This is a genomic window from Parabacteroides sp. CAG:2, assembly GCF_000436315.1.
Lineage (GTDB): Bacteria > Bacteroidota > Bacteroidia > Bacteroidales > Tannerellaceae > Parabacteroides > Parabacteroides distasonis.
Map to the genome: position 1 here is coordinate 196,635 of NZ_FR885329.1, position 41,074 is coordinate 237,708.

General features: G+C 45.8%; 29 protein-coding genes and 3 pseudogenes (1 of these 32 running past the window's edge). 17 read left to right on the forward strand and 15 right to left on the reverse strand.

Features of this window, described 5'->3' with window-relative positions; genetic code table 11:
- The 5 genes and pseudogenes from serC to QVP94_RS17855 form a co-directional block, all read left to right on the forward strand.
- On the forward strand, positions 1-1,012 hold the 3' portion of the coding sequence (serC, locus tag QVP94_RS17835; RefSeq protein ID WP_005855647.1) for a 3-phosphoserine/phosphohydroxythreonine transaminase. Its footprint begins 56 nt before the window's first position; 1,012 of the gene's 1,068 nt are visible here — the last part of the coding sequence; its start codon lies beyond the left edge, outside the window; its stop codon occupies positions 1,010-1,012.
- Between the two features lie 17 nt (positions 1,013-1,029).
- Positions 1,030-1,953 carry an NAD(P)-dependent oxidoreductase gene (locus QVP94_RS17840; RefSeq protein ID WP_005855649.1) on the forward strand — a complete coding sequence of 308 codons (924 nt, stop codon included), beginning with the start codon at positions 1,030-1,032 and terminating at the stop codon, positions 1,951-1,953.
- A 71-nt stretch (positions 1,954-2,024) separates the two neighbouring features.
- Positions 2,025-3,272 (forward strand): DUF1015 domain-containing protein, encoded by a 1,248-nt coding sequence (locus QVP94_RS17845; protein WP_005855651.1) that lies wholly within the window; start codon positions 2,025-2,027, stop codon positions 3,270-3,272.
- 122 nt (positions 3,273-3,394) lie between these two features.
- Positions 3,395-4,026 (forward strand): annotated as a pseudogene (locus tag QVP94_RS17850) (HAD family hydrolase).
- 38 nt (positions 4,027-4,064) lie between these two features.
- Positions 4,065-6,446, forward strand: a complete 2,382-nt coding sequence (locus tag QVP94_RS17855; protein WP_022193141.1) for a hybrid sensor histidine kinase/response regulator — start codon at positions 4,065-4,067, stop codon at positions 6,444-6,446.
- Positions 6,447-6,514: 68 nt separating this feature from the next.
- On the opposite strand, the gene galE is transcribed toward QVP94_RS17855, so the two are convergent.
- The 9 genes from galE to QVP94_RS17900 all read right to left on the reverse strand — a co-directional run bounded on the left by galE (position 6,515) and on the right by QVP94_RS17900 (position 14,713).
- On the reverse strand, positions 6,515-7,555 hold the full coding sequence (gene galE / locus QVP94_RS17860) for a UDP-glucose 4-epimerase GalE (RefSeq protein WP_005855657.1): 1,041 nt from the start codon (positions 7,553-7,555) through the stop codon (positions 6,515-6,517).
- 25 nt (positions 7,556-7,580) lie between these two features.
- Complete coding sequence (gene rsxA, locus QVP94_RS17865; protein ID WP_005855659.1) at positions 7,581-8,153, reverse strand: electron transport complex subunit RsxA; 573 nt, start codon at positions 8,151-8,153, stop codon at positions 7,581-7,583.
- A 12-nt stretch (positions 8,154-8,165) separates the two neighbouring features.
- Complete coding sequence (locus QVP94_RS17870; RefSeq protein ID WP_005855661.1) at positions 8,166-8,750, reverse strand: RnfABCDGE type electron transport complex subunit E; 585 nt, start codon at positions 8,748-8,750, stop codon at positions 8,166-8,168.
- Between the two features lie 17 nt (positions 8,751-8,767).
- Positions 8,768-9,382 (reverse strand): RnfABCDGE type electron transport complex subunit G, encoded by a 615-nt coding sequence (locus QVP94_RS17875; protein WP_008771710.1) that lies wholly within the window; start codon positions 9,380-9,382, stop codon positions 8,768-8,770.
- A gap of 2 nt (positions 9,383-9,384) precedes the next feature.
- The gene (locus QVP94_RS17880) at positions 9,385-10,353 is read right to left on the reverse strand and encodes an RnfABCDGE type electron transport complex subunit D (RefSeq protein ID WP_005855664.1); all 969 of its coding nucleotides are present in this window, start codon (positions 10,351-10,353) and stop codon (positions 9,385-9,387) included.
- A gap of 12 nt (positions 10,354-10,365) precedes the next feature.
- Positions 10,366-11,697: an electron transport complex subunit RsxC gene (gene rsxC / locus QVP94_RS17885; protein ID WP_005855665.1), complete on the reverse strand. Its 1,332-nt coding sequence runs from the start codon at positions 11,695-11,697 to the stop codon at positions 10,366-10,368.
- A gap of 11 nt (positions 11,698-11,708) precedes the next feature.
- The gene (locus tag QVP94_RS17890; protein ID WP_022193142.1) at positions 11,709-12,641 is read right to left on the reverse strand and encodes a Fe-S cluster domain-containing protein; all 933 of its coding nucleotides are present in this window, start codon (positions 12,639-12,641) and stop codon (positions 11,709-11,711) included.
- A gap of 9 nt (positions 12,642-12,650) precedes the next feature.
- On the reverse strand, positions 12,651-13,067 hold the full coding sequence (locus QVP94_RS17895) for a SoxR reducing system RseC family protein (protein WP_022193143.1): 417 nt from the start codon (positions 13,065-13,067) through the stop codon (positions 12,651-12,653).
- Between the two features lie 101 nt (positions 13,068-13,168).
- Positions 13,169-14,713, reverse strand: a complete 1,545-nt coding sequence (locus QVP94_RS17900) for a DUF3078 domain-containing protein (RefSeq protein ID WP_008778497.1) — start codon at positions 14,711-14,713, stop codon at positions 13,169-13,171.
- Positions 14,714-15,130: 417 nt separating this feature from the next.
- Here QVP94_RS17900 and pyrG point away from each other — a divergent pair, with 417 nt between their 5' ends.
- The 3 genes from pyrG to QVP94_RS17915 all read left to right on the forward strand — a co-directional run bounded on the left by pyrG (position 15,131) and on the right by QVP94_RS17915 (position 20,623).
- Positions 15,131-16,738 (forward strand): CTP synthase, encoded by a 1,608-nt coding sequence (gene pyrG, locus QVP94_RS17905; RefSeq protein ID WP_005865380.1) that lies wholly within the window; start codon positions 15,131-15,133, stop codon positions 16,736-16,738.
- 10 nt (positions 16,739-16,748) lie between these two features.
- Complete coding sequence (gene yidC / locus QVP94_RS17910; RefSeq protein WP_022193145.1) at positions 16,749-18,650, forward strand: membrane protein insertase YidC; 1,902 nt, start codon at positions 16,749-16,751, stop codon at positions 18,648-18,650.
- A gap of 248 nt (positions 18,651-18,898) precedes the next feature.
- On the forward strand, positions 18,899-20,623 hold the full coding sequence (locus QVP94_RS17915; RefSeq protein WP_011966040.1) for a DUF6057 family protein: 1,725 nt from the start codon (positions 18,899-18,901) through the stop codon (positions 20,621-20,623).
- Between the two features lie 16 nt (positions 20,624-20,639).
- On the opposite strand, the gene kdsB is transcribed toward QVP94_RS17915, so the two are convergent.
- Both kdsB and QVP94_RS17925 read right to left on the reverse strand, forming a co-directional pair.
- Complete coding sequence (kdsB, locus tag QVP94_RS17920) at positions 20,640-21,392, reverse strand: 3-deoxy-manno-octulosonate cytidylyltransferase (protein WP_005855678.1); 753 nt, start codon at positions 21,390-21,392, stop codon at positions 20,640-20,642.
- Positions 21,393-21,409: 17 nt separating this feature from the next.
- Complete coding sequence (locus QVP94_RS17925) at positions 21,410-23,680, reverse strand: monovalent cation:proton antiporter family protein (protein WP_005855680.1); 2,271 nt, start codon at positions 23,678-23,680, stop codon at positions 21,410-21,412.
- A 70-nt stretch (positions 23,681-23,750) separates the two neighbouring features.
- Here QVP94_RS17925 and QVP94_RS17930 point away from each other — a divergent pair, with 70 nt between their 5' ends.
- Complete coding sequence (locus tag QVP94_RS17930) at positions 23,751-24,386, forward strand: AlbA family DNA-binding domain-containing protein (protein WP_005855682.1); 636 nt, start codon at positions 23,751-23,753, stop codon at positions 24,384-24,386.
- A gap of 6 nt (positions 24,387-24,392) precedes the next feature.
- Here QVP94_RS17930 and QVP94_RS17935 read toward each other — a convergent pair whose 3' ends face one another.
- Positions 24,393-25,772, reverse strand: coding sequence for an NfeD family protein (locus tag QVP94_RS17935; protein WP_005855684.1), 1,380 nt, complete (start codon positions 25,770-25,772; stop codon positions 24,393-24,395).
- A gap of 265 nt (positions 25,773-26,037) precedes the next feature.
- On the opposite strand from QVP94_RS17935, the pseudogene QVP94_RS17940 reads away from it, so the two are divergent.
- Positions 26,038-26,548, forward strand: a pseudogene (locus QVP94_RS17940) (RNA polymerase sigma factor).
- Positions 26,549-26,598: 50 nt separating this feature from the next.
- Here QVP94_RS17940 and QVP94_RS17945 read toward each other — a convergent pair.
- Complete coding sequence (locus QVP94_RS17945; RefSeq protein WP_005855687.1) at positions 26,599-28,257, reverse strand: AMP-binding protein; 1,659 nt, start codon at positions 28,255-28,257, stop codon at positions 26,599-26,601.
- A 140-nt stretch (positions 28,258-28,397) separates the two neighbouring features.
- On the opposite strand from QVP94_RS17945, the gene mtgA reads away from it, so the two are divergent.
- The 3 genes from mtgA to QVP94_RS17960 are packed head-to-tail and all read left to right on the forward strand — an operon-like array spanning position 28,398 to position 30,743.
- Entirely contained in the window at positions 28,398-29,198 is an 801-nt protein-coding gene (gene mtgA, locus QVP94_RS17950; protein WP_005855689.1) for a monofunctional biosynthetic peptidoglycan transglycosylase, read from the forward strand.
- On the forward strand, positions 29,144-29,809 hold the full coding sequence (gene lipB / locus QVP94_RS17955) for a lipoyl(octanoyl) transferase LipB (RefSeq protein WP_005855691.1): 666 nt from the start codon (positions 29,144-29,146) through the stop codon (positions 29,807-29,809). The genes mtgA and lipB overlap by 55 nt, the downstream gene beginning before the upstream one ends.
- Position 29,810: 1 nt before the next feature.
- Complete coding sequence (locus QVP94_RS17960; RefSeq protein WP_008780951.1) at positions 29,811-30,743, forward strand: tRNA-dihydrouridine synthase family protein; 933 nt, start codon at positions 29,811-29,813, stop codon at positions 30,741-30,743.
- On the opposite strand, the gene QVP94_RS17965 is transcribed toward QVP94_RS17960, so the two are convergent.
- Positions 30,700-35,163 (reverse strand): translocation/assembly module TamB domain-containing protein, encoded by a 4,464-nt coding sequence (locus tag QVP94_RS17965; protein ID WP_022193147.1) that lies wholly within the window; start codon positions 35,161-35,163, stop codon positions 30,700-30,702. The two genes, QVP94_RS17960 and QVP94_RS17965, sit on opposite strands and share 44 nt — an antisense overlap.
- Positions 35,164-35,302: 139 nt before the next feature.
- Here QVP94_RS17965 and tsaD point away from each other — a divergent pair, with 139 nt between their 5' ends.
- Both tsaD and QVP94_RS17975 read left to right on the forward strand, forming a co-directional pair.
- Entirely contained in the window at positions 35,303-36,322 is a 1,020-nt protein-coding gene (gene tsaD / locus QVP94_RS17970; RefSeq protein WP_005865403.1) for a tRNA (adenosine(37)-N6)-threonylcarbamoyltransferase complex transferase subunit TsaD, read from the forward strand.
- A 62-nt stretch (positions 36,323-36,384) separates the two neighbouring features.
- Positions 36,385-36,921, forward strand: coding sequence for a CinA family protein (locus QVP94_RS17975; protein WP_022193148.1), 537 nt, complete (start codon positions 36,385-36,387; stop codon positions 36,919-36,921).
- Between the two features lie 12 nt (positions 36,922-36,933).
- On the opposite strand, the gene QVP94_RS17980 is transcribed toward QVP94_RS17975, so the two are convergent.
- On the reverse strand, positions 36,934-38,673 hold the full coding sequence (locus tag QVP94_RS17980; RefSeq protein ID WP_022193149.1) for an SGNH/GDSL hydrolase family protein: 1,740 nt from the start codon (positions 38,671-38,673) through the stop codon (positions 36,934-36,936).
- Between the two features lie 82 nt (positions 38,674-38,755).
- On the opposite strand from QVP94_RS17980, the gene QVP94_RS17985 reads away from it, so the two are divergent.
- Positions 38,756-40,750, forward strand: a complete 1,995-nt coding sequence (locus tag QVP94_RS17985) for a retaining alpha-galactosidase (protein ID WP_022193150.1) — start codon at positions 38,756-38,758, stop codon at positions 40,748-40,750.
- Between the two features lie 97 nt (positions 40,751-40,847).
- Positions 40,848-41,074, forward strand: a pseudogene (locus tag QVP94_RS17990) (sensor histidine kinase); the annotation flags it as partial.

Below are 41,074 nucleotides of genomic sequence, written 5' to 3' on the forward strand. Positions count from 1 at the left end.
GAATACAGCCGCTGCGGTAGAAAATTTTGCGGGTATGGGGTTATCACTTCTTGAGATCTCTCATAGAAGTAAGGAGTTTGTAGCCGTAAACGACGAGGCACGTGCGTTGATCAAGGAATTACTGGATGTTCCGGCAGGCTATGAGGTTGTATTCATGGGCGGTGGCGCCAGCATGCAGTTCTGTATGGTTCCTTACAATCTGTTGAATAAGAAAGCCTCTTATTTGGATACCGGCACATGGGCTTCGAACGCTATCAAGGAAGCTAAGTTGTTTGGGGAGGTAGATGTTGTCGCTTCTTCCAAAGACAAGAACTATACTTACATCCCGAAGGGTTATGCGATCGCTGATGACTCGGATTATTTCCATTTTACTTCTAATAATACGATTTACGGAACAGAGATGCGTAAAGATCCAGATGTGAAGCAACGTTTGGTTTGCGATATGTCTTCCGATATTTTCTCTCGTCCGATCGATATTTCCAAATATGATATTATCTATGCGGGTGCTCAAAAGAACTTGGCTCCTGCCGGCGTGACTTTGGCTATCGTTCGTGTGGACGCTTTAGGACATGTAGACCGTCCGATCCCGACCATGTTGAACTACGCTACCCATATTAAAAAGGATTCCATGTTCAATACACCTCCTGTATTGCCTATTTACGCGGCTTTACAGACCTTGAAATGGTATAAGGAACAAGGTGGTATCGCCGCTATGGAGAAGAAGGATCTTGAGAATGCGGCGATCTTATACGATGAGATCGATCGTAATAAGTTGTTCCGTGGTACGGTAGCGGAGGAAGATCGTTCGATCATGAATGTTTGTTTCGTGATGAATGATGAGTATAAGGAGTTGGAGGACGAGTTCAGTAAATATGCTACTGCCGCTGGTATGGTAGGTATCAAGGGACACCGTTCTGTAGGTGGTTTCCGTGCCTCTCTTTATAACGCGATGCCGAAGAGCAGCGTGGAGGCTTTGGTAGCTTGCATGAAAGAGTTCGAGAAACAACATTAATCAAGGAGGATTCAGACATGGCAAAGATATTAGTTGCTACAGAGAAACCTTTCGCCGCTGTCGCTGTGAAAGGTATCCGGGAGGTAGTGGAAGGCGCTGGTATGGAACTGGCTCTTTTGGAGAAATATACAGAGAAGGCGCAATTGCTGGATGCGGTTAAGGATGCCGATGCCGTGATTATCCGTAGCGATAAGGTGGACGCTGAGGTATTGGATGCCGCTAAGAACCTGAAGATCGTGGTTCGTGCCGGTGCGGGGTATGATAACGTGGACTTGGATGCGGCTACTGCCCATAAGGTATGCGTGATGAATACGCCGGGACAAAACTCTAACGCTGTCGCCGAATTGGTATTCGGTATGTTGGTGTACGGGGTTCGTAATTTCTATAACGGAACTTCCGGAACAGAGTTGAAAGGAAAGAAATTGGGTATCTTGGCTTATGGAAACGTGGGCCGTAACGTGGCTCGTATCGCTAAAGGCTTCGGTATGGAGGTTTACGCTTATGACGCGTTCTGTCCGGCTTCCGTGATTGAGGCCGATGGTGTGAAGGCTGTAGCTTCTACGGCGGACTTGTTCAAGGCTTGCCAGATCGTTTCCTTGCATATCCCGGCTACGGCCGAGACGAAGGGTTCTATCAATTTCGAGTTGATGAATTCCATGCCGAAGGGAGCTATCGTAGTGAATACGGCTCGTAAGGAGGTGATGGATGAGGCTGGCCTCGCTAAGATGTTGGAAGAGCGTCCGGATTTCAAGTACTTGACAGATATTATGCCCGCTATCCATGCGGAATTGGCCGAAAAATATGCCGGTCGTTATTTCAGCACCCCGAAAAAGATGGGTGCCCAGACCGCCGAGGCTAATATCAACGCTGGTATCGCCGCCGCCAAGCAGATCGTTGATTTCTTGGTGAATGGCAATGAAAAGTATCGGGTTAATAAATGAGAATATCCGGTTGTAGAGACGGGTACGCCCCGTCTCTACATTGATACATAAACCAATTAGATTTAATTACCATGGCAAAAATAAAACCTTTCAAGGGAGTTCGTCCACCAAAAGAATTTATAGAGGAGGTGGCTTCCCGCCCCTATGACGTATTGAACTCGCAAGAAGCTCGTGCGGAAGCGGAAGGAAACGAGAAATCCCTTTACCATATCATTAAACCGGAAATCGATTTCCCAGAAGGGACGGATGAGCATGATCCGGCTGTTTACCTGAAGGCCGCCGCCAATTTCAATAATTTTCAGGAAAAAGGTTGGTTGGTTCAGGATCAGAAAGAATGCTATTATGTTTATGCCCAAACCATGAATGGCAAGACTCAATATGGGTTGGTAGTCGGGGCTTATGTTCCCGATTATATGAATGGCACGATCAAGAAACATGAGCTGACCCGCCGTGACAAGGAGGAGGATCGCATGAAGCACGTACGTGTCAACAACGCTAATATCGAGCCGGTATTCTTCGCTTATCCCGACAACTCAGAGTTAGACGCTATCGTAATGAAATATACGGCTCGTGAGCCTGAATATAATTTCGTGGCGAAATTAGACGGTTTCGGCCATACGTTCTGGATTATCGATGAGGATAAGGACATCGCCCGCATCACGGAGTTATTCGGGGAGATGCCTGCGTTGTATATTGCCGACGGACATCATCGTTCCGCCGCCGCTGCTTTGGTAGGAGCGGAGAAGGCCAAGCAAAACCCGGATCATAAGGGAGACGAGGAGTATAACTATTTCATGGCTGTTTGCTTCCCGGCCAACCAATTGACCATTATCGATTACAACCGTGTGGTAAAAGACTTGAACGGCTTGACCGAGGAACAATTCGTTGAGAGATTAACGAAAAACTTCGTGGTAGAGGAGAAGGGCTCTGCTATTTACAAACCGGGTGCCTTGCACAATTTCTCCCTGTATTTAGGAGGGAAATGGTATTCTTTGACCGCTAAGCCCGGTACGTACGATGACAATGACCCGATAGGCGTATTGGATGTCACGATCTCTTCGAACTTGATTCTGGATGAGATTTTAGGCATTAAGGATTTACGTTCGGACAAGCGAATCGATTTCGTGGGAGGTATCCGTGGCCTGGGTGAATTGAAACGCCGTGTGGATAGCGGTGAGATGAAGGTTGCCTTGGCTTTGTATCCCGTTACGATGAAGCAATTGATGGATATCGCCGATACGGGTAATATTATGCCGCCGAAGACGACGTGGTTCGAACCGAAGCTTCGCTCCGGTTTGGTGATCCATAAATTGGATTAAGTCTTATATACATAAATATAGCTTTGGATTGGGGTATAATCGTTGAAGATTATACCCTTTTTTATCCTTGTAACCTAGATATACGGAATAAATTGTATCTTTAGGACTTAAATAGTATCGCAATGGGTAAAATAAAAAATATAGTATTCGATCTGGGGGCGTTATCATAGATTTGGACCGGGATGAACCTGTTCGTCGTTTAATAGAGATTGGGGTCAAAGATGCCGATGGATTGATAGATCCTTACGAACAAAAAGGGGTTTTTCAAGATCTGGAGACCGGAAAGATCGGAGTAGAGGAGTTTTGTCGCTATTTACGGAAGCATACGGGTAAAGACCTTTCTTATGAGGATATTTGTTGGGCTTGGTTTGGCTTCATTGGTGGCGTTCCCCAATATAAATTGGACTACATATTAAAACTCCGTGAGAAATATCAAGTCTATTTATTGAGCAATACAAATCCGATCATACAGCTTGAATGGGCACAGACAAAAGAGTTTACGCCGGCGGGCCGTCCATTAAATGATTATTTCGATAAATTGTATCTCTCTTATGAAATCGGTGTCACTAAGCCAGATCGTGAAATTTTTGATCGCATGGTCTTGGATTCAGGAATCAGACCAGAGGAAACATTATTTGTAGATGATGGTAAGAATAATATCGTAGTGGGGCAGGAACTGGGGTTCCATACCTATCAGCCTTTGAATGGAGAGGATTGGAGAGGGAGGCTCGATGAAATACTCTCAAAATCATAGGATCTCTATTCCTCTTAATTAAATCTATATCATTGAAAATGACAAATACTACTTTAAATTTGGAAGAACTACTCTGTGGTGTAAACGAGCTAGTCGATACGCTTTGGATCGTCACATTAGGTAATGAAAAGGTTGAGATAGTCAAAGATTCGATGACTCCCGAAAGGGAAGGAGAATGTTTGGATTATACAGAACTTTGCCAGACTTACATTCAAGAATATGTATATCCTGCGGATTTAGGGAAATGGGAGGAGATCTTATCCTTGAATTCATTGCGGCAAATGGCGGCTAGCGGCGTAGCAAATAAGAAGTTCGACATGCGTTTCTGTAATGATTTGTTGGGTTTTGAGTGGCATGAGGCTTTTATTCGTATCTTGAAAGATAAGAGTGGAATTCCGGATCGTGTCATTCTTTTCAGCCGCTATGTGAATCATTGTCGCAAGGCACAGATCGTAGAGGCTGCCGTTCAGACTGAGTATGATTATGTCGTTTATATAGAGGCAAATACGAATAGCTATGTCATGTATACTTCCAATCGTGAAAGTGGGACGCCGGTCCCCCCGATAGCGAGTAATGACTATGAAAAAGAGGTAGCCGAGTTCCACCACAAATATGTGCCGGAGGATCAGCGAGATGAGTTAACCCGAAATCTTTCCCTAGATCATGTCTTATCTATCTTACAAAATTCCCGTGAGTATGTCTTGTTCTGTCAGGTGATGGAGAATGGCGTTTTTAGGGATAAGAAGTTGCGTTTTAGCTTTTTCGATAAGGAGAGGAATATACTTCTTTTGACCCGGACCGATATTATGGAGGTTCGTGAGGAAGAGCGGCAAAGGCAATTACTTCAAGATGCCCTACAAGTGGCTAAATCGGCAAATCAGGCTAAATCGGATTTCTTATCCCGTATGAGCCATGATATACGTACTCCGATGAATGCCATTATCGGTATGACCACTATCGCCAGTATGCATATCGACGATCGGGAGCGTATAGTGGATTGCTTGAAGAAGATTATGGTTTCTTCCAAATTGTTATTGAACTTGATCAATGAGGTCTTGGATATGTCTAAGGTAGAGAGCGGACATATTTTGCTGACAGACGAGGAGTTCGATATGGGCGAGTTATTGCAAAGCGTAATTACTATGGTTCAGACTTCGGTCAGTCAGAAGTTTCAGGATTTCCGGGTTCACTTGTTTCAAATCAAACATGAAAAGCTGATTGGCGATGTGCAACGGATTCAGCAAGTATTGTTGAATTTGCTGTCAAACGCCATAAAGTATACGCCGGACTATGGGAAAATAACACTTGAGATACGGGAAAAGCCAATTAAAAATGGTAATTATGGTTTATTTGAGGTTACGGTTATAGACAATGGTATCGGGATAAAGCCGGATTTCTTACACAAGGTTTTCGAACCATTTGAACGTGCGGAAGACGCAACCTTGCGGAATATACAAGGAACCGGCTTAGGCATGGCGATAAGCCGTAATATCGCTCATATGATGAATGGTGAGATTCTGGTGGAGAGTGAATATGGCAAAGGTTCTGTTTTTACATTTACGATGCAGTTGAAATTGCAGGATCAAGGGTGTTTTGAGGATGATCATTTAAGGGATTTACCGGTTCTCGTGGTAGACGATGATATCGTGTGTTGCGAGAACGCATGTATGAGGATTAACGAGATCGGTATGAAAGGTGAATATGCCATTTCTGGTGAGGAGGCTATCGGGAAAGTAGAGAGGGCACATCATCTTAATGATGACTATTTTGCCGTTATCCTTGATCTGAAAATGCCGGGAATGGATGGAATCGAGACCGCTACCCGTATCCGAAAAGTCGTTGGCCGGGATATTCCGATCATTATTCTTTCCGCTTATGATTGTCCGCATTTTGAGGAGATAGCCCAACGAGCCGGTGTCGATGGATTCATAAGTAAGCCGTTGATGAAATCCAAGTTATTTTATTTGATGAAAAGTTTCGCTATCAAGCAAGAGGAAAAAGAGGAAGAGACGGAGAAGCCTCAATATCCTTTCGGTAACTTTGAGGGTAAGCGGATCTTGCTGGTGGAAGATAATAGCTTGAATAGGGAAATAGCGACTGTGTTACTAGAAGAGACCGGTGCGGTGGTAGAGGAGGCGGAAAATGGCCTTGTCGCGGTGAATATGGTAAAAAACTCTAGTCCGGGATATTATGACTTGGTATTTATGGATATCCAGATGCCGGTCATGAACGGGTACGACTCTACTCGCCATATTCGGGCATTAGAACGTCCGGATATCAAGTCCATGCCGATAATAGCCATGTCTGCGAACGCATTTGCGGAAGACATCAAGTTGTGTAAAGAATCCGGAATGAATGAGCATATCGCTAAGCCGATCGATTTCGGGAAAGTTCTTGAGATCTTAGAGAAATACTTGTAGATATAAGGATATAAAAAAGGCCATATCTTAGCTAAGCGCTATCAGATACGGCCTCTTTTTTGTGTTATTTACTGGATGCCACGTTCTCTCAAACGTTTCTGCCAGTTCCATGCGGATTGCAGGGTGTCGGCTAAAGTCTCCTTGGCGGTCCAGCCTAATACCTTATTCGCGTGCTCCGGATTGGCCCATACCTTCTCGATATCACCTTCACGACGGCCCACGATCTTGTGCGGAACCTTAACGCCTGTTGTCTGCTCGAAGGTATTGATCAGTTCAAGGACAGAAACACCATTGCCGGTACCTAGGTTGAATATCTCGATATGCTCATCAGACTTATTCTCAAGCATACGGTCCATAGCGATTACATGCGCTTTCGCCAAGTCTACGACATTGATATAGTCACGGATGCAAGAGCCGTCTGCCGTATCATAATCATCGCCGAATACGCTTAATTCCTTGCGGATACCCATAGCCGTCTGTGTCAAGTACGGGATCAAGTTCTGGGGAACACCATTTGGCAACTCGCCGATCTCTGCGCTTGGGTGAGCGCCTATCGGGTTGAAGTAGCGCAAGATGATACTCTTGAAAGGCGCTCCCGCATGGATCGTATCCCGGATAATCTCCTCGTTGATCTGCTTCGTGTTTCCATAAGGAGACATAGCGGGTTTGATCGGGGCATTCTCGGTTACCGGCAAGTTCTCCGGATCCGGTTGTCCGTATACCGTACAAGAGGAAGAGAATACGATACCTTCGATATTGAATTCAGGCATCATCTCCAACAAGTTCACCAAAGTGACAATATTATTGCGATAATACTTCAAAGGCTGCTGTACGGATTCTCCTACCGCCTTGCTAGCGGCGAACAAGATAATGCCTTTGATGCCCGGATGAGCTTCCAATGCCTTGCGAGTACCTTCCTTATCCTTTAGATCCAATTGGATAAACTCCGGACGGATGCCCGTGATTTTCTCGATACCATCGAGCACCTCGATATTCGAGTTTGACAAATCGTCGATAATGACTACCTCATATCCGGCGTTCTGCAATTCTACTGTGGTGTGTGAGCCGATATAACCGGTTCCGCCCGCTACTAAAATCTTCTTTTTCATTCTAGTGTTCATTTAGATAAGTTTGTTATACGATACCCGAGAATCCCATAAAAGCCATAGCTAGCAAACCGGCCGTTATCAAGGCGATAGGAGTGCCTTTCATGCCTTCCGGAACATGCGTCATGGCTAGTTGCTCCCGAATACCCGCGAAGATAATCAAAGCTAGCGCAAATCCAATAGCGGTCGAGATAGCATATACCACAGATTCTAATAAATTATACTCTTTTTGGATTACAAGGATCGCCACACCCAAGATACAGCAGTTCGTGGTGATCAACGGAAGGAATACGCCCAACGCCTGGTAAAGGGCGGGAGAGACCTTCTTCAATATGATTTCCACCATCTGAACCAAGGCGGCGATGATCAAGATGAAACTGATCGTCTGCATGAACCCTAATCCGAAAGCGTCCAATATGTATTTTTGCACGAGGAATGTAACAATCGTGGCGATCGTAAGCACGAACGTAACGGCGGCTCCCATGCCTGCGGCAGTCTCCACTTTCTTAGATACCCCCAAGAACGGACAAATTCCCAAGAACTGTGCCAGTACAACGTTATTAACGAATACGGCGGCGATAAATATCAATATATATTCCATATGATCCGTTTATTATGCTTTACGCAGTTTGTTTACTATTGCTACCAGATAACCCAAGGCGATAAACGCTCCCGGAGCCAATACGAAGATCAGCGAACCATATTCCTCGGGCATCAAGGTTACGTTGAATAACTTACCGGTTCCCAAGAACTCACGGCAAGCGCCCAGCAGCGTAAGAGCCATCGTAAAGCCCAGTCCGATACCGATTCCGTCGAAAGCGGATGGGACTACGCCGTTCTTCGCAGCGAAAGCCTCGGCACGTCCTAGTACGATACAGTTTACCACGATCAACGGGATAAATAATCCCAAGCTAGCGTATAAAGCCGGGACGAACGCTTCCATGCACATCTGCACTACGGTCACGAACGTCGCGATCACAACGATATATCCCGGGATACGCACCAAGTCGGGGATTACGTTTTTCAAGGCGGAAATCACGATATTCGAGCAAATCAATACGAACATCGTAGCCAATCCCATACTCATGCCGTTGATGGCCGAAGAGGTCGTTCCCAAGGTAGGACACATACCTAACAGTAATACAAATGTCGGGTTCTCCGTGATGATACCATTCATCAATATTTTTAGATTACTCATTGTTCTGTCCTCCCTTTTTATTTGTTATCAGTTGAAGTGGCACCCGTTAGTCCGTCTACGCCAGCGAATGCGCTATACGCACGGTTCACGGCATCGAGGAACGCACGGCTGGAGATTGTCGCTGCCGTGATAGCGTCCACATCGCCACCATCTTTTGTTACTTTTAAGCCTCCGTCCGGAATCGTACGTCCCAAGACACTTTGCTTGTTCTTGTCCGCACGGAACCATTCTTGCATCTTGGCTCCCAAGCCCGGAGTCTCGGCGTGTTGCAATACGGAATAGTTCAAGATCTTGCCATCCATATCGAAACCTACGATAACCCGTATCTCACCGCTAAAGCCTTTTTTCGTATTACTCTCTACAGCTCCGCCAACGACTTGTCCGCCTTTCTTGGCAGGATAAATCTTGAGGGAATCACCATCGGAGGAGACGGCCATATAGACGTCCTCAGTCGGTTTGTTGTCGAACTCGGGAGCAACGGCTTTAATCGCTTCCTCCAAGGCGGTCGCTTTGGCTACCGCTATAGGGCCGGCGGTAAACTGGTTCACTCCGGCTAGGATCGCCCCTGCTACCAAGCAAATGCCTGTTAGTGAAAGGAGCATATTGGGTAATGTTGATTTTAATTTTGCCATGCTTACTTTCCTCCGAAATGTTTAGGTTTGATATAGCTGTTGATTAGCGGAGTAAATGCGTTCATGATCAGGATAGCGAACGACATACCTTCCGGGTAAGACCCGAACAAACGGATCACCGTGGTAAGGATTCCGATTCCCACGCCGTAGACAAGCATTCCGTTCTTGCTCATCGGCGAGGTTACGTAGTCGGTCGCCATAAAGATGGAGCCTAATAACAAACCACCGGATAATAAATGAACGAACGGGCTGGCGTATTGTACCGGATTCACCAAGTGCATGATGCCCGTGAATACGAATACGGTAGCCAAGATGGATACCGGGATCTGCCAAGTGATGATCTTTTTCCATAGCATGAATAAAAGACCGAGGATCAAGGCCACGGCGCTCACTTCACCGAGACTACCTCCCATAGCCCCTACAAGCATATTCCCGTAAGACGGAAGCTCGGTCACGCCCTCGTTCATCAACGACAGTACCGTCGCGCCGGTCTGGGCGTCCGTATAAGTCATCGGGAAAACGTTCAAGGCATCTACCACCGGCCAAGTCGTCATCTGCGCCGGGAAGGAGATCAATAAGAATACACGTCCGACCAACGCCGGATTGAAAATATTATTACCTAATCCACCGAAAGACATCTTGCCGATGCCGATCGCCGCCAACGCTCCGATGATAATGATCCAGACCGGAAGGTTGGAAGGTAGGTTGAAGGCCAGCAATACGCCCGTCAGGATAGCGGAGCCATCGCAAAGGGTCGGTTCCTTTTTCATCAGGAATCGCTGGATCAAATACTCGAATATCATACAGGCCAGAACCGATACGACCGTAACGATCAACGCTCCCAGACCGAAGAAATAAAGGGATACCAAGAAAGCCGGGATAAGGGCAATCAGTACACCATACATATTTTTGCTTATGCTGTCGCCTCCATGGATGTGGGGCGAGGGCGATACGTATAAATTATTTTCCATGTTGCTCTTGTTTTATGACTTTCTAGACCGGATAATACCCATAACTTTTCCTTTACCCAACCGGATCTGATCCAGCAACGGACGGTTGGCCGGACAGGTATAACTACACGACCCGCACTCGATACAGTCGGTGATATAGTTCTTCTCCGCCAATTCCCAATTCTGGAATTCCGTGGCGTTCATCAATAGGGTAGGGTTCAATCCCATCGGGCAGACACCTACGCATTTGGCGCAACGGATGCAATCCCGGATCGGCTTGCGGACAGATTCCTCCGTTGTCAGTAATAAAACACCGGAGCTTCCTTTGCAAACCGGCACCTCGGCGCTGATCAACGCTTTACCCATCATCGGTCCGCCACCGATAATCTTACCCGTATTCTCGGGCAGGCCACCTGCGGCCTCGATCAAGCAACTGATCGGTGTTCCCATACGAACCAAGAAATTGGAAGGATTAGCTACCGCCTTACCCGTGATCGTCACCACACGCTCGAACAACGGTTTATTCTTTTGTACCGCCTCGTAAACGGCATAAGCAGTTCCTACGTTCTGTACCACGGCACCCGCCGAGATAGGAAGCGCACCACTTTTTACCTGACGGCGAATAACGGCGTCGATCAATTGTTTCTCGCCTCCTTGCGGATATTGTACCTTAAGCGGCATGATCTCTATACCTTTATAATTTACCGCCAACTTTTGCAGATGGGCGATAGCGTCCGGCTTGTTATTCTCGATACCGATCACGGCCTTGTTCACGTTGACCGCTTTCATTAGGATCGTGACACCGACTAGGATTTGCTCGCCTTTCTCCAGCATCAACGAATGGTCGGAAGTAAGATAAGGCTCACACTCCACGGCGTTGATGATTACGATCTCTGCCTTGTTTCCGGGAGGCGGCATCAATTTCACCTGCGTAGGGAAAGTCGCTCCACCCAGACCGACGATACCGGAAGCGGCGATCTTATCCACGATTTCCTTGGAAGACAGCGTGCACTCCTTCACTAAGGTCTCGCTGCGGTCGATCGTCTCTTCCCATTCATCACCTTCCACATCTATATAGATAGCGGGACGTTTGTATCCGCTAGCGTCGAGAGCGTTATCTATCTTGTTCACTTTGCCGGATACGGAAGAGTGGATGTTCGCTGATACGAAACCACCCGCCTTGGCTAGCAATGTACCCACCTTTACCAGATCCCCTTTCTTCACCACGGCCTGCGCCGGGGCGCCGATATGCTGGCTGAGGGGGATAATCACCTGTTTAGGCGTAGCGAGAGCCGTAATTTTCTTACCGGCAGACAGTTTATTCTCGGGGGGATGTATACCTCCGATTCGAAATGTCCTTAGCATACTATTAGATTTTAATTTAGATTTGTTTTTTCTTCACTTGTAGCTTTCGGTGTGGCTTCCGGTTTCACGGTAGCCTCTGCCTTCGGCACCGGTTTCACGGTCTCCGCTTTCGGAGCGGGAGCGGCTTCCTTGCGAGGAGGGAAATTCAGCTCATGAATAGCTCCTGTCGGACATACAGCCACGCATTTGCGGCATAAACGACACTTCGTATAATCGATATAAGCTACGTTATTTGTTACGGTGATCGCCTCGAACGGACATTCCTTGGCACATTTGCCACAGCCGATACAAGCGTTGGCACAAGCCTTGCGAGCGGCGGCTCCCTTGTCCTTATTTACGCAAGAAACGTAAATCCGGCGTGATTTAGGTCCTTTCTTTCTTAGCTCGATGATATTCTTCGGGCAAGCCTTCACACAAGCACCACAGGAAGTACATTTTTCCTCGTCTACCTCGGCGATTCCCGTAGCCGGGTTGATGTGGATAGCGTCGAAAGCGCAGGCGTTCACGCAGTCGCCATAACCAAGGCAACCGAAAGAACAATTCGTCTCGCCTCCGTAAAGGGTAGAGGCGATGGCGCAACTTTTCGTTCCATCATAAGAGTTTGTACGTGGGCGGGCCTGACAAGTTCCGTTGCAACGGACAACGGCTACCATGGGTTCGGCTGTACCCGCCTCTTTACCCAGTATCGTAGCGACCTTGGCCATGACCGGGCCACCACCAACGGGGCAGAGCAATCCGTCTAATGAGTCAGCTTTTACGCAAGCACCCGCAAATCCGGCGCAACCCGGATAACCGCAACCTCCACAGTTCGCTCCGGGGAGGACTTCCTGTACTTGAGCGATGCGAGGATCTTCATAGACTTCAAATTTCTTGGAAGCAGCGTAGAGGAAAACCGCTCCGACCGCCCCGATTGCTCCTAATGAAATAACGGCAATTAAAATCATGATATATTATCAATTAAGTTTTTTCAAAGTAAATATAAATCGTCTTTTTAGCTTGTCACGCATTAAGTATAGTATACAGTAATAAGGCAGCAAAAGCGATAAACCGGTTAACCCGCTCGTGGTCTCGTCCCATTGTAGATTCGTACCGATCACGATGGCCCCCACGACTATCACCAAAGGAATGACAAATGCTAGCAATACGGCCTGAAGCCCCATGGAATTTTGTCCGCATATTATCACTTCCTCGTTAACGCGAAACCGTCCCGACCGATCGGGTACCTCAATGATCTTATCCTTTTTCTCGGATGCCGAGCACATAGACTGTGCGTGGCATCCCGAGCATGCGGATTGTTGGGTAATGCGGACGAAGACGGTGTCACCATCGATCTTCTCTACAAATCCTGTATGATTTATACTTTCGCTCATATTTGTAATCTCGACATTGCAAAATCAAGGCAAAAGTAAGTATAATTTAGAAACTATGTCACGATTAACAAAGTTTATTATTCGAAATCTTAAATCCTAGCTTACCATTTGTAATTAAAACCGAAACTTAACAACTCATTAAGCTGGAAATAACTCTTGTTATCCTCTGTTTTTTCCACTCCATCATCGTATCTAAGGTGAAAATAGATACGTGTGGAGAAAAAGCGGCTGATGGCCAGAACCAAGGTGTTCTCGAACTCCCCGATGGTATGATCACCATAAGTGGTAAAGAAATAAAGACGGGATTGCCAGCTTACGTTACGGTTGAAATCGAAGGCGAGGTCTGCACGGATCGTGGAACCTATTTGGCTTAGCTTATTATTGAACTCACCGGTTTCCTCGTTTTTCTTGAAACCGTGACGGCTATAATCGATCTCTTGTGTCGTATACATATATGTATAGGAGATCGGCGCCAAGTTGGTGCTGAATTTAATCTTCTTATGCTTGTCGGTAAATTGTTTTTCCAGCTCGTATTTCATACCGAGACCGAAGTTGATAGAGAACGGGGCAAGGAACGCGGCCTGCTTGATGTGCTCGTTCTCTTGATAGTTGGTGAAGAACTGGGTCTTGAACTCAGCGTCGAACGTATAGTACCATTTGTTGAACGCTTGGTAGCCGACGTTGCTGTGTATACGGAATACGTCGTCACCGATCTTATAGTTCCTTAAGGTATCCTTCGGTGCCGTATATACGCTGGCTTTGAATTCCAGTTCGTTCGTTACTTGTACCTTATCTTTCTTATAGTCGTATTTTAAATTGTTCTTGGTGAACAGGTTCAAGTTACTACTTCCACCCTTGTACCAGTTCTCCGAAACGTAGTTCTGGGAGAATTGGACGGCGCTCTCAAAGGCCGATATCCAGTATCTCCGCTCCGGGATAAAGCGAGCGGGAGCGTCTACGTCCTCAAAATTGGCATCAGCCTCCACCTTGATCGGCAAGTCCTCATAAATATTCTTCTTGATGAATTTAGGTTTGATCACCTCATTGGGCAGATCCCTCTCGGAGTAGCGGAAATAAGTCGGGTAATTGTTCTGCACATATTTGTAAGCCATCTCCTCGAACTGTTTGTTTCGCTCCAGATCTTTGAAGATGGAGTCTGTCCGGTATAAGTTATCATAGGGAGTCCTCTCCTTCAATGAATCGAAGTTGTAGAATATCAAGTTTTTGGGTAGATAATCTCCCCGGAAAACGATCGGCATGAATAAAGGGTTTACGATCACGGTGTCTCGGAAGGTCATCGTATTATCGAAAGCCGTGGAGGCGTCTCGTACCAGACGGGCCCAATACATCGCCTCGTCCGAGATCTCCAGTTCGTCTTTTTTCAAGAAACGCAGTAAATTCGTGCTTGGGGCCAAGGGCGCCGAGTAAGTCTTGTTTTGTTTCTCGAATTGTTTACGAATGTCTACGATGTTGTCTAATTCCTCTTCGCCAAGATTGATCGCAGGAATCGTATCATCCGATACGACTTGCTGTGCGGGACGTTGAACTATCGTTCCGGTAACTAGTTGGTTCTCTTGGCTGTATGCCGAGCTCCCAATTAGTGAAAGTAATAATAGCGCATACACACCATGCCTCTTCATCATCATAATACCTTATTTACATCTATTAGTTGTAGTGGTCGCAAAATTAGCTAAAAAGAATGATATACAACATACGATTTGATATTTATCTGGGTAAAAGTTACGATCACTGAGGCAAAGCAGGTGTGTCTAGCGAGGCTTATACGGACTTGCCTCAGTACTCCGCAGGAAGTACTGGAATACTTCGGTCAAAGTACTTCAGTACTTCCTGCGGAGTACCGAAGTAATTCCATGAGAAGTACTGTCTTTAGTGCCGTGCTTCGGGTCGGGAATCGGAAGAGTCCTGCCGAAGCACGGGTCAGTTCTGGAGATATTCAGCGAGAAATAAAAACATTAAATTTGGCATGTCTCGATGAAAATCGCTAACTTTGCGGTTTCGAAATGCAGGTGTGCAATTAAAAAGATAACTAAAATATTACTATCGTGGCAGATACAAAGTACATTTTCGTTACAGGCGGCGTGGTCTCTTCCTTAGGTAAGGGAATTATTTCCGCTTCTTTAGGTAAGCTCCTTCAAGCAAGAGGTTACAAGGTTACTATCCAAAAATTTGATCCTTACATCAACATCGATCCGGGTACGTTGAACCCTTATGAGCATGGGGAATGTTACGTGACCGTTGATGGACATGAGGCTGACTTGGACTTGGGCCATTACGAGCGTTTCTTGAATGTCCAGACTACCCGTGCGAATAATATCACTACCGGACGTATCTATCAAAGCGTGATCAACAAGGAGCGTAAGGGGGATTATCTGGGTAAGACGGTGCAGGTGGTACCTCATATCACGGATGAGATCAAGCGTAATGTGAAATTATTGGGTAGCAAGTATAAATTTGACTTCGTGATCACCGAGATCGGTGGTACGGTGGGTGATATCGAGTCTCTGCCTTTCATAGAGAGCGTTCGCCAGTTGAAATGGGAGCTGGGTAAGAACTGCCTTTGCGTACATCTTACTTATGTGCCTTATATCGCGGCGGCGAAAGAGTATAAGACGAAGCCTACGCAACATTCCGTGAAGCAATTGCAGGAGTTAGGCATCCAGCCGGACGTGTTGGTTTTACGTACGGAGCATGAGCTGAATGCGAACTTGTTACGTAAGGTGGCGTTGTTCTGTAACGTGGCCGAGGATTCCGTGATCCAGTCGATCGACGTACCGACGATCTACGAGGTTCCTTTGGTATTGCAACGCCAGAAGATGGACGAGGTGGTCTTGCGTAAGGTCGGTATGGAAGTCGGCCCGACTCCGGAGTTGAAGCCTTGGAAGGAATTCCTTGCCTTGAAGAGCACGGCTACGGATACGGTGAAGATCGGTTTGGTTGGTAAATACGTGGAATTGCAAGACGCTTATAAGTCGATCGACGAGTCTTTGTTGCAAGCCGCTATTTACAATCATCATAAACTGGATTTGCATTTGTTCCATTCGGAGAAATTAAATAACGAGAACGCCGCCGAGCAATTGAAGGATATGGATGGTATCTTGATCGCCCCCGGATTCGGGCAGAGAGGTATCGAGGGCAAGTTTGCCGCTATCAAATACGCTCGTGAGCATGATGTCCCTTGCTTGGGCATCTGCTTGGGTATGCAGTGCATGGTGATCGAGTTTGCCCGTGACGTATTAGGTTTGGCGGATGCCAACTCTACGGAGATGGAGCCGAATACGGCACATAAGGTGATCGACTTGATGGAGGAGCAGAAGAACGTTACCAATATGGGAGGTTCCATGCGTTTGGGTGCTTACGACTGTACGCTGAAAGAGGGCTCCAAGGTATTGGAGGCATACGGCAAGGAGCATATCCAAGAGCGTCATCGCCATCGTTTCGAGTTCAACAACGAGTATAAGAAGCAATATGAGGCCGCCGGTATGATGTGTACGGGTGAGAATCCGGAGACAAATCTGGTAGAGGTGGTAGAGATCCCCGCCTTGAAATGGTTCGTGGGCGTTCAATATCATCCGGAGTACAACAGTACCGTGGTGAATCCGAATCCTCTTTTCCTCAGCTTCGTGAAAGCTGCTATCGAAAATAAAAAATAATTGGTGATAAATGGATAAAAACACATTAATAGGTTTTCTGCTGATCGGTGTCGTATTATTTGCGTTTAGCTGGTTCAACCGGCCAACGCCTGAGCAGTTGGAGGCGCAACGTCGTTACCAAGATTCAATCGCGAAGATTGAGTATGCCCAGCAACTGGAATTGCAGAAACAAGAGAACAAAAGTGCTTTAGTGGAGGATTCGTTGGAGAACGTGCCGGACTCGGTAAGGGCGCAACGTTTGCAGCAGAGCTTCGGCGTATTCGGCGAAGCTATGGTGGGTACGGAAGATTACACGACCCTGCAAAATGACTTGGTTGAGCTTCGTATCAGCAATAAGGGCGGACGTATTTGTTACGCACGCTTGAAGGAGTATGATACGTATAATGACGAGCCTCTCGTTTTGTTCGACGAGAAAGAGTCTAATTTTAATTTTACGTTGGTCACGGCTACGAACCGTGTCGTGAATACGGGCGATTTGTATTTTACCCCGGTTAAAGGTAATGATCCGAATTCTGTGATCATGCGTTTGAACACCGGCGAGGGTAGTCATCTGGATTTTACCTATACCTTGAAACCGGATGATTATATGGTGCAATACCAGATTCTGGGTACGGGATTGAACGGTGTCTTGGCACCGAGCACGAATGCCTTGGATTTATTGTGGGAGCAGGATATCCGCCAACAGGAAAAAGGACGTAAGTTTGAGGATCGCTACGTGACCTTGAACTACAAGTTCATGGCGGACGACGTGGAACACCTGAGCGAGTCGAAGAGTGACAGCAAGCAGATCCCGAACCGCTTGAAATGGATCGGTTATAAGGATATGTTCTTCTCTACCGTATTGATCTCGCAAGAGGGCTTTGAGGCTACTACCTTAGACTCGAAAGCGATTCCGGAGGGGGATGTATTGAAACAATTCAAGACGACCACTTCTGTACCTTTCGACTTGCAAGGTAAGGAGGCCACGAACCTGTCCTTGTATTTCGGACCGAATAAGTTCGCCTTGTTGAAGTCCTTCGATAAAGGTGTCGTTGCCGAGCAGCAACTGGATCTGGAGAAGTTGGTTCCGCTAGGTTGGGGTATTTTCCGTTGGGTGAATCAATATTTCGTGATCCCTTTGTTCGACTTCTTGGGTAAGTTTATCCATAATTATGGTATCTTGATTCTTTTGATGACTATCATCGTGAAGATCATCCTTTTCCCGTTGACGTATAAATCTTATATGTCGTCCGCCAAGATGCGTGTATTGCGTCCGCAAGTGGAGGAGATCAACGCTAAGTATCCCGGACAGGATAAGGCTATGGAACGGCAGAAAGCGACGATGGAGCTATATAGCCGTGCGGGGGCGAGCCCGATGAGCGGTTGCTTGCCGATGTTGTTGCAGATGCCGATCTTAATCGCTTTATTCATGTTCTTCCCGTCGGCGATCGAGTTACGTCACCAGAGTTTCCTTTGGGCGCACGACTTGTCTACTTACGACGCTATCTTTAGTTGGAATAAATATATTCCGATCATCACTCCGTATTTCGGAAATCACATCAGTTTGTTCTGTTTGTTGATGACGATCACGAATATTTTTTATACCAAGTATAATATGGAGATGACGAATACCGGGCAGCAACAGATGCCGGGCATGAAGGCCATGATGTACATGATGCCGTTGATGTTCTTGGTGTTCTTCAACCAGTATGCTTCCGGTTTGACGTATTACTATTTCATCTCTACGTTGATCACAATCGTGCAGACATTGATCTTCCGCTATACGATCAATGAGGATAAATTGTTAGCTAAGTTGGAGGCAAACAAACGGAAACCGATGAAGAAATCCGGTTTCATGAAACGTCTGGAAGAGGCTCAACGAGCACAGCAGGAGACGTTGCGTAAACAACAAGAGGCTAAGAAAAAACGATAGGATAATAGTAATTGTTGTCCTTGAAAAAGGTCCCTTTATCTGCTTATTGGTAGATAAAGGGACTTTTTTGTATATCTTGGCTCGTCTACTTGAAAAACAAGACGTCTTGATCATGATTCTATTTGTTTATTTGTATTTATTCAAAACTTTTTGTTTGTTTGCATTGTTTTGTATTCAAAAGATTGATGAGGAAATTGATTTTTTCTATATTGAGGAAATAGGGAGGTTATAAATAAGAGATTTTGTCAATGACAAAAAATGAACGATCGCTTCAATGGGTAATAGCGGGAATATTCTTCGTAGTATGCTTTGCTTTCTTTCAATGGATTTACCCAAACCATTTGTTCTTCAAAGAGCAGATGAGGATTTTTTTGTATACCACCGATTATTTTATTTCGTTCTGGGATGAGCCGGCTTGGTTGAGCTGTTATGTGGGGAATTTCTTGATACAGTTCTTCCATTTGACTGTGATAGGCCCGTTAATCGTGACGTGCGTGTTGTTGCTCTTATGGTACTACTCTATGCGGGTTTTACGCAAGTTCGGGAATGGTAATATGGTCTCCATATATGCGTTGTTTCCGGTAGCGTTAGAGTGGGGATTGATTTGCCGGTTGTCGTATAGTATAGCGTCTACGCTTACGTTGATTTTCGTGCTATGGCTCTTCTTGGGATACATCCGGATTAAGAATAAGAGAACGTCCGTTTGGGTGGCTTTTATACTTCTTCCCATAATTTATAGCATGGTCGGTAGCCGGCTGTTTGTCTTCTCCTTGATGGTGATATTCTATGAGGGAGCCAAGAATAGGAAACGGTGGTGGTTCTGGCTTTCTCTTTTGTTATCGAGTTATTTATATCCGTTGTTCATGCGTCATTTTTATGGATTGAGCATTGAGGAGGCCTATAAATATTCCCATGTGGATGGCTTGAGCGTATATTTCCCCGCTTTAGCGTTGATTCTAGAGATATTCGCTTTGGAGATTAAAGGTATACGTAGGATACGTCTGAACCGGCATAGCTTGCTTATAACCTTTTTAGTCGTATTTGGATTCTTTTCATTTGTTATAGCGGGTACGAACCGGAAGCGGGAAAAGGTTCTGGCAGTAGACCAAGCGATCTATAGGGGTGATTGGGAGCGAGTCTTGGATTTGTCTGCCGGATTTGATTCTCCCGATATCTTGGTAAGTTATTATAGGAATATCGCTTTCTCCAAGAAGAACGAGTTGCCCCAGAATTTGATGGATCATTATCAACGAGGGGCGGATGCCTTGTTCTTGCCGATCGATTTGAGGTCTTCTATACTTCCCGTGTTTTTCAGTAATGAGGTGTATTATCAATTGGGAGATATGGATATGGCCCGTCACCGGGCGATCGAAGGAATCTTGTTCAGCCCTAAACAAAGAAGCGTACGGCAGATCAAGCGGCTGGTGGAGATTGATATGCGGCGAGGGGATATTGAGGAGGCTAGAAAATACCTGAACCTATTGGACGCGACGTTATTTTATCACTCATGGGCAAGGTCGAAGGAGGAACAGTTGAAGGGTGAGGAGACCTTGTCGATGGAGAAACGTTTGCCGAGGAAAAGTGATTGGGAGCGAGAGCACGACATACTAATGTCCATATCCGATTATCCGGGCGTACTGTCAAGTTTGGTGGCGGAATATCCGGAAAATAAACAGGCATTGGATTATTTGTTGTGCTATTATTTACTGAACGAGAATTTGAATAGTTTTAAGAATACGTTCGATACTTATTATAAAGGAAAATTTGAGGTTGTACCCCGTTTGTACGAGGAGGCTTTGGTACAAGTCTTATCTAAAAGCTCGGACGAGGAGGTGGCCGGTTATCAGATACCTCAAGATGTTATCGAGAATTACCAAGATTACATCCATTGTAAATCGGGTAGAAAAGCAAAGGAGGAATTACGAGAACGTTATTCCTCCACCTATTGGTACTACTCTGACTATATTCATTGAATAATAGTGTAAGTGATCAGCGGTTCGCAAGGAAGGCTAAGGCTTTCTCCATGTCCTCCGGTGTATCTATACCGATCGTTTCTTGCTCTGTGATGCCGACCTTGATTTTATATCCGTTTTCCAACCAGCGTAATTGCTCAAGGCTTTCCGCCAGTTCTAAAGCGGATTGAGGTAATTGGGTGATTTCTTTCAGCACTTGCGCACGATAGGCATATAACCCGATATGTTTGTAAAAGGTATGACTCGGCAACCATTCCGTATATTTCTTGCCCCGGATATAAGGAATAATAGATCGACTGAAATACATAGCCTCGTTGTTTTTGTTGAGTACGACTTTCGGGGAATTGGGATTGAATAGGGAACTCTCGAAATCATCGTCCGAACGGAAAGGCTTTACCAATGTCGCTATTTGCGTGTTTGCGTCGGCGAAGCAGGTTTTGATCGTCTGGATTTGCTCGGGATGGATAAAAGGCTCGTCACCTTGGATATTGACAATCACATCATACCCTTCGCCTATTTTCTGATAAGCCTCGTAGCAACGATCCGTACCGCTACGATGTTGATCGGAGGTCATGACGACTTGGCCGCCGAAGGCTTTAACCGCATTCTCTATCCGGATATCGTCGGTAGCTACGCAAACGGAGTCTAAGACATCCTTTACTTGCTCATATACACGTTGTATCATGGGCTTTCCGTTCATATCCGCTAATGGCTTCCCCGGAAAACGGGTAGAGGCGTATCTCGCCGGAATAATTCCTATAAACTTCATCATTCTATATCATTTTGTTAACTGGTTACTACTTTTCCTTCGCTTAACTGGATCAACTTATCCCGTTCGCCTACGATCCATACGATATCTCCTTCCTCGAAAACCGTACTAGGAGGCGGATTCTTGATCGAGCTACTTCCACGTTCGATACCGATTACCAAGCAAGCGGCTTTATCACGGATACCGGACTCTATGATGGAGCGGCCGATCAATCGGGAACCTTCCGAGATAATGATTTGCTCCATATTCATCTCTTCCTTTCTTGTGTTCGATTGCTCGGCGTATGATTTCTTGTAGCGTTCCTCCAGATATTTCCTAAAGTGCTCCAGATCATCATCTGCGCCAACTACTACCAGTTTATCGAACGGGTAGAGCCGCTCGTCTCCTCCCGGTATGTTGATTCGCTTCTCTCCCCGGATAATCGTTACGATATTTACGTTGCACTTTTGCCTGAAGTTTAATTCTTTCAGGCTTTTTCCCATACTGGGGGAATTCTGCTTCACCTCGAAATCTGCTAAATGGAGATCTCGTTCTAATAAGTGGTTCGCGAAACGCTGGTTAATCGGGGCTTTTCGCTCTTGCTCCATTTCTCTCGCTACAAGGTTACTGAAAAAATGCCGTTCCATCAAGATCGACTGCCTCTTTAGCCGTTTGGAGAATATCATTAATACGATAACAGCGGAGGCGACCGCCAGCATAATTCCTAGCGCAGCATTCAATAACCGTGCGACAGGAAGCATGACGAGACCGATACAGAGCAGGATTCTGAGGATCACGAGTGATACTAGGGGACCCCGGTTATATTTATTATCGTTCCATAATTGCTGGAACTCCACGGAATGATTCTTTTTCATCATGATCGCCCGCAACATCGGGGAGATCAGAGCTAGGATTAAGATCAAGGAGATTAGACTTCCTTGGATGCCGGGCAAATGTTTACAGATGAACGGAGTCACGATTTGTAGCCATAAAAAGATAAGTACTAGGCAGACGGCGGTATAAGTACCGACGATGCGGACCAAGGCTTTTAGTAACTTATTCCATGCGCTTTTTTGACGGATCGTATTGGAACCGGATGAATATCGCTCCAAGAACTGTTTCCAATTCTCCGGTATGATCCGCTCCGCCCATTTGTAGGTAGGTTCCGCTAGCCGGATCATATAAGGTGTGAAGAATGTCGTGATCACGGATACGGCGACAACGATCGGATACAGATATTGATCCGTCACGTTTAATGATAGTCCCAAACCTGCGATGATGAAGGCGAATTCTCCGATCTGCGCTAACGAGAAACCAGACTGGATGGCTATTTTTATCGGTTGTCCGGACAGTAATACTCCGAAACTGGCGAAACAAATCTGTCCGGCCATGACTACGAGCGTGATAATGAAAATCGGGATTTTGTACTCCCAGAGCATCTGAGGATCGATTAACATGCCTACAGACACGAAGAAAATCGCTCCAAATAAGTCTTTTACGGGTTTTACCAAATGCTCGATCCGTTCAGCGTCAATGGTCTCGGCCAAAATAGAACCCATGACAAAAGCTCCGAGAGCCGATGAGAATCCGGCTTTTGTGGCGATCATAACCATACCAAGGCATAGCCCGATGCTCACGATCAACAGAGTCTCCTCATTTAGGAAGCTTTTTGCCTTTTTCAGAAAAGAGGGGATCAAATAGATCCCGACAACGAAACAGAATAAAAGGAAAATGCCTAATTTGACCACGCTATCCAGCATCTCCATGCCTTCCACGTGTTTACTTACCGCTACGGTAGAAAGTAATACCATTAATAATACGGCGAATAGATCCTCCACCACCAAGATACCGAATACGACACCGGCGAATCGTTGGTTACGCAATCCCATGTCGTCGAATGCCTTGAAGATAATCGTCGTGGAAGACATCGATAACATACCTCCGAGGAAAAGACTGTTCATATGTCCCCAACCCAGTGATAAGCCCGTGATATATCCCGCTGTCATCATACCTATAACAACGGTTATGGCTCCAATGACGGCGGTTCCTCCCACCTTCATCAACTTCTTGAAACTGAAATCGAGCCCCAAAGCGAATAACAGGAAGATAACGCCTATATCAGCCCAGATACGGATACTTTCCACATCTGTAACTGTCGGTATTTGCTCGATGGAAGGTCCGGCGAGTATTCCGGCTACGATATACCCCAATACGACCGGTTGCTTTAACTTTTTGAATAACAGGGTAACCAACCCGGCGGATATGAGTATGACCGCAAGATCTGATATTAGCGCAGGTATCTGAGACATCGTTTATTGTTTTTTCGATTGCCAAAGTTAGGTATTTATTTTAATTTTGTGTCTCAAAACAGAAGCCAAAATGAAGAAGAAACATCCGATTGAAGCGCTTATAGAGCAAGGGGAACATCAACAACTTGATTTCAAGTTTGAGGTGAGCGACAGCAAGAAGATTGCCCGGACATTGAGTGCGTTCGCGAATACAGATGGCGGGCGGCTGCTGATTGGAGTGAAGGATAACGGCGCTATTTCCGGTGTGAGAAGTGAGGAGGAATATTATATGATCGAGGCTGCTTCTAAAATGTATACGCATCCCGAGGTGCCGTTTACAGCTAAGCGCTGGGATGTCAACGGGAAGACCGTATTGGAGGTCTATATCGCCCCAAGCGATGAGAAACCGCATACGGCACCGGATAAAGACGATAAATACAAGGCCTATATCCGGGTTGCAGACGAGAATATATTAGCGAACGAAGTCCTCATGCAAGCATGGAAGAAGCAGAAAACCAAAGAAGGTACATTGCTGAAAATAAGTAAGCCCGTCGAGATCCTGTTTTCTTGGCTCGACGAGCATCCTTATATCAGCATAAAGCAATTTTGCCGTATCGCCCATATCAATTATTATGCGGCCCGTAACATCCTAAGTGATTTGATGGCTATGGGAGCGATGGAATATGTCGTGATCGATAAATGTATTGCCTATAAACGGATCGCATAGACTCGTTTATAGGTTGATTACATAGACTTGCGCGCTCTCGAATCTGACGACTTTGATAGGAGTCCCTTTCTCGATGAAGCCAGACTCCGATACGCCGTCATACAACTCTCCCTCGATAGATACTTTACCCGAAGGACGTAAAACGGTAGCGGCCGTGCCCTCTTTTCCGATCAGTTGTGTCAAATTGGGGCTGGATACCGCTTTTTCCAAATCAGCGTTTAATGCCATTTTCTTTAGCGGTCCTTTATGTCCTATTTTGTTGGATAACCATATCACTAACGTGAATCCGATACCCAGACCTAATAGAACCGTTAAGGCGGCTCTGCCCGTATCCATTCCAGATACGTTTTGAAAATCAAAAACAGTATTGTTCAGTAAGCTCATCGTAAGTCCGCCGACCACGAGAATAATTCCACTTATCCCCGCTATGCCAAAGCCCGGGATCACGAATATCTCCAACATTATTAATATAACGCCGAGAATGAATAACAGGATTTCCCAGTTTTCAGCCAACCCGTCCATATAGAGAGGAGCGAAGTAAAGGATAGCCGCTATTATCGCGGCGGCGGATGGAAAACCAAGCCCCGGGGTTTGCATCTCGAAGTAAATACCACCGATGATAATAATGATTAATAAGCTCTGTATTACCGGACTCATAAAGAAACCTTTTACATTATCGAACCATGAGGGTTCATAACTTTTAATCTCATAGTCCTTACATCCGATATATTCTGTGATTACTTGATCCGGACTCTCGGCGATGCCATCGCAATAACCCCATTTGAGTGCTTCTTGAGAGGTAAGTGTTAATACCTTACCGCTATCGATGAGGTTGGGGACGATCACTCTGTCATCGACCATCGCTTCGGCGATTAAAGGATCTCTTTTCCATTTATAGATCGTGTCGCCGTTTTGTATAAGCGTATCTTTCCCTTGTGCCTCAGCCGTCGAACGGATCATGGAACGCATATAAGATTGATATTTATCAGGTAGAGCCGCACCCGTTTGATTGACAACCGTTGCCGCACCTATATTCGCCCCTTTCCGCATATAGATTTTCTTGCATGCTATGGAAATTAAAGCACCTGCTGAAGCTGCGTTATTATCGATAAATACATATACTGGTATGGGACTATATAAAATAGCCGTTCGCATAGAATCGGCAGATTCCAGTAATCCGCCGTATGTGTTCATATGCAATAAGATGGCATCGGCGTTCAATTGCTTAGCCTCTGATAATCCGTTATGGAGATAAATCCACGTGGTGTTATCGATCTCTTTTTTTATATCAATCGTATATATTAAGGACTTCTCTTTAGCCTCTGATTGAAGAGAGATTGCAAGTATTAATACTATAGCTGTTAATATTGTTAATAAACGTTTCATCTTGTTTGTATTATATTCGTTTTTAATATTTGGTTGAAAATTGTAACTGGCTTGTTGTAAATGTTGATTTTTGTAACTTGTGCAACTTGTAAATAATACTCATTTTCAGTAAGATTTACAACAAAAATATTAAGTTACGATTTTTAATATTAATATTTATCAAAGAACTGTATATCTCCATTTTTAATTTATATATTTGTTGCATCCTTCAATGTTTGAGGGATAATACTTATACAGTATTAAACTTTATTTAACTAGTAAAAATATGAATGCGTTGCAATTTCAGAAAAAATTATTGAGCATGCAAGAAAACATGATGAATTTTGCGCTTATGCTTACAGCGAATAGGGATGATGCCCAAGATCTGATGCAGGACACAACGCTGAAGGTTTTAGACAATCAAGAAAAATTTGTAGACAATATCAATTTTAAGGGCTGGGTCTTGACTGTGATGCGTAACATTTTCATTAACAATTATCACAAGATCGTTCGCACGCAAACTGTCGTAGATCAAGGTGTCGACTTATATAACTTGGATGTCGTGAACGATTCAGGTTTTGACTCTCCGGATGGCGCTTATCAAATTCAAGAGATCACGAAAGCGATCAACGGTTTGAACAATGAGTTGAAGGTTCCATTCTCTATGTTTTTGAGCGGCTATAAGTACAATGAGATCGCTGATAAACTGGATGTTCCTCTGGGGACGGTTAAGAGCCGTATTTTTTTTCGCTCGACAAGAATTACAAAAAGTTTTAAAAGATTTTCGTCAAGGATAAAATTTACTTTATATAAAAGAAGCCGTCTTTAACAAAAGACGGCTTTCTTTTTATTCGGCCGGTTGGTATAAATATCTCTTGATGCTTCTTTTGGGTGTTTTCTCGAATTCTTCTTGATACAGCTTGAAACAGGTGATTTTACTGTAATTCGGCATCTCCTCGTTTACTTGGTCAATGTTGGTCTGCATCAACTTCTCGATTTCGGAATGTTGTATACCTGCCTTATCTACTTGCTCCCAATCGGGATAGATGAGGGCGACTAGTTTACCTCCTTGGGAGATGATGAGCGATTCCGCTACATATAGCATATTATTCAAGCGATCCTCGATCTCTTCCGGATAGATATTTTGTCCGCTGGGGCCTAGAATCATGGTTTTACTACGGCCGCGGATATATAAAAATCCATCTTTATCGAGGGTTCCCAGATCGCCGGTACGCATCCATCCGTCAGGCATCATAACGGCTTTCGTAGCCTCCGGATTCTTGTAATAACCGAGCATCACGTTCATACCCTTCACCAATATTTCTCCCACCTTGTTTTCCGGGTCCTCTGAATCGATGCGGACTTCCATACGGTCGACGATACGTCCTACGGAACCGGGCTTAAACTCATCCCATTGCGCATAGGAGACTAGCGGGCCACATTCGGTCATCCCGTAGCCTACGGTATAGCGGAAATGGATGGAATGAAGGAACGTTTCCACTTCTTTATTGATAGCGGCTCCTCCGATAACGATCTCCCCGAAGTTTCCTCCGAAAGACGCCGTTAACTTGGCGGAAATGGTATCCAGTACTTTCTGGTCTATATAGGGGACTTTCAAGAGCAATTTAATCAAAGGCTTCTCCAGTTCGGGGAATACCTTGTTTTTGATGATTTTCTCGATAATCAGAGGTACGGCTAGGATCAGCGCCGGCTTGATCGTCGTGAAAGCTTCCGCTATGATTTTCGGGCTGGGGGTACGTGTGAGGAAGTGTACATGGCAGCCTTTATTCACGGAATTCAATACCTCGAATGCCAATCCGTACATATGGGCCATCGGAAGCATACATACGATATTATCACCCGGATGGATGAACGGTAAATTGTCGTAAGCGAATTGCGTATTACTCCATAAGCTCCGATAGGGGATCATAACCCCTTTCGAGAAACTGGTGGTTCCGGAAGTATAATTAAGTACCGCTAATTCTTCCGGCTTTTCCACGTGATACCGAACATCGTTCGACGTGAATGAACGAGGGTACTTTTTACCGAAATATTCATTAATCCGATCTCTTACTACCCGGACTTCTTTGCTTTTACTGTGAATGATCGAGAAGTTATCCAGCATCATGAACAGTTTCACGTCGGGCATCATGCGTTCATTCATATTCTCCCAGTTGCTGGAAGCGGCAAGGACTGCCTTTGCCTCGGAATGATTTACGATATGATGTATATTATCCGGTTTGAATTCATGTAGAATAGGCACGGCTACGGCTCCATAAGCCAAGATCCCGAAGAAACAGATCGCCCAGTTGGAGGAGTTCCGTCCAACTAAAGCCACCTTATCCCCCTTTTTAATGCCGGCATGCTCTAGGATAATATGAAATTTCTCGATTCGACGAGCTACATCTTTATAATGGAAGGTATGTCCATTATAATCGGAGAACGCCGGGAGATCCCAATGCTCCTTGATGCTATTCTCTATGAGTCCTAAAAAACGATTCTCCATACTAATTTATTTATCAAATAACCATATGACAGGGTGGAAAGTTGTCAAAAGCCAAAGATAGTGCCTTTTCTGTAAATTATGAGTTTCAGTCTGCCGGAAACTGAAATATTCTTTACCTTTGTCTCTCCAAATAGAAGAATATGGTAGCACCTCTGGTAAAACGGATATGGATCTGGTGCAGGAATCTGTTGATCTTCCTGTTTGTATCCAGTATATTGGCGGTAGTGGTATATAAATTTGTACCCGTATATTATACGCCATTGATGTTTATTCGTATGTATGAGCAGCATCAGGATGGGAAGAAAATGAAACTCGGTCATACGTGGGTTCCTATATCCAAGATCGCCCAGCCTTTGGTTCAAGCGGTCATAGCGTCGGAGGATAACCTGTTCATGGAGCATAATGGCTTTGATGTGGAACAAATCCAGAAGGCACGGGCCGAGGCCGAGAAAGGTAAAAGGGTAAGAGGTGCCAGCACGATTTCCCAGCAGACCGCTAAGAATGTATTTCTTTGGCCGGGGAAAAGTTATTTACGGAAAGGTATCGAGGTCTATTTTACCTTCTTGATCGAATGGATATGGGGAAAGGAACGTATTATGGAAGTCTATCTGAACTCGATAGAGATGGGGGAGGGTATCTATGGTGCGGAGGCGGTAGCGGAGGCTCATTTCGGTAAGCATGCCTACCAATTGACCAAAAGCGAGGCAGCCTTGATAGCGGCCACACTTCCAAATCCCCGGAAGTTTAATTCTGCTAAACCGTCACCTTATATGCTGAAACGACAAGCGAAAATAATTTCCTTAATGGGAAAACTGATAAAAGTAGAAATGGGATATGGTGCCGGGCAAGTTGATCCCGGTACCGGAAAGGTTAAAAAAAGAAAGAAATGGAGAGCTTCCGTTATCATGACTTGGGACGAATCGCTTATGCCGATGCGTTAGAATATCAGACAGCTGCTTTCGAGGTCTTATTGGATGCGAAGGCAACGGGAAAGAAAGAGGATAATCAATTATTCTTTTGTGAGCATTTACCGGTCTTGACGATCGGTAAAAGTGGCAAGGACTCTAATTTGCTTATTCCCGAGGAAACTTTACGGGAACGAGGGGTCTCGTTTTACCATATAAACAGAGGGGGGGATATAACGTATCACGGGCCGGGACAGATTACCGGTTATCCGGTATTTGATCTGGAATATTGGAATCTGGGATTGAAACAATACATCCATATGCTGGAAGAGACGATCATCCGTTTCCTATCGCTTTACGACTTGAAAGGGGAACGTTTGGAAGGGGCGACGGGTGTATGGCTAGACCCTGAAGTACCGGGGCGTGCCCGTAAGATCTGTGCGATTGGCGTGAAAAGCAGCCGGTTCGTTACGATGCATGGCTTTGCTTTGAATATAAATACGGATCTGAGTTACTTTTCATTGATCAACCCTTGTGGTTTTACGGATAAAGGCGTTACCTCCTTGGCTATGGAGTTGGGGGTACCCCAAGACTTTGAGTTGGCAAAAAGTCAATTGAGATCGATTTTCATGGAAATCTTCGCTTGATATGGCAGTCATTCATTTCGCTCCTTTGCAAGGATATACGGATTCGGTTTATAGAGAGGCGCATACCCGAGTATTCGGGGGCGTAGATACCTATTATACTCCTTTCGTAAGGATAGAGAAAGGTGGTTTCCGGAATAAGGACTTGAAGGATATCGCTTGCGATAGAAATAGGCAGGTACATGTCGTACCGCAATTGATCGCTTCCACACCAGACGAGTTTCGGCCGATCGTGCGTTTATTCCAAGAGAATGGATACAAGGAAGCGGATATTAATTTAGGATGCCCTTTCCCTATGCAGGTCCGTGCGCATAGAGGCTCGGGACTTTTGCGGTACAAGGAAGAGGCCGAGTCTTTATTACGTACGATTGAGGAGTTCCCGGATATTTCTTTTTCGGTGAAAATGCGTTTGGGGTGGGAGTGTACCGACGAGTCATTCGTGCTTCTTTCCTTATTAAATAAGTTACCTTTGAAGCATATAACCTTGCATCCCCGGTTAGGGATACAGCAATATAAAGGAGCTATCGATTGGGATGGATTCTCTCGTTTTTATGATGAATGTGAACTTCCCTTATATTATAATGGAGATTTAGTGGGGCTGGAAGATATCCGAGGAATAAAGGAGCGTTTTCCGGGGCTTGCCGGGATCATGCTGGGACGAGGGTTATTGGCCTCTCCTTGGCTGGCCACTGAGTTTGTGTCCGGACAGGTCTTGACCGTGAATGAGAGGCGGGATAAACTAGTCATGTTCCATGAGTCGTTGATGGATGAATATGCTGCCCGGTTGGAAGGTGGCGAGCATCAGGTATTATCTAAAATGAAGACAATCTGGGATTATCTTTTGCCGGAGGCCGATAAAAGGCTTCGCAAGAAAGTATTGAAAAGTACTTCCCTTACTTCTTATCAGTCGGCAGTGAAAGATTTGTTGAGTCTTTGACTACGGGAGGGACATTCGTAGAGTCTTTGGGGATCAAGGGTAAAAGAGGCCTCTTTCTTCTCCTGAAAATCTCAGAGAAGTTCGTGAAGTCTTTCCGGTACATGATACCTACACCTTGTATGGTTAATGCTTGCTTCAGGCCGAAATACATATCTCTGGCATGGTTATAAGCCTTTAGCCGGATCTCACCGGAGGGGGTCAACTTATATTCTAGGTCGAACTCTCCGATAAAAGTGTTATTTTTGCCTGTAGTGACCGTATTTCTCATACCGAAATTACCATTGATCAATAAGCGGTTGTTTAGCAACTGGCTGGATAATATCATCTCATATTCCGTGTCTTCCTTGAAACCGTCCTGTCCCGCTCGTATGTTTGTCCCTATTTGTACTTTATCCGTGAAACTACCTAATAGATTGGATAATTGCGCTGAGATAGCGGATGAAGCCACGGCGTTTAACTCGCTAGACTTATAACTCGTTTGGGCATATTCTGGTGTGTAGAATTTATTTAACACCAGCAAATAAACAATTTGCCGAGTCATCATATCCTCTGTGTCTATAAACGCTTTGACTTGACGCTCTAATTCCTCGTTAGAGTTCGGAAATTCTAAGTCGAAGGAAATAGACGGGCTGCGCAATGCGCCTTTAAGGTTTAAGACGCAATTGACGGGTATGTTTGTTCGAGAACTTTCTTGTAAGAGACTCTGATCCAAGTCTCCGATATTTGCGGTCAGATTGTAGATCGCATTGATATCCATATGGGCATTAAAGGGATCGCCACGGAAATTGATCGTGCTACCGTCTCTGATCTTAAAGTCTTTATGGATGATTTGCTGTAAGCTGAAATTATAGTTTCCTTGTACGATATTCACGTCGCCATACATACGAAGATCACTTCTTGTTCCATATTGTATTTGTAAACTTCCACTGGCGTTTCCTTTGATACGGTCTCCCGCTATCGGGTCCATGATTAGCTCTATATCGGCATCGGGTGTGATATCAAGGAGGAAGTTCATTCGTAGCTCGGCTCCCTCGTCTGTCTCGTGTACGATATTCAATGGGTGTGTGGACGTGGAATCTACGTTAGCGGCCAACTTGCTTTTATCGACGAACGTGATAAAATCATAGTCCGTAGCCGAGTTCTTATTCATGAAGTCCAGATAAATAGCGGTCTTAGGTTCGCTTTTCATATTAATATCAAAGTCGATCAACTTACCGTTACCCTTGATCTGCGCCGTTCCACTGGCGAATACAGTTCCGTAAATCAGCGGATTCTTTTTCTGGTTGGCGTTATACATCAACATATTATTGCCTTGCACGTTTACGAGGAAGCTATAATCCCGGAAATGCAAATGGTTGAACTTGAGGCTGACTTTCCCTAGGTTGCCGAATTGATCCTTGACCGTGATATTCCGTAAATTGACGGATGTAGAGTCAAGGTGGACGGAATCGGAGAAGGTATAATACGTATCCAAGAAATCAACGCCTACCCCTCCATCCATGACATAGGCATCTCCCTCGACATTCAGCTCCTTAAAGGGGCCGTGCAAATGTATACTTCCGAATCCCCGGCCTTGCAAGTTCTTTACGACCGTATCGACAAAGGGCTGCAAGAAAGCTAGATTGATATCATTGGCATCGAAATACAAGGATAGCCCCGCATTGGGTCCGACCGGGAATACATAGCCGTTTACATCCGTCCAAGTGCTGTCGTTCTTGTAGATGCTTCCCAGCATAAGGATACCTTTCTGTGCGTCGTCCCATTCGCTGAAGAGATTGAGGCGACCCAAGGGGGTTTGGTTGAATGAGAAATTCTTTACTTCCAGATCCGTGTTTAGCATACGGCTATTGAATAAATCATTCACGTAGAACTTACCGGTAGCCTCACCTCCGAATTGCAAGACTGGGATATTCAATACGTCGAAGACATAACTCAGCTCTATTTGCTTCAAGTCTACCAATAAAGTATCTGCCGGATCTTTCGAGATCGTCCCTTCCATAGATAAATACTGGGTCTCATGATCTACCCGGAAATGCTCGATACCGATCTTGCCCTCACGAATTGTTATATTCGCCGGATTGATGGTCCAGAGCGTGTCTTTAATAATGAGGGGGCTTTTATTCAACGTGACTTCCGTACGTAACTTGGCCGGCCCTTTCTCGCTTTCCTCCTCGACAAAAAGGGTAGAGGCGGAGATGTCGGCCTTAAATAACCGCTCTTTATTATTCGCCCACCCAATCATGGTATTCACCAGATTGTCTTTAGCGTCTGCCTTGAGATCAAGGTAATTACGCAGTCCCTTGTCGTTGTAATTAATCGTTTTTAATTGGAGGTTTACCTTATCGTTCGGATTGTCGCAAACCAAGTAGCCGGATTCGAACATGGATTTCCCGAGATTGAACTTCGGAAGCCACGCCTCGATACGGAACTTATTATAAATATTATTATAATGTCCCGTGATCCGTCCGGGTTGCACCATCGTGAACGGTAGTTTCAATGTCGTAGAAAGCGCTTCCGTATTCTCGATCGTTAATAGGAGGGCGAAGTTATTCTCCTTCACGATTTGTTTTTTCTGGGTCGTGTTGATCAAGGCTGGCACATATCCCTTGAACGTATTCATAAGGCTGGGGATTAGCGTGTTGAATGAGTAAGACCCGGTGACCTCTCCATTCAAGATATCGGACGTTATGGTTAATTGCCGGTCGAGACTATGCCCCGAGGCAACTACTTCGAATTTCTTAAGGAAGAAGCTGCTGGGAGTGGTCTCGAAAGAAAGACTGTCCAACGTGATGCTACCTTCCAGATTATCTATGTTATCTCCGGTGAAATCCGCGTTTAAAGCCAAGGAGATATTCGGCGCCTCATATTTGTCCGTCAGGTTCAATCGGTCCGGCCGGAAATGATCGAGGCGGGCGGTGAAATTAAACAAGGAGTTTTGCCCTTGGTGCTGGAAGATACCTTGGGCGTATAACTCGCCATTGGGATCGTTTACATGGATAGTCCCATCGAAACTACTCTTCTTGAAATTACCGGAAAGATTTATATCCTTGTATTTATAAGCTTTATAATCGAACTCCTTGACTTGTGCTTGGATATTTCCGGAGAAATTTCCGCCAACAGGTCTACGGGTATCGATATTGATGTCGAAGCGAGCCTCCCCGAAAGGATTATTCTCGCCAAATAACTCATGGAGCCGCAAGTTGCTGGAGGCGATGCGTCCCCGTAGGTAAGCGGCTATATTCTTATCCTTGTTGCTACCGAATATCAAGTCTGTCTGTATGGAGCCGATGGAAGACGATAATTTTCCGAAAGCGACTAGGTTATCAAAAAAGCCTGATATCTCGCCCGTGAAATTGATCGTCCCCAATTTGACGACCGGGGCCGGGAGACTCTTCGGACGCTCATTGAAGTTATTGGCCAAACTGGAGATGCCATCTGTCGTGATATACATCTTATTCACCTTCCCTAAAAGATACGTTTCCTCGGGATGGGTGATGTTTTTCAGTTCCATCTGGCCGATAAACAGCATCTTATCGCTATACTTCAAGGTGAGGCGCTTCAAGTTAAAATTATTGATGTAGCCGTTTGCCTCGGCCGATAACTCGATCGTGTCGGCGAAGTTCTTGAACGCCGGGACGAAAGGGGATAAGTCCTTCAGGCAGATTTGCGAAGGCGTTATATTCAAATCGATCGGAGCGTTGTTCAAGAGAGCGGGAAGGCTATCGATCTTACTTAAATCGATCCGGGCAAGGCCGATCTTCAAGTCTGTCTGCGGCAAGCGTACCTCGAAGTCCTGCACGAAAGCGCTATCCCGGTTCCCGACCACGTTCAGCGATAACTTATTCAAGGAGAAACCGGACGCCTCATCGAAACTCATCTTCTTGATATGGGCGTTCACGCTGTCCTTGTTAAAAGCCTTGAGGGATATCTTGGCACTCAGGTTCTTGATATCGATATGCTTGGCGTTGAACTTTCCCGGGGTCTCTTTCTCGCTATCCACGTTATAGCTGAAATTACCTCTTCGGATCATGATGGAGTTGAAACGGAGATCGATATTCTTCTCTTTCTTTATCGAATCCTTACTGGCGAAAGCGTCGATCACGAATTGTAGGTTCAAAGGGCTTTGGGGCGTGTGTTTCCGTAGATTGAAGGAGAAACCGAACAAGCGTACCGTCGTGAAGACAAACTTCCCTTCCAGTAACGGCATGATCTCGAATCCCGCCGCCACATGGTTCGCCTCGAACATGACTTTCCCGTCTTGGTCTTCCAGATAAAGCCCTTCCAGTACCAGACGATTGAACCATTCGATATCCACGTTACCTATCTTTACGGGCACACCGAGGTGGCCGGATAACTGGGTCGTGGCTACTTCTGATACTTTGTTTTGAATATAAGGAATTCTCAGTAAGATGCCCGGCAACGCATAGAATATCCAGAATAATGTAAGCAGGGTAATGATTATGTATTTAAGTCCTCTGATATCTTTTCTATTTATTTAGCGCAAATCTACAACAATATCGCGATAGATTTCGTTAATTCGCGGAAAAAAGAATGAAGATATGAGTATAACGATATTAGGAATCGAGTCTTCTTGCGATGACACTTCCTCTTCGGTGATCCGTGACGGCGTGATGCTGTCCAACGTAATAGCCAGTCAAGCCGTTCATGAGGCCTATGGCGGGGTTGTCCCCGAGTTGGCTTCCCGTGCCCATCAGCAGAATATCATTCCGGTAGTAGCCGAGGCCATCAAGCGTGCCGGCATCGATAAGTCCGAGTTGAGTGCCGTGGCGTTTACTCGTGGGCCGGGTTTGATGGGTTCTTTATTGGTCGGGACCTCGTTCGCCAAGGGGTTGGCCGCTTCCTTGGATATCCCGATGATCGAGGTCAATCATTTACAGGCTCACGTGTTGGCTCATTTTATCAAGGAGACTCCGGACGACGACCATGCTCCGTCGTTTCCTTTCCTTTGCTTGTTGGTTTCGGGCGGTAACTCGCAAATCATAAAGGTGAACGCTTATAATGATATGGAGGTGATCGGCCAGACGATCGACGACGCCGCGGGAGAGGCTTTCGACAAATGCGCCAAGGTGATGGGACTGGGTTATCCCGGTGGCCCAGTCGTGAATCGTTTGGCGAACGAGGGCAATCCGAATGCCTTTACGTTCAGCAAGCCGCATATCCCCGGATATGATTATAGCTTCAGTGGCCTGAAGACCTCCTTTTTATATACCTTGCGTGATCATTTGAAAGATGATCCGGATTTTATTGAGAAGAACAAGCGAGACCTATGCGCTTCCTTGCAAGCTACGGTAATCGATATCTTGATGAGTAAATTGCGTAAGGCTGCGAAGGATTTGCATATAAAGGAAGTAGCTGTCGCCGGAGGTGTATCGGCCAATTCCGGTTTGCGTGAGGCATTCTTGGATCACGCAAAACGTTATGGCTGGAAAGTGCATATCCCGAAGTTCTCGTTCACCACGGATAACGCCGCTATGGTAGCTATCACGGGATATTATAAGTATATGGATAAGGAGTTCTGTCCGATGGATGCCGCTCCTTTTTCTAGGGTTGTCTTATAGGAAAATAGTTTTACTATAGAGAAACAAAAGTTTCTTCTAGGGAAAACAAAAGTTTCTTCCTAATGAAACTATTGTTTTCCCATAATGAAACTCCTTGTATCATTATAACAATGGAAGTAGATGATTTACCAATAGAGTTAGAGGTAGCGGACGCACTCAAATCAGGACACCTGATGATGGGTACGGCAGAGAGTTGTACAGGCGGAAAGATTGCCAGCATGATAACCTCCATGGCGGGCAGCTCGGAATACTTCACCGGGGGCGTGGTAGCCTATTGCAACGAGGTGAAGCATCATGTGCTCGGTGTCTCTGAGGCGGACTTGAACACTTTCGGGGCCGTAAGCCAGCCGGTCGTGGAGCAGATGGCCCGTGGAACTATGCGGGTATTGGGATGTGATTGTGCCGTCGCTACCTCCGGGATCGCCGGGCCGGGAGGCGGGACTCCCTCGAAACCGGTGGGAACGGTATGGATTGCGGCCGCTTATAAGGAGAGGATTCTCTCCGAGTGCTATCATTTCGGGGAGAATCCTCGTATGGAGAACATTCGCTTGTCGGCAGAGGCGGCGTTGCGTATGTTGCTGGGATTGATTCGTGAGTAAAGGGACTATCGCTTAATGGGCGATCTCGTCCACGATTTGTTTATAGCCTTCCTCGTTCGGGTGTAATCCGTCTGAGAATAAGGATTCGTTTATCTTGCCGTCTTCCTGAAGCAACTTCGTTCCCGGGTTCTTGAACGTGTACCATCCGGTCTCGGCCATTTGACGGATGCGGAGATTGAGATTCCTTACCCGTTCTTCTTGGTTGCGGCGGGGCAAGATGCCGATTACCTTGATCTTGGCCTCCGGCTGCCGTTGCCTGATGGCGGAAAGCAAGAAACGAATGCCTTCCACGATCTCGTTGTCATTGTTGATTCCGATGTTATTCGTGCCGATCATCAATACTACTTCCTCAGCCTTGTATCCATCCAATTCACCATGATAGACTCTCCAAAGTACGTTCTCGATACGGTCGAAACCATATCCGAGATTGTGGAACCCAGCCGGACGCATGATTTTCTCCCATGTTTCCATACCTCGAACGGACGGTCCTTTGGGCTCTCCTCCCCAGAAATGCGTGATGGAATTACCTAGGATCACCCGTCGAGGCGGGTTGCTTTGATTCAGCGAGAGAATATCCCGGTGACGTTTTTGCCATTCGTAATTATTGGGTTCCCGGCGCTGGGTGACAGGCTTTGTAGTAGAGAGGTCTCCTTCGGGGATGCGTAATATTTCCCGTACTTTCCGCTCTACGGCGTTCGCCTGTGTTTCCATGCCCCAGTCGGAAGGATGGACGTAATCTACCCAAGCGTCCGGGTGCGGTCCCAGCTCTTCTCGTGTAAGGTAGTAGATATCTTTTATCCCTTGTGCCTGCAATTCCTCGAATGCTTTTTTAGCTCCTTCGTTCATGCGTGTATAATCTTGTAACTTCGTATCGTTGGCGAGTGCGTTGCTATATCCGGCATGCTCCACTAATAAGATCGGAGAGGAGTGGGTGGCACGTATTTGCTTGACTGCGTCCGATACGAGTTGCGTGATCTCATCTTTGCTCTTTGGCGTGAGGTTGGGCAGGCAGTCAAGGATATAAAGGCGTGCGTCTATCTCACAAATAAAATCCAATACCTCTTTCTCTAAACGTCCGTTACCGGAGAAGCCTAGGTTGATAAGCGGATATCCCAGAGAACGCTGCAAGATCGTGCCCCAAGTCATGCCCGGGCGAGAGGCGCATGCGCCTTGGGCGATCGAGGTTCCGTATAAAAGAATCGGTTTCTCGGGCGATACGGGGATAAACGTAAGCTCATCGTTTTCGGGCACGCCGATTTCCAACCACTTTATCGTATTATAAGGAGGCAGGTAGAGGCGGAACTCATAGCCCCTGTCATGATACAGATCTTTGCCTATGTTCGTATAATGATATTGAAGCGTATCTCCGGAAGGATAACCGCCGAAATAAAATCTCCATTGGCCATCGCTATCGATACTATATAGATCTACACCGGATACGCCTGTCGTGGGCATATGTGGCATATTCAGCGGTCCGCTTACTTGATAGCGTACTTTTAGTTCAGGGGCGTTGCTGAAAAAATGAATCGCCAACCCGGCGGAGTTGCGCGATAAATCCCAGACGGGTTTACGTACCTTGCCTTCGGCTCTTTGGGGAAGCCGAACGTAACGGTCTCCGATCTCTTCGGTCCATCCTTGGTTTTGTATGACAGGGAATCCACATTCGAGCGGGTTGAGCCATTTCCATTGTGCGTGGGCGGAGAGAACCGTGAAACATACGAGCGTTAAGAGGATTTTGTGAAGTCTCATCATTTCGGTATTATTTGTTTTTTGTTATGAATATGACAAAGATAATATATATTTGTATTCATAAACAAACTTAAATCAATAAACCATGAGTAAAAACATTCTATTTGCTTTTCTCTTTTTAATGGGCGCTATCCCGTCGATCGCCCAGAAGAATTATCAAGTCCAGTCTCCGAACCGGGATATAAAGGTGGAGGTTACGGTAGCCGATAAAGTCACTTTCGCTATCGTACAGGATCATTCGGAGGTGATGAATTCTACCGTATCTATGACTTTACAAGGAGGTGAGGTACTTGGCGCTAACCCGAAAGTCTTGAAAGTGACGAAGACCTCGGTAGACAAGGAAATACCCTCTCCGTTCTATAAGAAGGACGTAGTAAAGGATATCTATAATGAGATGCAAATCTCGTTCCGGGGAAACTACGGGCTGGTTTTTAGGGTGTATAACGATGGAGTCGCTTACCGTTTCACGACGAAAAGAAAGGAACCGATCGTTATCGCCGACGAGGAGGCCGTCTATAATTTTCCCTCGGATTATAAGACATTCACCGCTTACGTGAATAGTACGAAGCCGACGTTCGAGGAGCAATTTTTCAATTCCTTCGAGCAGCCCTACGCAAACGAGACGATCACTGGCCTGAATGATAAACGCCTGAAGATCCTGCCTCTTTTGGTGGATCTGGGAGATGGTCGTAAGATCTGTATCACGGAAGCCGATCTGGAGGATTTCCCCGGGATGTTCTTGAATAACGAGACGGGAAAACCTTCCTTGAAAGCGGTTCATGCGCCTTATCCGAAAGTGAAGGAGCAAGGTGGCCATAATCAGTTACAGATGTTGGTGAAAGAGCGTGAGAACTATATCGCCAAAACATCCGGAACCCGTTCTTTCCCTTGGCGTGCGTTTATAATCTCCCAGAATGATAAGGAGTTGGCCGATTGCGATATGGTCTACCGCCTGGCTTCTCCCTCCCGGGTAAACGATATCTCTTGGATCAAGCCGGGTAAGGTGGCTTGGGATTGGTGGAACGATTGGAATCTATACGGTGTGGATTTCCGTGCCGGAATCAATAATCCTACTTATAAATATTATATAGACTTCGCCGCCGAGCATGGCATCGAGTACGTAATCTTGGATGAGGGCTGGGCCGTGAACCTGCAAGCGGACATGATGCAAGTAATACCGGAGATCGATCTTCAAGAATTGGTGGATTACGGTAAATCCAAGAATGTCGGTATTATCCTTTGGGCGGGTTATTGGGCTTTCGCCCGTGATATGGAGAATGTCGTGAAGCATTATTCGGATATGGGCGTGAAAGGCTTCAAGGTGGATTTCTTGGATCGTGACGATCAGGAAATGGTGAACTTTGTTTATAAAGCCTCCGAGGTATGCGCTAAATATAAGATGCTAGTGGATTTCCATGGCGTATTCAAGCCGACAGGTCTTCAACGGACCTATCCGAACGTGTTGAACTATGAGGGTGTGAATGGTTTGGAGCAAATGAAGTGGTCTTCCGAGAAGGAGTTCGATATGGTGACGTATGATGTCACGATCCCATTTATCCGTATGATCGCCGGCCCGATGGATTATACGCAAGGCGCTATGCGTAACGCCGTTAAAGGTAATTATCGCCCGGTAAACTCGGAGCCGATGAGCCAAGGAACCCGTTGCCGCCAGTTGGCTACTTACGTGATCTTCGAGTCTCCTTTCAATATGCTGTGCGATGCCCCGTCTAATTACAGGAGGGAAAAGGAATGTACGGAGTTTATCTCTAACATTCCCACTATCTGGGATGAGACGGTCTCATTGGATGGAAAGGTCTCCGAGTATGTAGCGATCGCCCGCCGTCATGGTAATGATTGGTATATCGGGGCATTGACCAACTGGACGCCGAGGGAGCTGGATTTAGACCTGTCTTTCTTGGGCGAAGGTGATTATACTTTGGAATTATTCAAGGATGGCATAAATGCCGATCGTGCCGCCCGTGATTATAAGAAAGAGGTAATCCCAGTCCCGACAGATCGCAAATTAAAGATCCGTATGGCTCCCGGTGGAGGCTATGCGGCTCGTATCCAGAAGCGATAATTCTTTTTCGTCTAAAGCGACCCTGCCACTCGTCGAATAAACGCTTGCGTTCATAGGCGCAGGCGTTAGATTCGCTTACTTTTATAAAAAACGTATTATGAAACTCACGAGGCAAGATTATATATTGGCGGGAGGACAGGCTTTATTGTGGATCACCTTATGGCTGATTCCTCCTGCGATCGATTTTTTCATACGCTTTAATCCGAGTTCGGCTTTCGAGGTGTGGAAGATTAATACGGGGTTCATTACTCCGTTGGCTATTGTTTTCACCGCTAATTTCTATGTATTGGTTCCCTATTTGCTTTATCGGGATCGGAAGATGCT

Coding starts and splice junctions, on each gene's coding strand:
- QVP94_RS17840 (WP_005855649.1), top strand. CDS start 1,030: ATGGCAAAGATATTAGTTGCTACAGAGAAACCTTTCGCCGCTGTCGCT.
- QVP94_RS17845 (WP_005855651.1), top strand. CDS start 2,025: ATGGCAAAAATAAAACCTTTCAAGGGAGTTCGTCCACCAAAAGAATTT.
- QVP94_RS17855 (WP_022193141.1), top strand. CDS start 4,065: ATGACAAATACTACTTTAAATTTGGAAGAACTACTCTGTGGTGTAAAC.
- galE (WP_005855657.1), bottom strand. CDS start 7,555: ATGAAAAAGAAGATTTTAGTAGCGGGCGGAACCGGTTATATCGGCTCA.
- rsxA (WP_005855659.1), bottom strand. CDS start 8,153: ATGGAATATATATTGATATTTATCGCCGCCGTATTCGTTAATAACGTT.
- QVP94_RS17870 (WP_005855661.1), bottom strand. CDS start 8,750: ATGAGTAATCTAAAAATATTGATGAATGGTATCATCACGGAGAACCCG.
- QVP94_RS17875 (WP_008771710.1), bottom strand. CDS start 9,382: ATGGCAAAATTAAAATCAACATTACCCAATATGCTCCTTTCACTAACA.
- QVP94_RS17880 (WP_005855664.1), bottom strand. CDS start 10,353: ATGGAAAATAATTTATACGTATCGCCCTCGCCCCACATCCATGGAGGC.
- rsxC (WP_005855665.1), bottom strand. CDS start 11,697: ATGCTAAGGACATTTCGAATCGGAGGTATACATCCCCCCGAGAATAAA.
- QVP94_RS17890 (WP_022193142.1), bottom strand. CDS start 12,641: ATGATTTTAATTGCCGTTATTTCATTAGGAGCAATCGGGGCGGTCGGA.
- QVP94_RS17895 (WP_022193143.1), bottom strand. CDS start 13,067: ATGAGCGAAAGTATAAATCATACAGGATTTGTAGAGAAGATCGATGGT.
- QVP94_RS17900 (WP_008778497.1), bottom strand. CDS start 14,713: ATGATGATGAAGAGGCATGGTGTGTATGCGCTATTATTACTTTCACTA.
- yidC (WP_022193145.1), top strand. CDS start 16,749: ATGGATAAAAACACATTAATAGGTTTTCTGCTGATCGGTGTCGTATTA.
- QVP94_RS17915 (WP_011966040.1), top strand. CDS start 18,899: ATGACAAAAAATGAACGATCGCTTCAATGGGTAATAGCGGGAATATTC.
- kdsB (WP_005855678.1), bottom strand. CDS start 21,392: ATGAAGTTTATAGGAATTATTCCGGCGAGATACGCCTCTACCCGTTTT.
- QVP94_RS17925 (WP_005855680.1), bottom strand. CDS start 23,680: ATGTCTCAGATACCTGCGCTAATATCAGATCTTGCGGTCATACTCATA.
- QVP94_RS17930 (WP_005855682.1), top strand. CDS start 23,751: ATGAAGAAGAAACATCCGATTGAAGCGCTTATAGAGCAAGGGGAACAT.
- QVP94_RS17935 (WP_005855684.1), bottom strand. CDS start 25,772: ATGAAACGTTTATTAACAATATTAACAGCTATAGTATTAATACTTGCA.
- QVP94_RS17945 (WP_005855687.1), bottom strand. CDS start 28,257: ATGGAGAATCGTTTTTTAGGACTCATAGAGAATAGCATCAAGGAGCAT.
- mtgA (WP_005855689.1), top strand. CDS start 28,398: ATGGTAGCACCTCTGGTAAAACGGATATGGATCTGGTGCAGGAATCTG.
- lipB (WP_005855691.1), top strand. CDS start 29,144: ATGGAGAGCTTCCGTTATCATGACTTGGGACGAATCGCTTATGCCGAT.
- QVP94_RS17960 (WP_008780951.1), top strand. CDS start 29,811: ATGGCAGTCATTCATTTCGCTCCTTTGCAAGGATATACGGATTCGGTT.
- tsaD (WP_005865403.1), top strand. CDS start 35,303: ATGAGTATAACGATATTAGGAATCGAGTCTTCTTGCGATGACACTTCC.
- QVP94_RS17975 (WP_022193148.1), top strand. CDS start 36,385: ATGAAACTATTGTTTTCCCATAATGAAACTCCTTGTATCATTATAACA.
- QVP94_RS17980 (WP_022193149.1), bottom strand. CDS start 38,673: ATGATGAGACTTCACAAAATCCTCTTAACGCTCGTATGTTTCACGGTT.
- QVP94_RS17985 (WP_022193150.1), top strand. CDS start 38,756: ATGAGTAAAAACATTCTATTTGCTTTTCTCTTTTTAATGGGCGCTATC.